The following is a 57671-nucleotide window of genomic DNA, read 5'->3' as shown; positions in this document are numbered from 1 at the left end:
GGGCGGCAAGGAGCATCACCAGCATCAGCGCGGTGAGCAGGAGGCGCAGCGACTGCTTTGGCGCGGCCGCGATCGCAGGTTCTTGCGTCGTTTCGGTCGTCAAGGCGGTAACCCGGGGATGGAAGAGCGGCGACTATACCGGCGGCGAACCGCGTTTCCTGCCCTGTCTTTTGCCATTGGAGAACCGCGGACATCTTGCGGTATAGTATTTGCGACGGCGTAGAATCGGTGTTTTCGCCCGGAACGAACGCCTTGGCCTTCCCCTACTCCCTCGTCATTTTCGACCTCGACGGCACGCTCGTCGACAGCGCGGCGGCCATCGCCGACGCGGTGAATCGCACGCTGCGCGACTGGAAGCTGCCGGCTTACGGCACCGCGGATATCACGGGATGGATCGGCGAGGGGTCGCGCAAGCTCATCACCTCCGCGTTCCAACATGCCGGCAGCGACGCGAACATCGACGACGTGATGCCCGGCTTCCTCGAACACTACGCCGAGACGGCACTCGATGCCCCGGCATATGACGGCGTCGTCCAGACTCTCGCCAATCTGCACAAACAAGGCGTGAAGGTCGCCCTGTGCACGAACAAGAACGAAGAGTTCGTGCGGCCCTTGCTCGACGTGCGTGGCATGCTTCCCTACTTCGACGGTATCGTCGGAGCCAATACGTTGCCGGAACGGAAACCCAGCGGCGTTCCCTTGCGATACCTGGCCACGCAGGCCAAGGTAGACATCGACCGGACGTTGGTGGTGGGCGACTCGGAAAGCGACGTGCTTGCCTCGCGCGATGCAGGCATGGACTTCGTGCTGGTGAGCTACGGCTACCGCAAGTCGCTCGACCTGCAGACCGCGGGCGCCGTCGCGGTGATCGACCGCATGCCCGATCTGCTCACCGCGCTTTCGCCGGCCTGAGCGCGACGCTCAGCCTTCGGGGCACGCCGCGCCAGTGTCTATCCACGCGGTAAGCAACGCCCCGAGCGCCGCTTGCGTTCCTGGCGCGGGCTTCCTGCCGGGGCCGGGACTCCACGCCCATCCGACAAGCTTGTCCTCGGCCATGTGGTGATGGATCTGCGCAAGCGTATGTCCGCCGTTGCGGGCGGGATCCTTTATCTGGCGACAGACCTCTCCACGCGTCTTGCCCTGCCACGCCATCGACGCGGGAGCTAGCGCCCAGCGCGGATTTCCCGGGATCGACGCCGGTTCCGAGAAGGTGGCCACATTGGCGGCCTGGTGGCAGGTGGCGCAGGTGATGCCGGCCGTGCCGTGTCCCTCGATACCGGCATCGATGAAGGGCACGTGGGCATGCAGGTCGTCCCCTTGCGTGGGACGGCGCGTGTCGGGATGGCAGTTGAGGCAACGCGGACTTTCGATGACCCGCGACACTTCACCATAGAGAGCGACGGATCGCGCGTGCGTGTCCGCGATGGATGCGAAGTCGGCCGGCGTGCGCAGTGGGTCCGCTACCTTGGGCTGGTCCGCGGTGGGTGTCGGTCGCTGGGAGCAAGCCGTCAGCAGCGAAAGTGTGGCGAGCGTGGCGATGGCGAGGCGCATGGGCGTCATGCCTCCCTCAGGTCGTTCGGCAGGATGGGCATCGAACGGAACCGCTTGCCCGATGCGGCGAAGATCGCATTCGCCACCGCGGCGATCGCCGCCGAAGTTCCGGGCTCGCCGACGCCGCCGGGATCCTTGTTGCTGGGAACGATGTGCACTTCCACCTCCGGTGCCTCCGCCATGCGAAGCACGGGGTAGGTGTCGAAGTTGCCCTGGTCGACACGGCCGTTCGAGACGGTGATGCGCCCGTAGCGCACCGCCGAGATGCCGAACATCGCGCCGCCCTCGATCTGCGCCCTCACCACATCGGGATTCACTACCAGGCCGGTGTCGATGGCGCAGACGATACGATCCACGCGATACGCGCCCGATGGTTCCACGGTCACCTCGGCAACCATGGCCACATGGCTGCCGAATGCGGGACACAGGGCAATGCCTCGGCCGCGTCCTTTCGGCAATGGCTCATCCCAGCCCGATTTCACCGCCACCAGGTCAAGGACGGTGCGATCGCGCGGCGCGCCCTTCATCAGCGCACGGCGGTAGGCCACCGGATCCGCTCCGGCGCGATGGGCAAGCTCGTCGATGACGGTTTCCGTGATGAAGTCGTTGCGTGTCGGTCCCACGCCACGCCAGTTACCCGTATTGAGTCCGGGGGGCGCCTCGTGACGGATGAAGTCGATGCGTACGTTCGGTATGTCGTACGGCCCGCTGGCGAGATCCACCGCATCGAGATCCACGCCGTCCTTCTGGTAGATGGGCAGGAAGCGCGCCATGATGTTGGGCGCCACCAGCCGGTGCCGCCAGCTCGCCGGCCGTCCCTTGGCATCGATGGCCACCGTGACGCGACTGTGGTTATGGGCCCGGTAGTAGTCGTGCCGCATGTCTTCCTCGCGGCTCCAGGTGAACTTGACCGGCCCTTCCAACTGCTTGGCGAGGCGCACGGCCTGGCCGACGTAATCGGCTTCCAGCCGGCGACCGAATCCCCCGCCGAGCAAGAGGTTGTGTACGGTGACGCGGTCCAGCGGCAATCCGCTGGCGTCGGCCGCGGCCTTCTGCGCGCGCGCAACCACCTGGCTTCCTGTCCATACCTCACACCGGTCCGCTTCGCAGTGCACGGTGCAGTTCAGTGGCTCCATGGCGGCATGGGCGAGCATCGGCAGGCGGAACACTTCATCGTAGAGGCTCGACGCGCCGCGCTCGGCAGCGGCAACGTCGCCGGTCCGCACCCCGGGCAGGCCCTCATCGTCCAGCGCACGGTCGGCCGACGCAACCAGGTCCGCCGTGGACAGGTTGGCGTTCGCACCTTCGTTCCAGCGTATGCGAAGGGCGGCCAGGCCTTTGCGCGCGGCCCAGGTATGGTCCCCGACTACGGCTACGGCATCGTCCGTATGCACGACCTTCCAGACGCCGCGAATCGTCATCGCCTCCGTGGCATCGACGTCGGCGACGCGCCCTCCGAGGACGGGACAGGCCATCACGGCGGCGTAGCGCACACCCTCGGGGCGCGCATCGATCCCGAAAACGGCCGTTCCGTCGATCTTCTCCGGTGTATCGACACGCCGGACAGGGCGTCCGACCAGCCGGTAGTCCGCGGCGCGTTTCAATACCGGCCGCTTCGGAACAGGCATGCCCGCGGCTTCGCTAGCGATTTCCCCGTATCCCAGGCTGCGCGACGAACCGGCGTGCCATACCTTTCCGTCCCGTGTGCGACAGGCCGACGGCCGCACTTGCCAACGGTGCGCCGCGGCCGCGACGAGCATGGTGCGTGCGGTGGCGCCCACGGCTCGCAAGGTGATCCAGGAACCACGCAGCGACGCGGAGCCACCGGTTATCTGCTCGACCAGCAGGGGGCTACCGTAAAGCGCATCGCTCGGTGGAGCCTGCTGCACGGTGACCTGATCCATGGGCACGTCCAGCTCCTCGGCGAGGATCTGCGCCTGCGATGTAAGCGCGCCCTGCCCCATCTCGGCATAGGGAACGACGAACGTGACCCGACCGTCGGTACCGATCCTGATATAGGCGTCGACGGGCGGTACCGGCGGTACCGGCGCTTCCGCGGCCACGGTGTCGCGGCCGAGAGGGAAACCGATGAGGAGCCCGCCGCCGACGGCCACCGATACGCCGATGAAACGCCGGCGAGAACGATCGGCCGGAGCGCCAAAGTCGGCGCTCATGCGACACCGCCTTCGGAGAGGTACCGCGCTGCCATGGCGATGCCGGCGCGGATGCGCTTGTACGTGCCGCAGCGACAGATGTTTCCGGACATGCCCGCGTCGATGTCGCTGTTGCTGGGATGCGGATTAGCGGCGAGCAGTGCCGCAGCCGACATGAGTTGGCCCGACTGGCAATAGCCGCACTGCACCACGTCCAGTTCGCGCCACGCCTTCTGCAAGGCCTTTCCGATGCGGCTCTCATGCAGCGCTTCGATCGTTCCCACCGCCGCCGTGCCCACGCTTGAGACAGGCATGACACAGGAGCGCCTGGCTTGGCCGTCCACGTGGACTGTGCAGGCGCCGCATAAGGCCGCGCCGCATCCGAACTTCGTTCCTGTCATGCCGCATACGTCGCGGAGGACCCACAGCATGGGTGTGTCCCCCTCGACGTCGATCTCTCTTACCTCGCCGTTGATCCGGATCGCGTAAGGCACGTCGCTGCCCCTCGAAAGTTGCCGCCCCCGTCGAAACCGGACGCTCGCAAAAACTTACGACCGCCGTCTTGCAAAAACCGATCACGATCCCTCGTGCGTAGCGGCGATGGTCACCTTGATCAGCGCCAGGTCGTCCTCGATGCCGTAATCGGGCGGCGCCGAATAACCGAAGCGCACGATCACCAGGTTTTCCGAGGGAATCACGTAGATGCGTTGGCCCATGGTGCCGCTGGCGTAGAAGCCGTCTTTCGGAAAACCCGCGTCGACGCGCCATTTCGCCGGAAGACTTGGGCCGTCGTTCGTCCAGAACCCCGCGCCGTAGGGCGCACCCAGCGTCGACTTGCGCGACCATGCCACCCAGCCTTCCGGAAGAAGTCGCGTTCCGTCGGGTGCGACGCCGTCGCGTAGGTAAAGCATCCCGAACCGGGCGAAATCGCGCGCCGAGGTGTAGACATAGGTGGAACCGACGAAGGTGCCGCGGCCGTCGAATTCCATGGTGACGTCACCCATGCCGAGCCGGTCGAAGAGTTCGCGCCGTGCGAAGTCACGCATGCCGGCTGCTCCACCGCCCACCTTCTCGCCCACCAGGCGGGAAAGCAGCACGGTGTCCGCGGACGTGTAATCGAAGGTGCGATTCGGCGGCTCTTTCGCCGGCTGGGCAGCCGCATAGCCGGCCATGTCGGCGTGCAGGAATTCCATGCGCGCCACCGGGCTGTAGGCCGACTCGGCTTCTTCGGCCGCCAGGCCGCTGTGCATGCGCAGGAGATCTTCGACGGTGATCGCGCGGCGTGGATCGCCCGGTGCCTGCCACTCCGGTGCACCGAGTGGCTGCTCCGGGCGGATCTTTCCTTGCCTTGCCAGGATGCCGAGGAACGCGTTGGTGAACGACTTTGCCACCGAGAAGCTCAGCAGCGGCGTGTGCTGGTCGAAGCCGGCCGCGTAATGCTCGGCGATGACGCGCCCGTCCTTGACGACCACGACGGCCTTCACGTGCTTGACGGGCTGTACGGGAGACTCGGTGAACACGCGATCCAGGGCGGCGGCGATCGCAGGCTTCGATGCGGTGACGACGTGCTCGGGGGCGAAGCCATCGGCGGCCGGCGTGTGCGTCGCGGTGTCTGCCTCTACGGGAACATTGCCGGGCAGTACGAGCCTGCAACCGTAGCCGGGGGTGAACTCCGCGCGAGCCAGCGTGCTGAAGATGCCCGACACTTCGACGCTATGCGTATCCCGCAACACGTGCGGTGTAAGCAGGCTGCTGACGGTACCCCCGAGCACAGGTGCGACGAGCTGGTCGTAAGTTTCCTTCGGATCCTGACCGCTGATGTAGGTCATGGAGCAGACGTGGTGCGCCGCGACGCCCGCCGCGACACGGAACGCCTGGTCCGGTCGCCAGACCAACCAGGCCGCGACACCCAGCGCGACAGCCGCGCCTGCGACGATGTAGGTTTTCTTTGCCATGGGCTCCTCCTGTGGATGGGAGGAGTCTGCGCGTCGGGCCGGGCTGGCGGTGGGGCGCCAGGGACGAACGTGCCGGGCGTAGGGACGAGCGCGCTCCTCCTTCAGCCTTCACTGCTCAGAGCGACAACCCCGGCGGCAGATTCTCCAGATAACGCCGCGTCCAGGTGACGCGCCCGCCATCGACGAGCAACAGGCGTTGCTCGCCATCGGGCCACGGTTGCACCTGGCGGATGGCGTCGAGGCGCACGATGGTGGAGCGATTCACACGGACGAACGCCGAGGGATTCAGGCGGCCCTGCATGCTGTCGAGGGTGCCGCGAAGGCGGTGCGCCACGCCATCCACGAATACGTCGAGGTAGTTGCGGCTCGCGACGATGCGGTCGATCCGCTCCACGCGGACCAGTTCGGCGGCGTCGCCACTGGGGAGCAGGACCCGGTGCAGGTATCGCACCGGGACCGGGGCACCGTCGAGCAGCCCTTCCACGCGGCCGGCGATGTCGAGCGCGGGTTTCACGTTGCCCAGCAGCCTGGCCACGGCGCGAGCGAAGCGCTCGGGCCCGACCGGCTTCAGCAGGTAATCGAAGGCGTGGACCTCGAAGGCACGCACGGCGTGTTCGTCATGCGCCGTGACGAAGACGATTTCCGCGGGCAAGGGATCGCCCAGCGCCTGCAGCACGGCGAATCCGTCCATCCCGGGCATGGTGATGTCGAGGAACACAACGTCGGGACGTTCGCGGCGGATGAGCGCGACGGCCGACGGACCGTCTCCCGCTTCGCCGACCCACAGGAGGCCATCGCTCGCCGCAAGGTAGCGGCGCAGCTTCGCACGCGCCGGCGCCTCGTCGTCGATGACGACCGCGCGCAAGCTCATGCGGCCCACCGTCGCGCGGGCAGCCACACGGTGACGACGCTGCCGCCTTCGGCCACCGGATCGAGGCGCACCCCAGCCTCCTCGCCATAGAGATGACGCAGCCGCGCACCCACGTTGCCGAGGCCGATACCGTGGCCGGCATGGGTCCCCTGACCGCCACCGTAGTCGCGCACGCGGACCATGAGTTGCCCTGCCTGGCGCGACGCGTCGATGCGAACGCGCCGCTCCGTACCCGCCCCGCCGTGCTCGATGGCGTTCTCCACCAGCGGCTGCAGGAGCAGGAACGGAATGCGCAACTCGTCGAGCGCGGGATCGTTCTCCACCCGTGCGTCGAGACCCTCGCCAAAGCGCACGCGCTGGATATCCATGTACAGCGCCACCAGGCGCCATTCGTCGGCCAGGCGATGTTCCTGCGCGGTGGCGGAAAGCGTGGCGCGCAGCAATTCGCCGATGCGGGAGAGCATCTCGTCCGCCACGCGCGGCCTTTCGTACATGAGCTCGGACACCGCGTTGAGCGTGTTGAACAGGAAGTGCGGATTCAGTTGCAGGCGCAAGGCCTCGAGCCGCGCCTCCGACAATGCCGATTCCAGCTGGGCCGCGCGAAGTTCGCGTGCCTGGCCTTCTCGGTACCGGTCGAACAACCAGAGGCCGGTAACGATCACCGCGTAGAAGAAGAGTTGCGTGGGCACCTCCATGAGGTACCGCCACACCACGAGCCCGTAGGCGAAGCCCGGTGTGCCCATGGCCCCGAACACGAGCTTGCGCATGCCGATCATCAGCGTGGTCTGTGCCACCGACAGCACGGCGAACAGCACGACATGCGTGTACCAGGTCCAGCGGACGCGGCGAAGCACGAGGAAAAGCACAGGCAGGAATGCGCCGAAACTGACCGCGCCGGTCAGTTCCTCCACGAGCTTCGGCAGGAACGCGGAAGGTTCCTGGTTGGCGATGTCGATGAGGTATCGGTTGATGGCGCGGAGCAACCCGATCGCCACGACCAGCAGCACCCCGAACCCGTAGGCGCGCCGACGCCACCCCGTTCGCTTCTGTCCGTTCTCTCTGGCGCTGTCCATGTCGTCCCCCCGGACGATGCTGTCCCCGCCGGCCCTTATACCAGAGCCGGCGGGAGCATCGGATCAGGCGGTGCGGCGCGGCAGCACCCAGTCCGGACGGATGAAGTGGCAGGTGTAGCCGTTCGGGTACTTCTCCAGGTAATCCTGGTGCTCCGGCTCGGCTTCCCAGAACGGGCCCGCGGGAGCGATCTCGGTCACGACCTTGCCGGGCCACAGGCCCGACGCGTTGACGTCGGCCACCGTGTCCTCGGCCACGGCCTTCTGCTCGTCGTCCAGGTAGAAGATGGCCGAACGGTAGCTCTTGCCGACGTCGTTGCCCTGCCGGTCCATCGTGGTCGGGTCGTGGATCTGGAAGAAGAACTCCAGGATCTTCCGGTAGCTGACCTTCGCCGGATCGAACTCGATCTCGATCGCCTCGGCGTGGGTGCCATGGTTGCGATACGTGGCATTCGGCACGTCACCACCGGTGTAGCCCACCCGCGTCGTGATCACGCCGGGCTGCTTGCGGATCAGGTCCTGCATGCCCCAGAAGCAGCCGCCGGCAAGGATGGCGCGCGCGGTCGTCATGCCGCACCTCCCTGCTTCGCGAACAGGCTGGCGTACTGGCCGTAACCTTCCTTCTCCAGGTCCGCCACGGGAATGAAGCGCAGCGAGGCCGAGTTGATGCAGTAGCGCAGGCCGCCTTGGTCGCGGGGACCGTCCGGGAATACGTGGCCCAGGTGGCTGTCCGCGTGCTTCGAGCGTACCTCGGTGCGGATCATGCCATGGCTCTTGTCCACGTTCTCTTCGACGTGCTCGTCTTCCAGCGGCCGGGTGAAGCTGGGCCAGCCGCATCCGCTGTCGAACTTGTCCAGCGACGAGAACAACGGCTCCCCGGACACGATGTCGACGTAGATGCCGGGCTCGTGGCTGTCGTGGAACGCGTTGTGGAAAGGACGCTCGGTGGCGCTCTCCTGCGTGACCCGGAACTGCTCCGGGGTGAGCTTGGCGAGAGCTTCGGGCGTCTTGCGGTAGTCGGACATGGAGGCCTCCTGATAGGGGGAATCGCCGGCGTCGGGCCCCTGCCCCTCGCCGGCGCTCCCTACATAATGCGGGCTAAGCGCCCTTATGCAACGGGCGCCCCGCGGCATCCTCGTCCAGTTCGCGGGCGACGGTCTTGGCGATCTCCGCCACACCGGATACCGGCGTGAAGGCGGTCAGGCCGCCGCGTCTTCCACCCAGTGATGACCGGATCGGCGCAGCAATTCGCGGGCCGACTCCGGCCCCCACGTGCCCGCCTCGTAGGCGTCCGGAGCCTCTTCGCTTGCGCCCCAGCCTTCAAGGATCGGCGTCACCCATTGCCATGCGGCCTCCGTCTCGTCCTTGCGCACGAACAGCGCCGGGCTGCCCTTCACCGCGTCCAGCAGCAAGCCTTCGTACGAGTCGCGATAACGCACCCGCTCCGGCCGCCCGAGCGGCGACAGCGCGTCCACTTCTTCCAGGCCGAAGCCATTGCCGGGATGCTTCACGAACAGGGGCAGCGTCACGCTTTCGTCCGGCTGCACGCGGATCACCAGGCGGCTACCCGGCCTTGCTTCGCCGAACAATCCCGGTTCGCCCGCACGGAACTGCACCACCACCTCGGTCACCTTTTCCGGCATGCGCTTGCCCGACCGCAGGTAGAACGGCACGCCACGCCAGCGGGGGTTGTCGATCTCCGCCTTCAGTGCCACGAACGTCTCGGTCTTGCTCGGTACTTCGCCGGGGAGTTCTTCGCGATAGGCCGGAACATCCTTGCCGCCCGCCGTACCTTGTACGTATTGCCCGCGTGCCACGTTCGCGCGCAGGTTTCGCGGATCGAGCGGCTTCAGCGCCTTCAACACGCGAACTTTCTCGTCGCGCAGCGCATCCGCGTCCAGTGATGACGGCCGTTCCATCGCGACGACCGTCAGCACTTGCAGCAGGTGGTTCTGGATCATGTCGCGCAGCGCGCCCGATCCGTCGTAATAACCGCCGCGGCCTTCGAGCCCGACGGTTTCGGCGGCGGTGATCTGCACGTATTCGATCGACTCCCTGTCCCACATGCGTTCCAGCATGGGATTGGCGAAGCGCAGCGCGATGATGTTCTGCACCGCTTCCTTGCCGAGGTAGTGGTCGATGCGATAAATGCTGCTTTCCGGGAAGTAGCGCCCCACGCCGTCGTTGACCCTGCGCGCGGTCTCGAGGTCGGTGCCGATCGGCTTCTCCAGGACGATGCGCGATGTGTCGCTGCGCAGGCCTTTCTCGGCCACGTTGCGAGCGATGTCGCCGTACAGGTCCGGCGCCGTCGCCAGGTAGAACACGCGGACCCTTCCCTCGCCCTCACCGGACGCGAGCAGTTCGGAGAGAGCCGCCCAGTTTCCGGACGATTCCGCGCCGTTCAGGCTCACATAGTGAACCATGCGCAGGAACCGGTTCAGTGTCGCGTCGACGATTTCGTCCGCACGGACATGTTCATGCAGGGCGGTGCGTACGCGCTCGCGATAGGACTCGTCGTCCAATGGCGACCGTGCCGTGCCGACGATGCGCGAATCGCCGGGCACCTGGCCTTCCGCGAACCGGCGGTAGAGCGCCGGCAGCAACTTGCGCATGGTGAGGTCGCCGGTGGCGCCGAAGATGACGTAGTCGAACGTATCGACCGGTTCGAGGGGAATGGTGGGCATGTTCATGGGGTGCATGGATGAGGCACCTGGGGCCTGTTTCAAGGGCCGCACGCCGTTTTAACCATTGACCGCCAGGCATAGGTGTTATGCCGGCGCAGGTATGACACACGCCATTCCTCCGTCCCCATGCTTTCCCGGGACGGGCCCGTGACGGGCCACAACGAAGGAAATGAACCCATGAGCAAGCTGAAAGAGAAAGTCGCCATCGTCACCGGCGCGTCCAAGGGCATCGGTGCGGGCATCGCGAAAGCCCTGGCCGCCGAAGGTGCGGCGGTGATCGTCAACTACGCCTCCAGCAAGGCCGGCGCGGACAAGGTCGTGGCCGATATCCAGGCTGCCGGCGGCAAGGCCGTGGCGGTGGGTGGCGATGTGTCGAAGCAGGCCGACGCCGAGAACCTCGTCGCGAAGGCCATCGAGCACTTCGGACGCCTCGACGTCCTGGTGAACAATTCGGGCGTCTACGAGTTCTCGCCGATCGAGACCACGACGGAAGCCCAGTACCGCCGGATGTTCGACATCAACGTACTCGGCACGATCCTGATGAGCCAGGCCGCGGTGAAGCACCTCGGCAAGGGCGGCAGCATCGTCAACATCGGGTCCGCCGTCACGCGACTGACTCCGGCCGAGAGCACCGTCTACACCGGTACCAAGGGTGCCGTGGACGCGATCACCGGCGTCCTGGCGCGTGAATTGGGTCCGCGCGGCATCCGTGTGAATGCGGTCAATCCGGGCATGGTTATCACCGAAGGCGTGCAGACCGCCGGCTTCGCGGGTTCGGACTTCGAGACATGGGCCACGAGCCAGACGCCGCTCGGCCGCGTCGGCCAGGTCGACGACATTGCGCCGATCGTCACCTTCCTGGCGACGGACGACGCACGCTGGGTCACCGGCGAAGTCCTGCTCGCCTCGGGCGGCATGCGCTGAGGCAAATCGCTCCTCAATCCTCCATCCGCAGCCCGTAAAGCTCCGGATGGAGGAAAGGCGCCATCGCCAGCACCATGGCTTGCGTGTACGCGCTTTCGCGCGTGGCGTGGCCGTTGGTGACCAGGCCGATGGCGCCGCCTTGCTGTTTGATGTTCACGGTGCCGAACAGGCGGTCCATGACGTCGCCCAGTTCCTCGCCTTCGAGCAAGGTTTCATAGACCGCCGGCGGCAACGGCAGCCAGGCGCTGCAACCGACCGACACATCGACGCCGTTGGCGATGGCCACGTAGCCAAACGTGCCGGGTCCGTCTTCGGTCACGTCCACCCCGCCCTCCAACGCCACGTAGAAATCGGCGTCGCCATGCTGGCGGCAGTAGTTCATGCGATTGATCGCGCCCTCGCGCGTTTCGGCGGAAGTCATCGGCTGATCGGGCACGCCGGAAGGCGCGTGCATGCCCTCGCATTCGACCAGGCGGCCCGGAAAGAGCGGCGCAAGAGCGTTGCGCACCGCCCCGATCTTCACCGGATTGCGCGAACCGACCAGGACGCGGATGGGCGACGTCTCGTGATTCATACGCTTCAATCCGCCAGTGCGCGGTCGACCATGGCCTGCGCTTCCTCGAGGATCGCCCGAAGGTGTTCCTCGCCGCGGAAGCTTTCGCCGTACACCTTGTAGATGTCCTCGGTACCGGAAGGGCGCGCGGCGAACCATCCGTTGGCGGAGATCACCTTGATACCGCCGATCGACTGGCCGTCGGCCTTGTTCGTCACTTCCACCACGGCATCGCCTGCCAGCGTCGAGGACGTGACCTGCTCGGGAGCCAGCTTCGAGAGCTTCGCCTTCTGCGCGTGGTTCGCCGGCGCGTCGATGCGCGCGTTGGCGGGATTGCCGAGCTGGGCCGTGATGTCGGCGTAGACCCGGCCAGGGTCCTTGCCCAGGCGCGCGGTCATTTCGCCAGCGAGCAGCGCGGCCGCGATGCCGTCCTTGTCGGTGGACCAGGGTGCGGCGTTCTTGCACAGGAACGACGCCCCGGCACTCTCCTCGCATCCAAAGCCGAGGCTGCCGTCGTAAAGCCCCGACACGAAATACTTGAAGCCGACCGGTACTTCGCGCAACGGACGGCCCAGGTGGGCCGCCACGCGGTCCAGCAATGCCGTGCTTACGGCGGTCTTGCCGACCGCCGCATCGTCGCGCCAGCCGGGCCGGTTCTGGAACAGGTACCACGCTGCCGTGGCGAGATAATGGTTGGCCTGCATGAGGCCGGTGCTCGGGGCAACCACGCCATGACGGTCGTGGTCCGTGTCGCACGCGAATGCGACGTCGAAACGGTCCTTCAAACCGATCAGGCGCTGCATGGCGTACGAGGACGAAGGATCCATGCGCACGCGGCCGTCCCAGTCGAGCGACATGAACGAGAACGTGGGATCGACGGTTTCGCTCACCACCGTCAGGTCGATGCCGTAGCGCTCGCCGATGGCGCTCCAGTAATGCACGCCTGCGCCGCCGAGCGGATCGACGCCCATGCGCACGCCGCTGGCGCGGACGATCTCCAGGTCCAGCACGTCGCCCAGGTCGCCGACGTAGCGCTGCAGGAAGTCGTATTCATGCGTGGTCCCGGCCTTGCGCGCCTGCGCGAAGGGCATCCGTCTTACCTCGCGCAGGCCGCCTTCCATGAGGGCGTTCGCACGTGCGGCGATCCAGCCGGTGGCGTCGGTATCGGCCGGGCCGCCATGCGGCGGGTTGTATTTGATGCCGCCGCTCTCGGGCGGATTGTGTGAAGGCGTGATGACGATGCCATCCGCGAGGCCGGTCTCGCGGCCCCGGTTGTACACGAGGATGGCGTGCGACACCGCGGGCGTCGGCGTGAACTCGCCACCGGCCGATACTTGTGCCACAGCGCCATTCGCGGCAAGCACCTCGAGCGTGCTTTCGAACGCCGGTGCGGAAAGCGCATGGGTGTCGATACCCACGAATACCGGCCCGTCCACCCCCACCTGCGCGCGGTAGTCGCAGATAGCCTGAACCACCGCCAGGACGTGCCACTCGTTGAAGGACCGGTCGAACGACGACCCGCGATGGCCCGACGTGCCGAATGCCACCCGTTGCTCGGGGACCGACGGATCGGGCTTCAGGTCGTGGTAGGCGGCCAGCAGGGCCGCTACGTCGACCGGCTGGGCTTCCGTGGCGGGCTTGCCCGCAAGCGGACTGATCTTGGCACTCACCGATGGCTCTCCTCGGACTGCGATGTCCGCAAGCATACGATGTGTTTTGAGATTTCTTCCATGTCCGCGGAAGCGCGGCATGGTTATCGTGACTGCGTCACGCTTGCATCACGCGGCGTTTCACAATCGCAGTCGCTCGATGTACTCGAAGATCTCGGCATCCGTCTCCAGCCGAAGTTTCCGCATGGCGTTCGACTTCTGCTGGCTGATGGTGGAGAGCCCACGACCGGTGGCCCGGGCAATATCGGTAACGCTGTTACCGGCGGCGAACAGGCGCAGGATCTTGAGTTCCCGCGGGGAGAGGTCGGCCAGCGTCCCGGATTTCCCCAACGGTTCGCCCGCTGGCGCACCGATCAATTCGCGTACCGAGGCTCCCAGGTAAACATGGTTCGACAGGATTTCCACCAAGGCCTCGGGAATCTCCCGGGTGTCGGCCGATTTTCCGATCAGGCCGAGCACGCCGGTGCCGATGATTTCGCGATAAAGCGCCGGATTCGCCAGGGTGGTGATCACCATCACCGGCAGGGCCGGATAGGCGCGGCGCACGTCGCGCAGCAACGCCAGCCCGTCGCGCCCCGGTGCAGGCATGCTGAAGTCGGTGATCAGCGCATCGCACGACGTCGTCGCGAGCAACTCGAGCAGTTCGTCGGGCGACTGCGCTTCTGCCACGACGGTGGCGAGCCCGTCCTTGGCCAGGGCCAGGCTGAGGCCCTTCAGCACCACGGGGTGATCGTCCGCCAGAATGACGCGGTAGACCATGAGTGATCCATCCTTTCTTGCTTGTCCAGTCACCGGCGAACTGGTCTCGAATATCGCCGGTGGAGCGCAGAGTTGAGCATATCGCGCTTCCTGACGCCACTCCGCCGGCGCCTTCTCGCGTGGTGTACCGCTTGCGGTTGTCGCGGGCTGCGTGCTCGTTCGCAACCGCAACGGGCACTTCCCGATGTGCTCTCGCGTCTCGCTACGCACTACGGCGCAACCGCGCACGCGCAAGGCATCGTCTTCGACATGGAGGTGGATCCGGCGCTCGTGCAGGAGCTCGTCGGACCGGCGGACGCACTGGCGAACGCGCTCTCCCTGCTGCTCGATCGCGCGTTCGAGCGCGATGCCGGCCGCGTCGCCCTGCACGTGGACGTGGTGGGCGACGATATCGCCGGACAACTCGTGCATTTCACGGTGGCCGAAGACCGTGCGGCCCATGGACCGGATGAATCGCTTCTGCGCGAGGCCGAAGCAATCGTCACCGCTATCGGCGGCACGGTGCATACCGAGCAGGGCCCCGATATCGGCGACCGTGTCATCGTGGAACTCGCCTTCGATCTTCCCCATACGCCACCGTGCATCGACGTCGACGCACTGCGCAGCGCACTGGGGGGCGAAGCGGCCTTGCGCGAGGTCGTTGTCGCGCTCGACCGGGCACTTTCCAGCGACATCGCGGATCTCGACCGGCTGCTCGAGCGAGAGGGCGTTGCGCACCTCCAAGCCTGGCTGCACCGGGTGTCGGGCGCCCTCGGCATGGCCGAGGCCAGCGAGCTGTCGCGCATCGGGCTCGCGCTGGAGCGCGAGCTGGAAAACGGGCGCAGGCCGCATCTCGACCGCGCCATCCGCCGCTTCGCGGAAGATGCCGCCGGGGTGTTCCGCATGCTTCGCGAACAGGTGCCTGTCGATGGGCTATAGTCCCGCACCGTGACTACCCTGCCCGCCATCGAGGCCCGCTCCGCCGACCGGCTGCACGACTTCGTCGACGCGCATTCGCGCCTGTTCGTCGTCACCGGCGCCGGCATCAGCACTGATTCCGGCATTCCTGACTACCGCGACGGCCAGGGCTCGTGGAAGCGCAGCCCGCCCATGACGCTGCAAACCTTCATGAGCGGGCCGCCGGCTCGCGCCAGGTACTGGGCGCGAGGCATGATCGGCTGGCGGCATTTTTCATCGGTGCAACCGAACGTGGCCCATCGGGCCCTGGCGGCACTCGAGCACGCCGGTCGCATTGAGTTATTGCTCACCCAGAACGTCGACGGGCTCCACGAGGCGGCCGGCAGCCTCAACGTGGTCGACCTGCACGGTCGCCTCGATCGTGTGCGCTGCATGCAGTGCGGGGATATCTCCACCCGCCAGGCCATGCAACAGCGTCTCGAGGATGCGAATCCGGACTGGATGGCCTTGCAGGCCAACGTCGCACCCGACGGCGACGCCGATCTCGACGGTGTCGATTTCTCCACCTTCGAGATACCGCCGTGCACCATCTGCGGCGGCATCCTGAAGCCCGATGTGGTCTTCTTCGGCGAGAACGTGCCGCGCGCCCGCGTGGACACCGCCTGGGCGCACCTCGCGCGAGCGGACGCGATGCTCGTCGTCGGCTCGTCGCTGATGGTCTATTCCGGTTATCGCTTCGTGCTGGAGGCCTCGCGCCGGGGCCTTCCCATCGCCTCGGTGAACCTGGGCGTCACGCGCGCCGACGCGCTGCTTACCTTGAAGGTCGAGCTGCCCTGCGCCGAGGCGCTGGCCTCGTACGCCCGCTAGGCCGCGCTCAGCGTCTTGCGCGAAAGAAACCCCGGAGCAGGTCGCCGGACGCCTCGGCTTCCAGGCCGCCGACCACGGCCACGCGATGGTTGTGACGGGGCGAAACCAGGGTGTCGAAGACGCTGCCGGCCGCACCGGTTTTCGGATCGGTGGCACCGAACACCACGCGTTCCACGCGTGCGTGGACCATCGCCATCGCGCACATCGCACAGGGCTCCAGGGTCACGTAGAGCGTCGCGCCCGGGAACCGGTAGTTGGACAGCGCCTGGCCGGCTGCGCGCAAGGCCTGGATCTCGGCGTGGGCCGTCGGATCGCTGAGCGTGATGTTGCGGTTCCAGCCCTCGCCTACCGCCACGCCGTCGAGCACCAGCACGGCGCCGACGGGCACTTCGCCCTCCGCATCGCGTGCATGCACCGCCAGTTCCAGCGCGCGCGCCATCCAGGCGCGATCGGCATCGGTGAACGATGCGTCGGCGGCAGGAGGGGTGGGCTCTGAGGGCAACGGGCTGACCATGGCGCGGATGGTACATCCAAAGCGACGAATCTTGGCCCTTTCCGGAGGATCGTCGGGGGCGCAAGCTAAGATTTTTCCCCCACAGGTATCCCCTCATGAACGCACGCATCAACTATATGAAAGTCGCTCCCGACAGCGTGAAAGGCCTGATGGCCGTCCACGGCTACGTCGGCCAGAGCGGGCTCGACCAGAACCTGGTGAACCTCGTCTACCTTCGCGTCTCCCAGATCAACAACTGCGCTTTCTGCATCGACATGCACTCGCAGGACCTCGTGAAGCATGGCGTCCCGTTCGAGAAGCTGATCCTCACGCCGGCGTGGCGCGAGGCGGGCGACGTGTTCACCCGGCGCGAGCAGGCCGCCCTGGCCTGGGCCGAATCGGTAGCCAACGTGTCCGAAACCGGTATCCCCGACGAAGACTACGCCGCGGCCGCGGCTGAATTCAGCGAGAAGGAACTCGTCGACCTGTCGGTCGCCATCGCGCTCATGAGCGCGTTCAACCGGATGGGCGTGGCTTTCCGCAACACGCCGGCCGCGGCGGCGAAGCTCTCGCTCGCTGCGTAAAGCGCCGGCCCTGCCGCGCCGGCCAGGTATCGCAACCTTCGCCTGCCGTCGCGGCACTCACGGCGGCATGACCAGGCCAACCACGCAACGCGGATTGCTCGGCGACACCGCCGCACGCGACTACTCGGACAAGTTGCGGCTTTTCAACGCCTTCGCGGCAGCGGAAATCGCGCAGGCGATGGCGGAGCTGGACCTCCGCCCCGGCATGCATGTGCTCGATGCCGGATGCGGCACCGGCGAGGCGTTGCGATGGCTGTCGGACCGTGTGGGTCCGGAAGGCCGCGTCGTGGGTATCGATCTTGCCGCGGCGCACGTCGCCGCGGCGCGCGCGGTGACGGATGCCACGACGCTCGTCATACAGGCCGACCTGACGGCGCTGCCGATCGCTCCCGCCAGCGTCGACCTCGTGTGGTCGGTGAACACGTTCAACCACCTGCACGATCCTGTGACGGGCCTGCGCCTGGCCGCGTCCCTCCTCCGTCCGGGTGGACGCATCGCGCTCGGCCAGAGTTCATTGCTGCCCGACATGTGCTTCGCCTGGGATGCGCGGCTGGAGCGCCTGGTCAACGAAGCCGTGCGGCAGTATTACCGCGATCGCTACGCGCTGGACGAACGCGATCTCACGTCGGTCCGGTCACTGGTGGGCACGATGCGCGCCGCCGGTCTCGGCAACGTGGCAGCGCGAACGCGGATGATCGAACGCGTGGCGCCGGTGAGCCGTGCAGACGAGGACTATCTCGTCGAAGCCATCTTCCGGAACTCCTGGGGCGAACGCTTGCGGCCCTACTTGTCGAACGAAGACTACGCAGGGCTGGAGCGCCTGTGCGATCGGGGGCACCCGGAGTTCGCCCTGCATCGCCCCGACTTTCACTTCCTCCAGACCTTCACCCTGGTCACCGGCAGCGTGCGGTAGGAGCCACGCTCCTGGCCATCGGACTCAACGCCGGAAGCAGCGCAGCACATGGTCGTCGACGATGCCCACCGCCTGCATCCAGGCGTAGGTGATCGTCGGCCCCACGAACTTGAAGCCACGCTTCTTCAGGTCCTTCGAGATAGTGACCGACAACGCCGTTTGCGCCGCCACGGTGCGTCCGTCGCCACGGATGACCTTCCCGTCGGTGAACGACCAGCAATAGGCATCGAAGTCCTCGCCACGCTCACGCATCGCTTCGTAGATGCGCGCGCCTTCGATCGTGGCCTCGATCTTCGCACGGGAGCGGACGATGCCAGGGTCTTCGAGCAGGCGCGAAATATCTTTCTCCGCGAAGCGCGCAACCTTCGCCGGTTCGAATCCCTTGAACGCCCTGCGGAAGTTTTCGCGCTTGCGAAGGATGGTGATCCACGACAGCCCGGCCTGGAAACCCTCGAGCATCAATTGCTCCCAGAGCATGCGGGAGTCGTGCAGCGGTACGCCCCATTCGGTGTCGTGGTATTCCAGGTAAAGCGGATCGGTGCCCGCCCATGGGCAGCGCTTTGGTTCTTTCGTCATCGAACTAGAGGCCCAGGTCGGAGAGCCCCGGATGATCGTCCGGACGGCGCCCCAGAGGCCAGTGAAATTTTCGCTCGCTCTCTGCGATGGGGAGGTCGTTGATGCACGCGTAGCGATGGTGCATTTCGCCTGCCTCGTCGAATTCCCAGTTCTCGTTGCCATAGGAGCGGAACCAGTTCCCGCTGTCGTCGTGCCATTCGTAGGCGAAGCGCACGGCGATGCGATCGCCGGTGAACGCCCACAGCTCCTTGATCAGCCGGTACTCGTGCTCGCGAGCCCACTTGCGCGTGAGGAATTCCACGATCTGCGCCCGCCCGCGCACGAACTCCGCGCGGTTACGCCACTGGCTGTCCGGCGAATAGGCCAGAGCCACTTTCTCCGGGGTGCGACTGTTCCATCCGTCCTCCGCAAGGCGAACCTTGCGGACGGCGGTTTCCTGGGTGAACGGCGGTACGGGCGCGGCCATGGCAAGGATTCCTTACGCGGGGGATGGCACTGTATGGCGGATGCGTGGCTACGGGCTTGCACATCCTATCCCACCACGCCCCTCGACCCGCCCTATCGATATTTGCCGTCCTCACCGCGCGACCAGTGAGGTGACGGATCGACGGGGCCGTCCACGGCGAACAGGTGCCGCAGTCGCGAGGGCTGCGAACGCAGGTACTGCTTGGGAGCACGCACCGTGGCCCCAAGCTGGGCCGCCGCATGCCACGGCCAATGCGGGTCGTAAAGGATCGCTCGCGCCAGCGCGATCAGGTCCGCATCGCCGGTGGCGACGATGGCCTCCGCGTGCTCCGGGTCCGTGATGAGCCCCACCGCGACGACCGGCATCGACACCGCCTGCTTCACCCCGCGCGCGAACGGCACCTGGTAGCCGGGGCCGACGGCGATGCGCTGCGCGTGGTGCAGGCCGCCCGTGGAAACGTGGATCGCGTCGCAACCGCGCGCCTCCAGGGCCTTGGCGAACGCGATCGTCTGCTCAAGGTCCCATCCGCCTTCCACCCAATCGGTGGCCGAAACGCGCATGCTCACCGGCCGGTCGGCCGGGAACGCCGCCCGTACCGCGTCGAAAACCTCCAGCGGGAAGCGCATGCGATTCTCGAGCGAGCCGCCGTATTCGTCGGTACGCTGGTTCGACAGCGGCGACAGGAACTGGTGCAGCAGGTATCCGTGTGCACCGTGCAACTGGACGAAATCCAGGCCCAGGCGGGCTGCACGTCGCGCCGCGGCGGCGAAGGCATCGCGAATACGCCCCAGCCCTTCCTTGTCCAGCGCTACCGGAGAATGGTTGTCGGGATGGAAAGGAATGGCGGAGGGTGCGACGGTCTGCCACCCACGCGCATGGTCAGGCAAAAGCTGCGCTCCACCTGCCCAGGGCACCTCCGTGGAGGCCTTGCGTCCCGCATGGTTCAGCTGGATGCCAAGCGTGATGTCCGACCACCGCCGCACGCTTTCCACCGTCGTGCGCATGGCTTCTTCGGTGGCGTCGTCGTAAAGGCCCACGTCCGCCCAGGTGATGCGTCCCTCGGGCAGGACGGCCGACGCTTCGATCGTGAGCAGCGCCGCGCCCGACCGGGCGAGCTGGCCCAGGTGGACGGTGTGCCAGTCGTTCATCTGGCCGTCTTCGGCGGAGTACTGGCACATCGGGGCGATGACGATGCGGTTCGGTAGTTCGCGATCGCGAATGGAGATGGGCTGGAAAAGCGCCGGGTGCGCCATGGAGTGCTCCACGAAGGTGAGATTTGCCTCAGTGTCACATGGAGACCGAAACGGGTTTGGCAACCCCGGCGCGGGGGATGACAGGACCGTGCCCTGTCGGGAATCATCGGGCGCTATCCTGCGCCCCGGCTATTCCATACCCCTAGGATTTCGCAAGTAATGATGTCGTTCTTTCTCGCCTTCACCGTGTTCGCCGTGGTCTGCCGTGTGGCCAGCCTCGTCGTCTCCCTGCGCCACGAGGCCGCGCTGAAGCGCGCCGGCGCCGTCGAATACGGCGCGCTCAACAGCAACCTGCTCGCCCTTTGCCACGTGCTCTTCTATGTGGCCGCCATCTGGGAGGGCTGGGCCCGCGGCCCGCAACTCGACGCGGTGGCCGCCGTGGGCATCGCGCTGTACCTCGTCGCCCTGCTGTTCCTCTACTACGTGGTGCACCTGCTGGGCCGGCTGTGGACGGTGAAGCTCATCATCGCCAGCGACCACGAGCTCGTGACGCATCCGCTGTTCCGCGCGATCCGCCACCCGAACTATTTCCTCAACATCCTTCCCGAACTGGTCGGCCTGTGCCTGGCCCTGCACAGCTTCAAGACCCTGGCGATCGGCCTGCCGATCTACCTCGTGCCCCTGACCGTGCGGATCGTGCAGGAAGAAAAGGCGATGCGGGCGCGGTTCGGCTGACGATCAAGCCCGGCCGAGCACCAGGTGCATGGCCTGTTCGCCTTGCATGTACTCGGTCACCTCGTATCCCAGGGCCGGAAGGTCCAGGCCGGCGAACAGCGCCTCACCCTGGCCGAGCAGCACAGGCGATACCGCGATGTGCAGCACGTCGATGGCACCGGACTGAAGATACTGGCGAACGGTCTCGGTACCCCCGCCGATCCGTACGTCGCGACCGTCCGCGGCGGCTTTCGCGCGGGACAACGCTTCGTCGACGCCGCCGGTCACGAAATGGAACACCGTGCCGCCGTCCATCCTGAGGGGATCCCGCGGGTAGCGGGTGAGGACGAACACCGGGCAATGGTAAGGCGGGGTATCGCCCCACCACCCCTTCCATTCGTCGTCCGGCCATTCGCCGCGGATCGGACCGAACATGTTGCGGCCCATGACCCATGCACCGAGGCCTGCCATCGACTGCGCGGCGAAGCGCTCGTCCACTCCCGTGGAACCCCCTTCCTTGCCCACCATGGCGTGGAAGGTCTTCGTCCCCGTGAGCCAGCGATGCAGTCCTTCCGCGCCGACACCCATCGGCTGCTCGAGGCTCTGGTCGCGACCGGCAGCGAAGCCGTCGGCGGAGACGGAAAACCCATTCACACGAACTTTCGTCACGGCCGGCCCCTTCCTTTCCATTGCAAGAACGTCCCGTGTCGCATATCCGGCGCGGGCGCGCAAGCGAGAATCGGGTTGCATTCCCGTGCGATGAACGGGATCAGCCTTCCTTCCCCAGCCCCGTCTGCTGCAGGAGGATCAACAGCGCGCTGTCGACCCAGCGGCGACCGATGCTTTCGCGGCGGCCCTCCATGTGCACCGTGGCCAGTTCCTCGGCCGGCACGGGCGAGTCGAGACCGTCGCCTTCGACGCGGACGCGATACCACGCGGACGCGGGCTTCAGGTCCTTCGCGGGAGCGGTGGGATTCAGCGGGATAGGACCACCGTGGTTCTTCGCCAGCATCAGGTTGGGCAGGTGCTCCATCGCGCCGTTGTCCACCGCGACCACGCGGCCATGCAGCGGATTCCAGCGGCCATGCGGATACACGGTCACCTCCGATCCGGGAACGAGGCGCGCGCGGTCCGCTTCCGATACCAGCACGTCAGCACGCCACCGCGTGCCGCCTACCACGGTGGCGATGCGCGAGCCCGGTGACACCCAGTTGCCCGGCTGGAGCGTCGTGTCGAGGTCGCGCACGACGCCACCTTCGCTCGCCACCAGGCGCAGGCGGTGGAGTTCGGCGTCGCTTGCCTGCCGCTGCACGTCGTACTGGTCGGCCATGCGCTCGGCGACCACCTGCTTGGCGACGCCGTCGCGATCCAGCGCCACCGCGCCACGCGCGGCGGACTCGTAGGCATCGCGCAACGCGTTGGCTTTCGCCGTCTCGTCTTTCGGTGACGGCGCCGAAAGTTCGAACAGCACCTGCCCCGGCTTCACGTGATCGCCTTCGCGAACGCCGACATGCTCGAGGCGGGCCGGGAACGGCGTGAACACCGGCTGTTCGATGCCCGCTTCCACCAGCCCGTCCGCGGTGATGCCCGAGGACCACGGCACGAAGAGAACGATGGCCAGAGCGCCGATCACGGCAAGCCAGCGGCCCAATCTGGCGCGCTGGATCTCCGCGCGGCGCGCCCACCATGTCCGGACTTCGTAGAACATAGGCTTCACCACGAACGTCACGATTTCCACCAGGAAGAGAATGAGGCCAAGGGCCTTGAAGAACGCGTGGTAGACGACCACGGCGATGCCCACGAAAAGGGTGAGCCGGTACAACCATGTGAAGAACGCGAAGCCGGTGAGGAACGCCGCGAAGCGCGGCGATACGGCATCGGGACGGGGGTCCTCGATGCCCAGGAGCGTGCGTCGCACCCAGCGCTTGGCCCAGCGCCCCGCCCGCTCGTGCAAGCCGGGATAGTCGAGCGCGTCGGCCAGGATGAAGTAGCCGTCGAAACGCATGAACGGACTGGCGTTCACCGCGATGGTCAGCACCCAGGCCGTCGTGCCGAGGAAGAACAATGCATTCTTGAAGTTGCCTTCGGGCGCGAACGACCACAGCAGCGTGCACCACGCCGCCAGCACGCCCTCCGCCATGACGCCCGCCGAGGCGATCGCCAGGCGGCGCCTCGATCCTTCCAGCTTCCAGCTTTCGCCGGTATCGGTGTATGCCATGGGCCACATCACGAGCAACGCCACGCCCATGTGGCCCACCCGCACGCCATAGCGTGTCGCCATGAACGCGTGCCCGAACTCGTGCCAGCACTTGGAGAAAACGAGCGCGCCGGCGAATGCCACCACGCCGTCCCAGCTCATGGCGCCGCGCAGGTTGGCCTGCACGGTGTCCCATTGGCGTGCCGCCAGCAGCAAACCCAGCACAGCGGCGATCAGGGTCGCGACGAGGAACCGCGTGCCGAACATCCAGCGCACATAAGGCAGCGCCCGCCGGAGGAAGCGCTCTGGCCGGATGAGCGGAATGCGAATGAACAGGTAGTTCTGCAACAGCCAGTGCATCGCCGAGCCCTGCCGTTTCGGCATCGCGGCACGCAGGAGCTGCTGCTGTTGCAGGAAGCGGACGAAGTCCACGACGTCTTCGGGCTCGGGGGCGAGCGTGGTGTTCGCTGCCACGGCTTCGGCGATGCGTGCCGGATCGCACAGCGACCAGTGCCGCAGGATCTCGAACTCCAGCCAGCCGATGCGGAAGAACTGGTTACGCACGGGATCGGACAGGTGCCACGCGGGCGAGCCGTCACGGTTCCGCCCCGCGGGATGAATGGCCAACTCGTCACGCAACGCAGGCCACGGCGGCGGGGCCGCCGCTTGCATCGCACCCATCGTGGCCGCTGCCGCGGGCATCGTCAGAGCCCGCTCCATGCTCGTACGGCCGCTAGCGGCCGGCGCAGCATGAGGTAACCCAGCACGCTCCACCGGCCGGATACGCGAGCCGTGCCCTGCAAGCCGATACGGGCACCCGGCGGCGTGCCGTCGATCGTGCCGCGCAGCACGTAGCTGGCCACGCCGTTGGGCGCCTCCACCGGCTGGTAGCCGGCATAGTCGAGGTGCGCGTCGAGCGGCGACAAGGGAGCCACCTTGAGGAATACCGTCATCGGTGCCTGCGACGCGAGGTTCGTCGCCTCGCCCACAGGTGCCCACGCCCGCACGCCCAGCGCGTGCGGATCGGCCAGCAGGCCGATGCGCTCGCCGGTCTGCACCGGGCGCCCGGCCCAGTCGTCGGGATCGGAATAGACGAACACGCCGTCGGCCGGCGCGCGGATCGCAAGCTTGTCCACTTCACGTTGGAGCGAATCCACGTCCACCTGGCGCTCGCGCCACTTGCCCTCGGCAAGGCCGAGGTCGGCTTTCGCGTTCTGGCTTTCGATGGCCTGTTGCGCGGCCTGGTGCATTTCCACGCTGGCCGTGGCGAGTTCCGCCCGGGCCACGGCAAGCTTGTTGCGCAGGGTGGTGTCGTCGAGTTCAGCGAGCAGCTGCCCGGCCTTTACCTGCGTATTGGGCAACACGGTCATGCGATGGATCACGCCCTCGCGCGGCGAAGCGATCACCTGGCTGCGCGTGGAAATGATCTCGGCCGGCACCAGCGTGTATTCCCGCATGGGAATCAACAGCACGAGCAATAGGGCCGCCAGCGCGTATTGCAGGCGCCGGCCGCTGCTCGCCTTTCGCCACCAGCGTTGCAAACGCGTCGGCCGCGCCACCAGCGACCACCATGCGTAGCCGTAAAGGCTTGCCAGTTGCAGGAGGGCGAATTCCGCACCGTCGGCGACGAGTGTCGTCGGCCACGCATCGTCGCGCGCGAGGAACAGCAGCGCACCGACGTTCTTGTCCGGACCCACCAACGGCAGCACCCACACGTGGGCCGGAAGCCATTCGCTCCACTCCGAGGCAAGTTCCTCGCCGAGCATCTCGGGAGAGAGCGGCAGCACCCGGGCCTTCGGGGACAGATCCGCGCAGAGGGTGGCGATCTTGCGCGCCACCGCCACGAGCCAGAGCGCGTAAGGCGTGTTTGGATCCGGGTCGGCCAGACCGGAGTGCGACACGAGCCGCGGACCCCGCGTCGTGGAAAGCGTCACCAGCGCCGCCTGCCGGTAATCCACCAGCAGGCGCGTTTCGTTGCAGGCCACGAAGCCAAGCTCCGCGGCGGTGGTGGCGGCTTCCACACGGGCGGCGAGCGCGTAGAAGCGCGACGGCGCGGTCGCGCCGCGGGTGTCCGGTGCGTTCATCGGTTCAGCCTTTCCCGCCGCTCTTCGCAGGCGTGGCACGGCCGCTCATGCCAGGCAGGACACGGCTGGCGTCGCCGAGGAAGTCAGCCTCGATCTCGATCGTCTGGCTGACCGCGTCCACGCGGCCGCTCAGGCGAGTCACGTTCAACACGTAATGCTCGCCGGTTTCGTCCACGCTCGCTTCGAGGTGCGCGCCCGGGCGAAGCCACGCGATCCAGTTCGACGGAACGTTGAGCCGCGCCTTGGGCGTGCCGTTGCCGACGAGGTCGACGACCGGCGCCCCCGGCGCGACACCCTGCCCTTCCTTCACGTGAACGCGAGCCACACGGCCCGCGAACGGAGCGACGAAGCGGCATTGCGCAAGCTCGGCGTCGAAGATGCGCATCTGGCTGCGTGTACGGTTCACGTCGGCGGCGGTTAGTTCCACCTCCAACGCCGCCGCGGACTGCAGGCCCTGCAGTTTCGCCTTCGCTTCGTAGCGCAGCTGTGCCGCGTTGAACTCGGCCTCCGCCGCGGCGCGCTTGGCCTCGAGGTCGCTGCAATCGAGCGCCACGAGCACCTTGCCCTTCGCCACGGTGTCGCCGAGCTGGGCGTACACCCGCGCGACGCGACCGCCGGCCACCGCGGACAGCGGCGCCTCGCGGTCGGCTACCACGAGGAAGCGGACGGGCGCCTGGGTCCCGGCAGCGGACGAGGACTGTGCCTGCGCGGAACCCGCCAGGCCCATGGCAAGCAGACCGGCAACACTCATCGCTTTCCTGATCACCTTCTCTATCGGATACATACGGCTCACGGCTGGCCGGCGGCCGCCGTCTCCGGCGCCGCGACGAGCTGGTGCACTTCACCCATGACCGAGAGCGTGGCGGCCTCGGCCAGCGCCGCGACGGCGCGCGTGCTCACTTCGTTCGGCAGGAAGCTGCGGTAGCTCTGCGTCATCAGGCGCTTGCCCGACTTGTCCTGCACGATCACGTCCCACTGCGCGCGCGTGGCGTTCTTGCCGGGCGTGCTGCTGAAATGCAGCTCCATCGCCAGCGCGTCCGCGCCCATGCCGAGCGAGACCTGGTTGCCGGTCATCACCTTGCCGACGGCCGCACGCACGGCGCCGCCGTCCACACGTGCCGGCAAGCCGGTCACAGTGAGCTCCACCGGGCGGTTCATTTCGACGGCATCCGCCGCCTGCGTGAACACCTGCTGCTCACCGCCGGAAAGGCTGGTCTGGATCGCCCGCGACAGTGCAGGCAGATCGGTGCCTGCTACCTGCTCGGGCATCAGGTCGATACCCACTGAGTTCAGCACGCGCCCATAGGCGGACTGTGCCGCGGCGTAGGACGAGGCTTCCTGGAAGCGCGAGACCATGGAGCGTGCCTGCGTGCGCAGGGTCTCCAGTTCGCTCGTCAGCTGGTTGCTGGAACCGGCGCGCGCCACGCTGGCAAGGCGCTGGTCGACCCGTGCCGACTCGTCCGCCAGCTGGTGGTCGTACACGGCGAGCTTGTAGCGCTCCACCGAAACGCGCACCTGGGTGAGCACGGCCATGCTGAGCGCCATGCGCCGCGCATCGTCCACCTTCATGCGCGCCTCGTTCGTGCGCTTGATGGCGGGAATGCCCGCAAGGCGGAACAGGTTCATCGACATGCTGACGCCGCCCTGGGCCCAGCTCTCGTTGTACAGGTACTTATTCGAATCATAGCCACCGCCGCCGAACAGGTTGAGGTTCGGGAACAGTGCGGCGATCTGCTTCTTCGTCTCGATGGCGTCGATACGCGTCTTGTAATCTTCCTCGCGGAGCTCGGGACGCTGCTCGAGGGCCATCTGCTCCAGCTGGTCGAGGTTCGACGGCACCTGCGACAGGCTTGTTTCCTTCGTGTCGGCCAGCGTGAAGTCCGTGCCGGGGGCAAGGTTCATCAGCGCGGCGAGTTCGCGCTTGGCGAACTCCATTTCCTGGCGCTTCTCGGTCACCAGCGTCATGGCGTCGAGCAGCGCGCGCTGGTACTCCAGCCCCTCCACCGGCGGCAGCACGCCGGCGCGCTCGGCCTGGCGGGTCTTCTCGAGCGCGGCCTGGATGTTGTCGGCCAGCACCTGGGTCTCGCCCAGCAGGCGCTGCGCGCCCAGCGCACGCCAGTAGGCGTCGCGCACGTCCTGCACGATGTTCTGCAGCACCTTGCGGCGGCGTTCGTCGGTGACGTTCACGTCGTCCGCCTGCTGCTTCGCGCGGTAGTAGCTCAGACCGAAGTCCAGCACGTCCCACGACAGCGTGGCGTCGGCGAGGAAGTGCACGCGCTCTTCCGACGTCGACGGACGCAGGCTGACGACGCGGTCCTGGATGCCGATGCTGGTGCCGCCCGAATCGTTGCTGCGCCAGCGATAGCCGGCGTCGGTCATGAGCTTCGGCAGCATGTCGAGTTCCGACACGTCGAGCAGGCCGCGCGACAGCGCGGTTTCCATGAGCTTCAGGCGGTAATCGAGGTTGTACTTGAGCGACCGGGCCATCACGTCGGAAAGCGTCAGCGCCCCGGTGACGGGCTCCTGCCCCTTGTACATGGCCTGCTGGTCGTTACGCACGCGGGTGGCGACCTCGTCGTGCGTGAGCGGCTTGGGCTTCACCGCGCCGCAGCCGGTCAGGAAGACCGCCAGGGCGATGGTGGCGGAAAGGGTGACGGGACGCAGCGCGGACTTCGGCATGGCGGTCTTCATGGCTGTGGAATGGAGCATGGAAGTTCGTTTCCTCGAGTACGTGTCCGGCGAACCCTTCCGGGTCGCCGGCTCGCGATTAATGACGTGGCGGAATGACGGCGGGCACGACGGTGACGGGTACGGCGGCGGCCTGGGCCATGGCCACGATCTGCGCCGTGAGCGATGGCGCGCCGCCCGGAGTGGACGTCGACGACGGAACCAGGATCACGGAGACCGGCTCGCGCACGGCCGGCGCCTCCCGCGGCACGGGCTCGCCGCGATGCGCCGCGTGCGTACGCTCGTGGCGTTCGCCGCTGCGCTCGTGCCCCGCCTGTTCGCGGTCCGCGACGTGCTTCAGCGCGAAGGGCGAGAAATCGTCCCAGAGCGGGCTGGAAGCCAGGCCGAAGTCGTTGAGTGCAACGCGCGAGCGTGCATGCGCCTCCGCCAGGATCTTGTGCGAGAAGCCCACCCCGTCGTTGAGCACGAACTGGCTGTTCTCCGGATCCTGCGGCAACTCGCCGATGCCGTTGAGATCGAGGCGTCCGGTCACCCACTGGTTCTGCCAGCGCAAGGTGTCATCCTGCGACTGGTCCACCTCCGGCAGCACGAACAGTCCCGGCTCGTAGCCCTGGCGGATGTCGCGCCGGGGGAACTCGTGCGCCAGCGGGAAGATCTGGTCGCCCTCACGAGCCTGTATCGGCGGCGTCGTGCCGTGGATCGTGATGGTCAACCGCGCTTCACTCGTGTCGCCGTCCGCGTCGGTGATGGTGTAGACGAACACCTCCGTCAGCGTGCGGCTCGCATCGAGCGCGCTCACCTTCGGGTTGCCCGTATCCAGCTTGTAGCTGTAGGTACCGTCGGCGTTGAGTACCAGCGTGCCGTACTCGCCCTTGCTGGCGCCACCGACCGCACCGACCTCGCCCGTGTTCGCCGAACTCACTGCCGTCAGTGGGCCGCCATTGGCGGCACCGTCGGCACCGATGCGGTCGGAACCGTCGTGCGAGCCGTCCTTGCCCGTGAACACGTTGCCCGCGGCACCGGTCTGGCCGCCGTCCTGCACGATGGTGGCGCTGTCGTCGCGCGCTACCGGAACATCATTGGCGATGGCGATCGTCAAGGTTCCGGTAGAGGTGCCGCCGCCGGCATCGCGCACGGTGAGCCCGATGTCGTCGACGGTGTCCTTGCCGGCAGGCTGCGGCACGGCATGGTCCAGCGTATAGGTGTAGCTGAGCGTTCCCGCCGTCGGAACGCCACCGACCGTGGACGTCGGCTTGAAGCCCGTGAGCACCAGCGTGCCGTCCGGCGTGTGGATGGTCACCGGCGAGCCATTCGAGAGCGCGGTCAGTTCCGCGGTCGTGAGCGTCGTGCCGCCGACCGTCACGCTGGTCAGGCCGTCGTCGGCGGTGAGGCCGATCGTGCCGGTCACGACCTGCGTACCATCGTGGTCGACCAGGCCGCCTTCGTGGACCGTGGCGTGCCCTTCCGCGCCACCGTTGCCGTCGACGGGCACCACCGTCGGACCGCCGTCGGTGCGGCCGTGGATCGTGATGGTCAGCCTCGCGGTGCTGGTGTCGCCGTCCGCATCGGTGATGGTGTACGTGTAGACGTCGGTCAGCGTCTCGCCATTCTTCAGTGCGTTGACCGTCGGGTTGGCGTTGTCCACCGCATAGCTGTAGCTGCCATCGGCGTTGAGCGTAAGCGAACCGTAGTGGCCGGCCACACCCGAACCGACGTGACCGTTCACCGGGCCGTTGGCGCTGCCGGCGACGACACCGGAGACCGGTGTCGACGTGGCATCCGCGCCGACACGGTCGGGAACGTCTCCCGTGCCGCCACCGCCGACCACGTTGCCCGTGACGGCGGAGCCGTCTTCGTTCACGTCGTTGTGGTCGGCGTGTGCGGTGGGGACATCGTCGACGATGTCCACCAGCAGGGTGCCCGCGACGTTGCCGCCACCGGCATCCGTGACGGTCAGCGCGATCGCGTCGACGCTGTCGCCGGCGCCAGGCTGGCCCACGGCGTGGTCGAGCGTGTACGTGTAGCTGAGCGTACCGGCGGTCGGAACGCCTCCCACCGACGCCGTCGGCTGGAAGCCCGTCAGCACGAGCGTGCCATCCGGCGTATGGATGGTCACCGGCGATCCGCTGGAGAGCGTCGCGAGATCGGCAAGGCCGATCGTCGTTCCGCCCACCGTGACGCTCGAGAGACCGTCGGCCGCGGTGAGGTCGATGGTGCCGCTCGTTACCTGCGATCCGTCGTGATCGACCAGGCCGGCTTCGTCGACCGTCGCATGACCCGCGATCCCGCCGTTGCCGTCCACCGGCGTCACCGTCGGCACGCCGTCGGTATGGCCGTGGATGGTGACGGTGAGCGTCGTGGTGCTGGTGTCGCCGTCCGCGTCGGTGATCGTGTATGTGTACACGTCGGTGATCGTCTGGCCGTCACGGAGCGCGTTGACCGCTGCGTTGTTGTCGTCGACCGTGTAGCTGTAGCTGCCGTCGGCGTTGAGCGTGAGCGAGCCGTACTGGCCTGCGATACCCGCACCGAGGTTGCCCGCCACCGTGCCGCCCACGTTGCCAGCGGCGACACCCGTCACCGTCGTGGGGTTGTCCGCGCCGAGGCGATCGGCCACGTCACCCGCGCCGCCGCCTGTCAGGACGTTTCCGCCCACCGGCGAGCCGTTCTCGGTCGCATCGGCGGCATCGGCGCGTGCGGTCGGCGCGTCGTTCACGATATCGACCGTCAGTTCGCCCGTGCCGGTAGTGCCGCCGGCATCCGTGACCGACAAGGCGAATACATCGGTGCTGTGAGTGCGATCCGAGCCCGTCTGGGCCAGGGACGCATTGAGTGTGTACGTGTACGAGAGCGTGCCGCCGGTCGGCACACCGCCCACGAAACCATTCGGCGTGAAGCCGGTGAGGACGAGGGTGCCATCGGCCGTGTGGACCGTGATCGGCGAACCCGCAAGCGCGGCGAGCTCTGCCGCGGTCACCGTCGTGCCGCCGACTTCGATCTGCACCAGGCCATCGGGGGCCGAGATGGCCACCGTATCCGAAACGACATGGCTATGGCCGAGCGGGCCGTCCGGCGTGAGGCCCGATTCCCACACCGTCGCCTCGCCGACGCTCTCGACACCGTTGCCGGTACCGTTACCGTCGTGCGGCGCGATGGTGGGACCGCCGTCCGTGTGCCCGTGAATGGTGATCGTGACCGTCGTGGTGCTGGTGTCGCCGTCCGCGTCGGTGATGGTGTAGGTGTAGGTGTCCTGGAGCGTTTCGCCGTCCTTGAGCTTGTTGACGTCCGCGTCGTCGTTGTTCACGGCGTAGCTGTAGCTGCCGTCGGCATTGAGCGTCAGGGTGCCGTGCAGTCCGGTGACGCCCGTGCCCACCTGGCCGACCACCGTACCGCCGGTGTTGCCCGCCGCGACGCCGGTCACCGTGGTGGGTGCATCCGCGCCGCCGCGATCCGCGACATCGCCCGCGCCGCCACCGGCAAGCACGTTGCCGCCAACGGACGGACCGTCTTCGTCGGCGTCCGCGTGATCGGCATGGGCCAGCGGTGTGTCGTTGACGATCTCGACGACGAGGCTGCCGGTGTTGCTTCCGCCGCCGGCATCGTTGACCGTGAGCGCGATCGTGTCGGTGCTGTGGTCCTGCCCCGTCTGGGTCAAGGGAGCCTTGAGCGTGTACGTATACGTGAGCGTGCCGGCGGTCGGTACGCCGCCCACCGTCGCCGTCGGAGCGAAGCCGGTGAGGACGAGCGTGCCGTCGGGCGTGTCGATAGGCTTCGGCGAGGTGCCTAGGTTCTGCAGGTCGCTGAGCGAAACGGTGACGCCGCCCACCACGATGCTATCGAGACCGTCACCGGCGGTGATGCCGATCGTTCCGCTCGTGACCTGGGAACCGTCGTTGTCGACGAGGCCGGATTCGTGCACCGTGGCGTGCCCTTCGGCGCCCCCATTGCCGTCCACCGGCACGATGGACGGCACGCCGTCGGTCTTGCCATGAATGGTGACCGTGAGCGTCGTGGTGCTGGTGTCGCCGTCCGCGTCCGTGATGGTGTAGGTGAAGGTGTCCTGGATCGTCTCGCCGTTCTTCAGCTTGTTGACGGCGGGGTCGTTGTCGTTCACGGCGTAGCTGTAGCTGCCGTTGGCATTGAGGGTGAGCGTGCCGTGCTGGCCGGCCACGCCCGCGCCCGTACCACCGGCGACATCGCTACCGACGTTGCCGGCCGCGACGCCCGTGACGGTCGTAGGCGTATCGGCGCCTGTACGGTCGGCCACGTCGTTCGCACCACCGCCCGTGATGACGTTACCCGTGGCTGCGGCGCCGTTCTCGTTGACATCGGCCGCGTCCGCGTGCGCGGTCGGAGCATCGTCGATGATGTCGATGACCAGCGCGCTGCCTTCGTCGCCGCCTTGGGTATCGCCGCCTGCGTCTGTCACGGTAAGCGCGATGTTCTCGACGGTTTGCGTGGCCCCCGGCTGTGACTGCGCGCGGTCAAGGGTATAGGTGTAGCTGAGCGTGCCGGCCGTAGGGATGCCGCCGACTGTCGCGCTGGCCGTGAAGCCGGTAAGCACGAGCGTACCGGCGGGCGTGTCGATCGTCTTCGGTGCCCCGCCCAGGTTCTGCAGCTCGGCGAGCGAGACGCTGACTCCGCCGACCGTGATGCTCTTGAGGCCATCGGCCGCCGTCAGGTCGATGGTGCCGGACGTGGTCTGCGTGCCGTCGCCATCGGCCAGACCCGACTCGTGCACCGTGGCGTGCCCTTCGGCACCGCCGTTGCCGTCCACCGGCACCACCTCCGGCGTACCGTCGGTGTGGCCGTTGATGGTGATGGTGAGCGTCGTGGTGCTGGTGTCGCCGTCGGCGTCGGTGATGGTGTACGTGTAGACGTCGGTGAGGCTCTGACCGTCCTTCAGCGCGTTCACGGCCGGGTCGCTGTTGTTCACCACATAGCTGTAGCTGCCGTCCGCATTGAGCGTCAGCGTGCCGTGCTGGCCCGTGACACCCGCGCCGACGCCACCGCTCACGGTGCCGCCCGTCGCGCCTGCCGCGACGCCCGTGACCGGGTTGGCCGTGGCATCGGCACCGACATGGTCGTTGCCCAGGACGCTGCCCGAAGCTGCGGCACCGTCTTCGTTCACGGTGCCCGTGTCCGCCGTGGTGGTGGGCACGTCGTCGGCGATGTTGACGGTGATGCTGCCGTTGTCGGTGAAGCCGGCGCTATCGCGCGTCGAAATCGCGATGCCTTCGCTGCTGGTGGTGGCGCCCGGCTGGCTCACCGGGCCGGTCAGCTCGTAGTGGTACACCAGGGTGCCATGCGCGTCGTCCGCGCCCTGCACGTAGCCGGTGATGACGAGCGTGCCATGGGCGGTCTGGATCGTGCGGTCCGCCAGGTCGACACTGGCGAGGTCTTTCAGCTGCGCGAGCGTCAGCGTGACGAAGTGGCCGGCACCGTCCGCCGGATTGCCGACGGTCACGCTGTCGAGGTTGTTGAAGAGATCGATGCTTTCCGTGCCGTTCACACCCTGGCTGCCGCTGCCGTTGGCCAGGCCGGCTTCGTTCACCGCCGTGGTGCTGCTGATGGTCACGTCGAACACGCGCGTGGTGACGAGCGCGCTGGACGAACCGTCGGCGTAACCGTACTGGTCGCCGATGGTGGTCGGGTCGCTGCCTTCGTTCGCGGCCGCATCGCCGTCCAGCGTGCCCTGGTCGGGGCGGCTGCCGTGGTTGCCGTTGTCGTTGACCGTCACCTGCACCTGGAACGTGCCGTTCCAGAAGGCGTTGTTGTCACCGTTCGCCGCTGCCGGCAGCTTGACGCCCACGGCGTTGATCGCCGTTTCCACCTGGTCGATCGACCCGGTGATGGTGATCGAGCGATGGTCGCCGGAAATGGTGTACGACGCGCCGCCGAACGTGCCCGACAGGGCGGTGGCGCCGTTCACGTCGTTCACCAGGAAGCCGTTCGGGAGCGCCACGGTCGCCGTGACGCTGTCGGTGCCCGCGTCGGGATCGGCAAGCGTGATGTGGCTCAGCGTGTAGTGCCCGGCGACGTTTTCGGCCGCCGCATTCGGTGCGGTGACGCCGATGGCCGTGGGATTGTTCACCGACGAGGGGAAGACCACGCGGTAAGCCGATGTCACGTTCTTGCCGAGGCCACCCGGAACGGCGGCATAGGGGTCGACGGTGGTCGTGGGAATGTTTTCCACGCCGCCGGCGGCATTCGCGTTCTGGCCGCCATTGGCAGCCGTGCCCGACAGCGCACCCGTGGCGAGGTCGCGCACGCGGTCGTCGGCAATGACTTCCACGCGGTACGACTGGTCGGCGTTGGCGAGCGAACCGCCGATCGATACCTGCAGGCCCGCCAGGTACTGGTTGATCTGGTCGCGCGTGCCGCGGATCACCAGCGCGTCGCCGGTGCCGTCATAGGTTCCGTCGACGGTCACGCCCGAACCCGTGTTGCTCGAACCGAGCACGATGCTCGCGTAGGCGGCCTGCGAGAGCGCCACGCCATTGGCGTCGGTGACACGCACCGTCACCTGCATGAAGTCGGTTTCGCCGGTGGTGATGCCGCCGCCGTCAGCGTAATCGGGATCGTTCACCGAGAACCCGTCCACGGCCGTGCTGCCGTTGAGGTACACGGTTCCGGTGCCCTTGGTCACCGTCGGGGCGTCGTTCACGGCGATGACGTCGATGCCGATCTGCACCGGTGACGGGTTGTTCGCGACGCTGCCGCTGCCCGTGTCGTCGCCGATGCGCGAGCCGGCATCGTCGAAGCTCATGGTGAGCGTCACGTCGCCGGGCTGGCCGCCGTTGAGGTCGTGGTTGACGTTCGGCGCGCTCAGGTAGGTGAGACCGTTCGTCGCGTCGTTCAGCAGCGCCTGGATGTCGCTGGCGCGGCCCGTCAGCACCAGCGTCGACGTGTTGTCGCCGGAGATTGTCACGCCGGCGAAGCTGGTCTGGTTGCCGCTGCCGCCGATGCCGAGCGAACCGCTGGGCACGGTCAGGGTGACCGTCACCGGCGTGTCGAAGGCCGCCGATTCCGCGTCGCTGACGACGAAACCGCCGCCGATGTGCGTGGGCTGGTCTTCGTACGTGGCCGGAATGCTGCCCGGACCGCTGATGACGCCCGGATCGTTCACGCTGGACGCGCGTACCACGACCGCGCCGGCGGAGAGGTTGCCGCTGTTCGCCGGCACCGCGTCGTTGTACCAGTCGTAGTTAGTGGTATCGACCGGGCTGGTGGCCGAACCGCCGCCCGTGCCTGCATCGGGCGACTGGTTGACGGCACCGCCATTGGCTCCGCCGACGAGATTGCCGCTGGCGTCGCGCAGGCGATCGTCCGCGATCACCTGCACCTGGTATTTCGCATCCTGGTCGCCGGCGAAGGTGACGGTCAGGCCGGCCAGCGCCGCGTTGATCTGCGCACGCGTGCCGGTCAGCACGAGGTAGTCGCCCGAGCCGTCCTTGTCGGCATCCACGACCACGCCGCTGCCGGCGCCGAAGCCGATCGACACGCCATCCGCGGTGTAGTCGCCGGCGTGGAACGCCGTGCCATCCGCGTTGAGCAGGCGTACCGTGACCTGCATGTAATCGGTCTCGCCCGCACCGACCGTCGTCAGGTCGGGATCGCTCACGGAGAAGCCCGGCACCTCGTTGTGCTGCGGATTGCTGCTGTCGAGGTTGATCGGTCCGCTGGGCGCGGTGACCTTGGGTGCGTCGTTCGTCGGATCGGTATAGATCCAGAACTCGTTGCCCGCCTGTTCCTTGTCGCCGTCGGAAATGGTGAAGCCGAACTTGTCGTCCGGCGTGGACGGGTAGCCGGTGCTGCTCGTCTCGGTACCATCGTTCAGGTAATAGATGTGGCCGGCGGCCACGTCGGCCTGCGTGAATGACGAGCCCTTGCCGAGGACGTGGAAGTTCACGCCATCGGTGGAGAACGCGATGTTGCCGTGTGCCGGCGCGGTCGTGATCACGTACTGCACCTGGACGCTGCTGCTGTCCGGGTCGTAGGCCTGGAGCATGGCCGGGGTGATCTGCGCGTATCCGCCTTCGGGCAGCGTAAGCGGCTCGTTGACCGGCGTGCCGCCGATCTGGTTCGGCGAACCCGACGGCACCGTCGGGTCGGCCTGGGTGGGATCCTTGGCGATCTGCGGCGCGTCGTTGACGTTGGTGATCTGGATGGTGACGTTGGCGTCCGTTGCGGACTTCGCACCCCAGCGGTCCTGCGCTTCCACCGTGAATGTGGCGCTGCGCACCTCGGAACCGTTGCTCACGAAGCGTAGCCCGGTGGTTCCCGCGCTCCCCGTGATGATGGCGGCATCGAGGGTCATGCCCGCCGTGACATCCAGCCAGTGCGCGCCACCGTCGGTGGAATATTGCAGCTTGCCACCCTGCGGCAGGCTGGTAATCGTGAACTTCAGCGCGTTCGCGCCGGTGGCGTCGTTGTTATAGGCGTAGTTGTTGCTGCCGTCCGCGAGCGTCGGCGAACCTTCGAGGTAACCCTGGCTTGTCGCGTCATCCGGATCGCCCAGGCCGAGCTGGCCCGTGGTGATGTAGGCGACCTCGCCTTCGTTAATCACCGTGTTGGAGGAACCCGTGACCGTCGGAAGGTCGTTGGTCGGGTTCACGTAGATGTCGAAGGACGGCTTCCAGCTGTCCACCACGGCCTGGCCATCCACCACCGTGATCAGGCCGGCCGACACGGCGAAGTTGGCCGTGACGTGGAAGTTCTCGCTGGCCCCGTCATGCTGGAACCGGACACGGCCGGCGTCGAGGTCCGCCTGCGTGAACGTGCCGAAGGCAGCCACATCCACCCAGTTGCCACCGACCTGCTTCTGCAAGGTACCGGCGCTGGCGCTGATGCCGGCATCGTTGGTGAAGCCGAGGAACGTGTACACCACCTGCGACGGATCGACACCCTGGGCCGTGTAGCTCAGGCCCGGCATGGTGGCGAAGTCGGTCGGCTGCCCGTTCGTGGTCGTGCCGTGCAGGACGATGCTGCCGCCTTCCTGGACGGTGCCGACGGCGTCGCCGCTGGGATCCACGCCGGCATGGGTCGAGCCCTGGTCCGCCGTGACCGGATCGTGCACCGGGAAGCCGCCGTTGTTACCGTCGGGAGTCGGCGCGAGGTTGATCGTGAAGGTGTAGTCGCGCAGCGTATCGGTGGGCGCACCGCCGTTGTAGTCGCCACCAATGCGGGTGAACGTCGTACCGTCCGGGTTCCAGCGCAACGCCGTGGTGTTGTCCACCACCTGGAAGTGGAACGTGTCCTGCTGGCCGGCCGTGGCTCCGGCCGTCTGCACATACTGCACGCGGCCGGCGCGCACGTCGTCCATCGTGAAGGTGGCGCCGTCCTTCAGCTGTTCGCCGTTGAGCAGCAGGTAACCGTGGGTGAGGCCCGTCTGGCTGGTGACGAAGCTGATGTTCTTGTCGGGCGAGTCGACGTCGGTCGCGCCGATCATGCCCGGCGTGAGCACCACGGAATACGCGCCCGCGCTGCCGTTGCCGGCGGCCGGCACCGTCGCGGTGCGCGTGCTGCCGGTGTCCAGCGCCGGATCGTCGTCCACCGCGTGCACGTCGAGGGTGATCGTGCCATTCGTGACGCCGTTCGTACCCGTGCCGCCACCCTCGTCGGTGACGCGCACGCCGAAGCTGTCCTGCGTCACGCCGTCCACGCCGTCGTTGCTGTACGTGAGCAGGTTGCGATTCGCGTAGTCGAAGGTGAGACCGGCCGTGACCGCCACGCCGTTGTAGTAAAGCGTGCCGTGCGTGGGCAGCGAAGTGATGGTGATCTGCAGGTGCGTGTCCTGCGGGTCGCCGCCGGTGCCGGCCACGATGTACTGGCCGACGTTACCGGTGTCGACCGCGTTGGCCGGTTGGCCTTCGTACACCATGCCGCCGCCGCCGATAGTCGGCGCCTGGTTCACGGGGGCGATGTTCAAGGTGATGTGGACGCTCGCGGAGCGGTCGAGCGGTGTCGCACCGTCGTTGATGCGTGCGTCGAACCCGTCGGCGGCATCCTGGTTGGCACCGGTGGCCGTATGCACATAGGCAATGCGTCCGTCGATCACGTCCTGTTGCGTGAACACGGAACCCGCACCGAGGCGCTGGCCGTTGAGCGTGAGGTAGCCGTACTGCGGAAGGCCGGTAAGGCTGTAGACGATCTGCGTCGGTGCCTGCGTACCGAGCGTCACTTCCGCGTCGACCGCGGCGAGCGTGTCGGCGCCGATGACGGTGACGCTCTGGTTGCCCGACCCGTCCACTTCCTGCACGGTCTTCGTGGCGTTCGGCACCGACACCGGATCGTTGGATGGCGTGATGTTCACGTCCAGCGAATGGGTGGCCGAGAGCGACTGGGCGTCCTTCACCGTGACGTCGATGGTGGTGTGGGCCGCCGTGTTACCCAGTTCGACGTCCGCGGCGACGAAGGTGAGCTGGTTGAGCCATGCCTGCGCGGCGGCGGCCGTACCCGTGAAGCTGAAGCCGCCGGTGATCGCCGTGCCACCCGCCGCGGAAACGAGCGTGCCCTTGGTCGGGTCCGCCACCTTGGCGGTGACGGTGACGCTGTCCCCGCCCACGCCGTCGTCCACGATGGACCATCCGCCGAGCGTGGTGCGATCGGCACCCGCGGGGTTCAGCGAGCTGGGTTCCGCCACGGTGATGCTCTTGCTCGTGGTGGTGACCGTCGGCGCCACGAGGAGCCCGTCGTAGTCGAGCGCCAGCGAGCGGGCCTCGATGTGGCCGACCGAGCTTTCCAGGGCCCAGTTGCCGCCCAGCGCGGCCGCGCCGGTGGCATCGGTGGACGACGCCACGTCCGCCTGGGTCAGGCGGCCGAGCTGGGTGACCAGCGCGGTGTCGTGCTGCGACACGTCGCAGCCGTAGAGAAGGATGTCGCCGTTCGAGGACAGCGATGCGCCGATCTCGCCGAGCTGGGTCTTGAAGGCGGCGACGTTCGCCGCGGTAACCGTGTCGGTACCGAGCGAAATCGAATCGCTGGCGCCGTGGCTGATGATGTGGATGGCGCCGATGTCGTGTTCGCCGCGCAGCGCGTTGGCGATCTGCGAGAGGCCGGAGGACTTGTCGTCCAGCACCACGACCTGGCTGCCCTTCGGGAGTTGCGAGACCAGCGACTGCCAGTTGGCCACGCTCTGGTCCACGACGTACACCTGCGCCGGTGCCGCCTCGCTATGGGCGGGCGGCGGCGCGGGTGCCGGGGCGACGGCATGACCGGGTTGTTCCGTCGCCGGGCTCTGGAACTTGCCGGCATCATGCGCCGCTTGCGCGGGGTCCACGTGGTGTGCCGCCTCGACGAGGGCAGCGCCGTCGTACATCTGGCGCGGCTCCAGCGCATAGCGGTGGGCACGGGGGCGGAACGGATTCGATGACTTGGTCCCTGACATGGGTCGCCTTGCTGTTTGACGGGCCTGACACGGGCCGACAGCGGCCGTCCCGAGCGCAAAGCGTCGGGGGGACAATGTCGACGTGAAGCTGTGACCTCGATCACAGCGGCTGCGGCGATCCTATGTTCCAGGGATGAAACGGGGAAGCCATTTGTATGAGAAATTGCGTCACGCGCGGCGTGACGAAGTTCCGCTCCGGCAAAGGTCGCGGCACGACCTTGCGTAATCGATTACCGCTGATGCCGCATGATTGCTGGACCGGCGCGGCGACGGGCTCGCGCGAACGTTTGCCGGAGGGGACGGATAGCCGTCCTTCGCAAATGTGAAATCAGCCGGCGGCGCCGGTTTCGTCATCGGTGACAGGTTCGACGAGGCGCATCACGCAGGTCATGAACTCCGCCGCGGTGGCCGGCTTGAGCAATACGTCGTCGAACTCGAGCACGCCGCCTGGGGGACGTCGCGGTGCCAGTGCCGCATAGAGAAGCACCGGCACGGAGGGATCGACCTGTCGTATCGCATGCAACAGCCGCCACCCGTCACTGCCGGGCAGGCGTTGCTCGGTGACGACCAGCGCGGGCAACTCCCGGCGCACTGTTTCGAGCGCGGCGGCCGCGTCGGCGACCGGAATGCTTTCGAAGCCATAGCCATCGAGCAGGTCGCACAGTACGGCACGGCGTGCCGCATGCGGTTCCACCACGAGGATCGCCCTGCCCTCGCCGTCCACGTCGCCGATGTCGCCGCCCGCCTCGAGTTCGGCTTCGAGTTCGTCTTCGTCCGCCGTCTCGAATTCCGCGCCGAAGCTGAAACGGCTACCGCTACCGGGGGCAGACTCGGCGTCGAGGTGCGTACCCATGTGCTGCAGCAGCTGCACCACGATCGCCAGGCCCAGTCCGCTTCCTTCGTGCTGCGTGGCGTTCTCGCCGCGCGTGAACGGCTGTTGCAGGGATTCGAGCGCCGCCGCATCGATGCCGATGCCCGTGTCTTCCACCGTGAAGACCAGCCTGACGCGTCCCGCGCGCTCGGGCACGGCATCGACGCGAAACACGACCACGCCCTCATGGGTGAACTTCGCGGCATTGCCCAGCAGATTAAGCAGCACCTGGCGCAGACGCCGGAAATCCGCGACCACCACGGCGGGCAAGCGCTCGTCGAAGCGGCATTCGAAGCGGTTGCCATGGCGTTCCACGAGCAGCGAGGCCTGTTCCGCCACGTCGTGGATGAATCCGTGCAGATAACCGGGCTGCGGTTCGAGCTGGAGACCGGTCAGCTCGCCCCGCGAGAACTCCAGCAGGTCGTCGATCAGTTCCATCTGCTGCCGTACATGGCGCTCGATGATCCTGGGATAGTCGCGCCCGGCGTCGCCGACACGCCAGCGGCGCACCGCGTTCATGATCGCGCCCAAGGGCGCGCGCAGGTCGTGGCCCACGTGCGCGAGCAGCATGCGGCGGGCCTGGAGGGATTGCCGCAGCTCCGCCGTGCGCTTCTGCACCACACCTTCGAGGCGCTGCGCGTGCGCGATGAGCAACCGCGTGCGCCAGCGCCAGGCCAGCGCGATGAGCATGAGCGCCACCACCGCTTCGCCGGCATAGGCCCAGGGCGTGAGCCACCACGGCGGCGACACGGTCAAGGTCAGCGTGACCGGTTCGGACTGGCTGCGCCGGTTCACGTCGACGGCCGCCAGCTCGAAGCGGTAGTCCCCGGGCGGCAGCGACGCATAACGGACCTCGCGTTGCGCCGTGTCCACCCAATCCCCGTCGACGCCCGAGAGGCGATAGCGGAAGCGCACCGGATGGCCGGCGCTGTTGCCCGACGCGCCGAAGCGGAGCACGAGCGCCGCCGCATTGCGGAATGCGACGGTGGCAGCCGGCGCCACGTCATGGCCGCCGTAGCTGGAGGCGAGCAACAGCGGACGAATCTGCCGTGGCGCGAGCAGCTGTTCGGGGTCCAGCACATGGGTGAGGCCGATGGGGGCGCCGATCCATACGGTGCCGTCGTCGTCCGCGAAGAACGCCCCGTGATTGGTCTCGTCCCACAAGAGGCCGTCGCGCATCGACAAGCGGACCCATGCCCCGTGGTCGAGCACGTCCACACCGTTTCCGCCGCCGGCCCAGAGGCGGCCGCGGCGGTCGGGCCGCAGGAAATAGAAGCGCGTATCCGCGAGCAGTGGATCGTTGACCGGCGCGACGGTCACATCGTCACCGTCGCCCACGCTGCCCACGAACAGCCCGGGTTGCAGTGAGCTCAGCCAGAGGCGACCGTCCGGCGTGACCGCCACGTTCTCGTAACCTCCCGACGATTCCTCCGGCAGCACGCGCACGCGTGTCCAGCCCTGGGCGTTGCGGCGGTAGAGGCCGGAACTGCAGGCGGCCCACAGACGGCCATCGGCGTCCTCCGCCATGTCCGAGCACATGGTCGACTGGATGAGTGAAGGCGCGGCAGGCTTCACCTCGCGGGTGGCGGGATCGACCTCGTAGAGGCCACCCAGCGTGTACGCCCAGAAGTGGCCCGCACGATCGAGCAGCGCGCCGCGCACGAGATACGGGAGCACGCCCATCTCCGTCGTGCGCTTCGTCGCGGGTTCATACCTCAGCACGCGCCCGTCGAACAGGAAGAACCAGATCGCACCCTCGCGATCGGCGATCACCGCGTGTGCCTGGTTCGGTGGCGGCACCGTGAGCGGCCAGCGATGCGCGCGCCCTTCCTCCGGCACGATCACCTCGCCGCCCGCTTCACCCGCAAGCCAGATCGAATGGGCATCGCCCCGCGCGATCGACCAGACGAGACTTCCGCTCAGGCCCTGCGCCGCGGTCCAGTTCTCCACCGCGTCCGCGCTGCTCCAGTAATAGACGCCGCGGCCGTACGTGCCCATCCAGATCATGCCGTCCTGGTCGGCCACCATCGACGAGATGCCCACGTCGGGCAAGCCGTTGCCGGGCTCGTAGAGTTCCCACCTGGCCCCGTCCCATCGCGCCACGCCGACGTCGGTGCGGGTGAGGATGCGCCCCGCCCTGTCCTCGACGATGTCGATGCTGGACGCCGCGACTTCCGTATGACCGCCAGGAATGTCGTGCACCGTGAATTCCGACGCACCGGCGGCAAGACGAACGACGTTACGGATGCCGCGCGCCCAAAGGCTGCCGTCCTTCGCATCGAGCAGACCCAGCCATTTGTCGGCCGGCACACCTTGTTCGGGGCCATATCGCGTGAGCACACCATTGCGCACCCTGCAGAGGGTGCTGCCGCAGCCGAACCAGGTCGTGCCGCTGCGGTGGAGTACGGCCGTCGTGTCGCCCTGGCCCGTCTCCGCCGTGGGTGCCAGCGGTGCGGCGGTCCAATGGCCCGCGGTGTCCTGCGTCAACCGCAGCAGGCGGTGCCGGCTGACCGCCAGCATGCCGCCGCGGCCATCGGCGGCGAGTGTCTGCCCACGGTCCGCGAAGAACGGCTTATCGTCGGGCTTGACCCATTCGAACTTCCCATTGCGCCCGCGCCGCTGCAAGCCCGCGCGGGAAGCCACCCAGAGATGGCCGTCCGAATCCTCGTCGAGGCCGATGACCTCCGACGTCTGGAACCCTTGCGGCTGCCCGACCGCGTTGAAGCCGAGGCCATCGAAACGGTAGAGGCCCTTCTCCGTGCCCACCCAGAGGAAGCCGTCGCGGTCCTCGTACATGCGCACGACGGACAGGCTGGTGAGGCCGCTGTCCTGCGCGTATACCGTGAGCGGCAACTGGACAGCCGAGGCCGAAGCGACGGCATCGCGCCATCCGCAGGAACATACGATCAAGAGTGCCGCGAAGAACCGGCACCACGCCGCGAACCCCCGTCGCACCCCATGCTCAGCGGTCACGATGATCCATTTCTACGACTTCCTGCCGCGCGGACCGTCGGTACTGGCTGGGCGTGACGCCCAGGCGCTCCCGAAAAGCCGTGGTGAAATTGCAGGCGCTGCGGAAGCCGATGTTCTCGGCAATCTCCTGCATGCCCAGCGTCGTATCCAGGAGCAGTTCCCGGCTCTTGCGCAGCCGCTCCTCGCGGATCCAGGCGAAGACCGTCATGCCCAGCTGCTGCCGGAAGATCGACGACAAGCGCTTGTCGTAGGTGCCGACCGCCGCTGCGATTTCCTCGAGCGTAAAGGGCGACGAAAGGCGCTTGCTGATCAACCGCATCGCGGCGCGCAGCACCACCTCGTCGCGCGAAGGCGCGCCGGCGGGGGCCTCGTCGGGTACGTCCGCCCGCCGCGAGAGTCGCAGGTGGATCTGGATGCGGGCCAGAAGCTCCGCCGGCTCGCAGGTCTTGAGGATGTAGTCGACGGCACCGTGGTTGAGCCCTTCCAGGCGTTCTTCCGGACTCGAGGCGGAGGTCAGGAACAGGATGGGCGTTTCCCTGGCGCGTGGCAGCTCCTGCAACAACCGGCAAAGGGCGAAGCCGTCCATGCCAGGCATGCGCACGTCGAGGAGGATCAGGTCCGGAAGCAGCGACTGCGCGCGCTGGTAACCCTGCTGGGCAGTAGTGGCCAAGGTGACGCGCCAGGACTGGGCACGAAGCGCCAACAGCAACTCGCGGATGTTTTCCGGCGCATCGTCGATAACCAGGATGTGACGGTCCTGCTCGGACATGGTTCGGTCCCCCTGCGGACATGCGTGGCCAAAACGTGAAGGGCTGCGCATTTTCGGAGGGAGTATATGCCTTCCGTGTGACTTTTTTCCGCTCCAGCAAAGGAAAGTGTCGCCCGTCCAAATGTGACGTGCGTCACACCTCGATAACATGGCCGTTGGCACGCATGGGGTGCCGTCACGGCGGGAGTACGCATTTCCCGACTAGTCTGCCGGGGATGCAGGTAATGGAACGAATCAATAACCTCAGCGATCTGTTCCTGCTGGTGCAGGTGATCGAGGCCGGTGGGTTTTCCCCCGCCGCCGCACGGCTGGGCACCACACGGTCGTTGCTCAGCCGTCGCATCATTGCCCTCGAAGAACGTCTCGGCGCACGCCTGCTCCACCGCAATGCGCGGCAGTTCGCCGTCACGGCGACGGGCGAGCGCGTATACCGTCATGCCGCCGCCATGTGCGAAGCGGCCAGCGCCGCGGAACAGGCCGCCACCCAGCCTGGCGCACCGAACAGCCTGGTGCGCATCGAGGCACAGGGGCTGCTCTCGCCCCTGGTGGCCGAACTCGTGCCCGGGTTCGCCGCCATCCATCCGAAGATCCGCCTCTCGCTGAGCACCGGCGGCAGCGACTTCGAGGCGCTGCTTCTCCAGCAGGCCGATGTGATCTTCAGCCTGCGCGAAACCCTCCCCGACAGCGGGGACATCGTGGCGCGATCGCTCGGCGACGTGCGCCTCGTCACGGTGGGCAGCCCCGACCTGGTCCGCCGCCTCGGTGCGCCGGAACATCCGGCGCAGCTGGACGAAACGCATTGCCTCAGCTACGCCAGCGAGACGTCCGGCTACTGGATGTTTCGCGGGCTGGCGCCACGCCGGCGCAACGGCCGCATGGCGTCCGCCGACCTGGGCGCCCTGCTCAGCGCCGCGCGCGCCGGCGTCGGCTTCGCCCAGTTCCCTCTTTATATGGTGGCCGACGATCTGGGGAACGGACGGTTGCGCACCATCCTGGAACCCTTCGAGCCGTCGCCCCTGCCGCTGCATGCCCTCACCATGTCGGGCCGCATCGTGAGCGACGTGACGCTCAACTTCGTGCGTTTCGTACAGAAAAGCGTGGCGGCGATGAGCGAACGCTGGGAACACCTGGTACCGGCGAGCATTTAAGCAAGCGCGCGACACGCCCCCCGTGCTACATACCGTCCGGTTCCGTAGCGACGGTGACACGAGTGCCGATACCCCATGCCGCGTAACAACGCACTGGAAGTCTTCCTCGTCTTCCTGCGCCTGGGCCTGACCTCGTTCGGCGGACCGATCGCCCATATCGGTTACTTCCGCGCCGAATTCGTCGGGCGGCGGCGCTGGCTGGACGATGTCGCCTTTTCCGACCTGGTCGCCCTCTGTCAGTTCCTTCCCGGCCCCGCGAGCAGCCAGGTCGGCATGTCTCTTGGGCTGGCGCGCGCCGGATGGCCGGGACTGCTGGCTGCCTGGATCGGTTTCACCCTTCCGTCCGCCGTGGCGATGATCCTCTTCGCCTACGGCGTGGCGCAGTACCAGGACATCGCGCAATCGGGCTGGGTCCATGGCTTCAAGGTGGTGGCCGTCGCGATCGTCGCGCAAGCGATATGGGGCATGGCCCGGGTCTTGTGCCCGGACCGCCCACGAGCCGCCCTCGCGATCCTCGCCGCGCTGCTCACGACCCTGCTTCCTTCCTCCATCGGGCAGATCCTCGCCATCGTCGTCGCCGGTCTGGCCGGGCGCTGGCTGCTGAACATCGAGCAGCCAGTCGGTGGCCATGCCCACGGCTACCGCGTGTCGCGCCGGATCGGTGTCGTGGCGCTTTCGCTTTTCGCGCTGCCCTTCGTCGTTCTCCCTGCCTGGGCGGCCGTGACCGGTTCGCCGGTGCTCTCCCTGCTGGCGGGTGTCTACCGCGCGGGTGGACTGGTTTTCGGGGGCGGCCACGTGGTGTTGCCTCTGCTGCAGACCGCCGTGGTACCGAGCGGCGCCGTGAGCAACGCGGATTTCATCGCCGGTTACGGCGCCGCCCAGGCCGTGCCGGGGCCGCTGTTCACCTTCGCCGCTTACCTTGGCGCCGTGGCCCAGTGGCCACTGCATGGCTGGACGGGTGGCTTACTGCTCCTGGCAACGATCTTCCTCCCCGCGTTCCTGGTCCTGGCCGGTGCGTTGCCATTCTGGGAGTCGCTACGCGAACGGCGGGGCGTACGCATGGCCATGGCCGGCGTGAACGCCGGTGTCGTGGGTATCCTGGCGTCCGCCTTCTACGACCCCGTGTGGATCAGTGCCATCCATGGCAAGGCCGACCTGGCGCTGGCGATCATCGCGTTCGGCCTGCTCGCCTTCGGACGCGCACCGCCCGTATTGGTGGTGGCATTCGCCGGACTGTTCGGATGGATCGCCGCGATGTGATGCCCGCTCACCCGGCGCCGGCGACAAGCTCCCTCAGCACCGTCTCGAGCGTGACCTCGCCTTTGCGGATGGCGTCGCGGTCACCCTCGAAATCGATCCATCCTTCGTTGAAGCCGTCGATCATGCGCATCCGCGGTGCCGGCTGCCGCATGCCCTGCGAGCGGAACAGCGACTCCCAGGTATCGCGCGGCACGGCCTCCGCGTGTACGGACCGATGCAACACCTTCGCGAAAGCGGCCGCGATGTCGTTCGGCGCGACGCGCGAGGGCCCTTCCAGTTCCACGACACGGCTACCGCTCCAGGTGTCCTGCAACAACCCGGCGGCGATGCGCCCCACGTCTGCCGTGGCCACCATCGGAATACGGCGGTCGAGCGGCTGAAGGAAACTGGCGATCGTGCCTTCACGCGCCGACGGAACGTCCCACGCGGCGTTCTCCACGAACCAGCCAGGGCGAAGGAATGTCACCGGAATCGGCAGGCCGCCCAGTGCCTGTTCCATGCGCGTGAGTTGCGTCAACAGGTTTTCCTGCATGGCCTGCGCGCCGATCGTCGACAGACACACGACCTTGCCAGGTCGCGCCGTCAGCAACGCTTCGCGCACGGCGCTCACGACGGCGGCCGACTCCGGGAAACCCGGACTGGGATCGAACACGGGCGGGATCAGGATGAATACGCCGTCCATGCCGGTGAACGCCCGCGTCAGGGCACCTGCGTCGGTCATGTCGGCCGTGGCGATGTCACAGCCTTGCTCCACCCATTGGCGCGCCCTGCCCGGATCGCGTGCCACGGCGCGTACGTCCTGCCCCGCCGACAGCAATGTGCGAGCCGTCGCGCCGCCGACCTTGCCGGTGATGCCAGTGATGGCGAACATGGTTTGCTCCTTTCAGACGACTGAGGGCGCCCATGATCGGTGCCTGTGCAAACGACTGAAATGGCATGAATGTCAGTACACCGATGACTCGGTGTCACTAATCTCACTGGGGAACTATCAGGAGCGCCGAAGGTGAAGCAAAGGATAAGGGCGGCCTTGTCCATCGACCTCGGAGCGTCCCGTCTGCACAAAGCCGAGGTGACTGTAGAAGCCAACCGCTTGGGCGTTCTGTTCGTTTACATCCGTGTAAATGACCGGATGCAGGGAACATGCGTGTTCCACCAATGCCTTGCCAACGCCCTTTCCCCTGGTCGCGGGATCGATGAACAACGCTTCCATGCGCGCGCCGTCAAGTAGCATGAACCCCACCGGGCCGTTGGAATCGTCAACGGCAAGCCACAAGGGAGCACCTGGCAAAAAGCCTGCTACCTCTTGCTCGATCTCCTGGCGATCCTCCGCACTGAGAAAATCATGGGTAGCATCGACCGCATCACGCCATATCTGCATGACGCGCGGGCCATCGCTCATTTCCGATTTGCGGATCATCATCATGTGGCCTGCTATCACGAGGCAGAACGTCTCAGGGAACCACGAATCTTATCACCATGACCCAAAATCGCATGCGCCCCATAGGCGATAACCTCTCCAGCGGCATCGGCGTTTTCGCTGCCGTCGTCGACACCGGCAGCTTCACCGCGGCCGCCGACCTCATTGGCATCTCGCCGCCTGGCGTAAGCCGCGCCATCGCCCGCCTCGAACAGCGCTTGAAGATTCGGTTGTTCAACCGGACGACGCGCTCCGTGTCGCTCACCGAGGAAGGCCGCCGCTTCTACGAGCAGGTGATGCCGCATGTCATCGGCATGGAAGAAGCAGCGGCGACGGCGTCAGGCGATGCGGCCGCGGTGCGGGGGAACCTGCGGATCAATCTCGATCCGGTGACGTCCGGTTTCCTGCTCGGCGCGCCCCTGTCCGCGTTCATGGACCGGTACCCCGCGCTCTCGCTGGAGTTCTTCTCGCGGGATCAACTGGGCGACATGGTGAGCGAAGGCTTCGATATCGCCCTGCGTTTCGGCGAACCGCGCTCGTCCGGCCTCGTCGCGAGGAAACTGCTGGAAACCGCGGTCGTCACCGTGGCCTCGCCCGCCTACCTCGCCCGGTATGGCCATCCGCGGGATCCCCGCGAACTGGGCAAAGGACGGCACAAATGCCTGGAGTTCCGCGACCCCGCAAGCGGAAAACCGTTCCAATGGGAATTCCACAGCAAGCGCAGGAAGCAGGTGGTAGAGACGAACGGCAGGCTCACCGTGAACGATCCGGACGCGCTCATACATGCGTGCGTCTCGGGTACGGGTATCGCTCAGATGCTCATGCTGGCAGCCGCACCGCTGATCCGCGAAGGACGCCTGGTGAATCTCTTCCCGACGTGGGCGGACGAACGATTCCCGTTGTACGCCTACCTGCCCTCCAGGCACTACGTGCCGGCGAAAGCGCGCGCGTTCCTGGACTTCGTCGTCGCGTTGAGTAATGACGAAGCGAACGGCACGCGGCGATGAACGCGCCGCGGCCGTCTCGGCGCAACGCGTAATCAGCTAAGGCGCATTGACCGCCAGCTGCGCCGCGAAGGCGCGCTGATACGCCGGGCGCGCTTCCCCCCGGGCGACATATGCATCCAGCGTCGGGAACTCGGCAAGGATGCCTGACGGTTTCGCCCTGAGTAGCACCGACACCATCAACAAGTCGCCTGCGCTGAAGTCCCCGTCCAACCATTCGCCGTCGCCCAGCCGTGTTGCGAGCTGCCGGAACTTCGCACGGATTCGCTCCACCACCAGTGGCAATCGTTCCGCCGCCCATGGCTTGTCGCCTTCCTGGAACTTCGCGATCGACAAGTCGAGGATAGGCGGCTCCACAGTGTTGAGCGCGGCGAACATCCAGGTGATGGCGCGAGCCCGGGCTTGGGCATCTGTCGGCAACAGCCCGCCATGACGGTTGGCAAGATGAAAAACGATGGAACCTGTTTCGAAAAGGCAAAGCCCATCGTCTTCGAAGGTGGGGATCTGGCCGAACGGATGACGGCAGAGATGCTCGGCTTCCTTCATCGCCTGGAACGACACCAGGCGGACCTCGTAGGGCTGGCCCACTTCCTCCAGCGCCCAGCGGACGCGCGTATCTCGCGCCAGACCCTTCCCGCCGTCCGGCGATTTTTCAAAGGCGGTAATGACGATGCTCATTGCGACGTTCTCCTGGTTCGCCAGCCTGATCGACTCGATACTTACACGACGAACGAGCAATTCGAAAATCGACATTCACCAGGGGCCGGGAGATATTTTCCCAACGCACTTGACGTGCGCCTCGATCAGGGGAAATACTTCACTACATGGTGAAGTATCAATCCTCGACCATGGATCGCACATTCGCCGCGCTGGCCGATCCGACGCGCCGGGCCATCCTGCTGCGGCTCGAGCAAGAGCCGGGGCTCTCGGTGAGCGAATTGGCCCGTCCGTTGGCGCAGAAGCTGCCGGGGATGATGAAGCACCTGGATGTGCTCGCCGACGCGGGCCTGATCACCCGCACCAAGGCCGGCCGCACCGTGTCGGTCCATCTCGCCGTCGAACCGATGCGCGAAGCCATGGCATGGCTGAAACGGTACGAGCGTTTCTGGACCGCCAGCCTCGATCGACTCGTCGCATTCGTGGAAAAGGACAACGAGCCATGAGCAGCAACCTGCCCAGCGTGACCATCGTTCGCCGGATCAAGGCACCGCCTTCGAAGGTGTATGCCGCGCTGACGAAACCGGAACAGATGATCCAGTGGTGGGGTCCCGACGCCGGGCCTACCTTACGCGCCGAGGCAGACGTCAGGCCCGGCGGCCGCTTCAACATCGTGTTTCGCCTGCTGGACGGCAGCGAACACAATCCCACGGGCATCTACCGCGAAGTGGTGCCCGACACGAAGCTGGTTTTCACCTGGGTATGGGCCGATTCGTCGAGCAAGGAGTCGCTGGTGACCTTCCTGCTCAGACCCATCGACGAGGGTACCGAATTGACCCTGATCCATGAGCACCTTCCCGACGAAGCATCCCGCAAGGGTCACGAAGCCGGCTGGATGGGCCTCGTCGACAAACTTTCCCATTTTCTTGGAGTTTCCGCATGAGCCGGCTCGTTATCTGGACATATGACTGGGTGCCCGAAGGTCCGCGCGGTTTCGTGCGCGACTTGCGGCTGAGGTGGGCTTGCGAGGAAGCCGGGCTCGACTACGCCGTGCGGACGGTGCCGTTGGATCCGAAAACCGCGGACCACTTCACGCACCAGCCCTTCGGACAGGTGCCGTTCCTCAACGATGGCGAACTCGAACTGTTCGAAAGCGGCGCCGGCCTGCTGCATCTCGCCCGGAAAAGCGAAAAGCTCATGCCGACCGATCCGGCTGGCGAGGCAGAGACGCTGCAATGGACAGTCGCGGCGCTCAACTCCATCGAAATGGTCTCCGTTCCCTGGTGGTTCCTCGGATTGAGCGGCACCGAAAACAACCCCCTGACGGGATGGCTGCAAAGCCGGCTCGATCACATCGAGGGCGTGCTAAAGGAACGGAAGTGGCTGGCCGCGGATCGCTTCACCGTGGCGGACCTGCTCATGGCCGACGTGCTTCGCGTGCCGAAGGTTCGTTCCTTTGGCAACCGGCCCGCCACGGAAGCGTATGTCGCGCGGATCACGGAGCGTCCTGCCTTCAGGAAAGCCCACGCCGACCAGATGGCGCATTTCGCGGCCGGGGATACCGCCCGCGCGTAAGTCGCCGGCCTGTCAGGCCGGCACCTCCACGTAACGCGCCTGGTCGAGGTCGGAAATGAGCGTCGGCCCTTCCGGCCGCCATCCGAGGCGCGCCTGGGTCAAGGCACTGGATGCCGGCATGTCGATGGTGACGAACAGCGCCATCCAGCCGAAGTGTGCCTGCGCTTCCTCGCGCGGAATGGACACGACCGGCAAGTTCAAGCCGCGTCCCAGCGACTCCGCGATATCGCGCGCGCTTACGCCTTCCTCGCCTACCGCGTGGTACCTCGCACCGGCCTCCCCTTTCTCTATCGCGAGCCGGTACAGGCGTACAACGTCGGACAAGTGACCCGCCGCCCAGCGATTGCGTCCGTCACCCACGTACGCACACGCGCCTTTCTCCCGTGACACCTGGATGAGCGGCGTGATGAGACCTTGCCTGTACGGGTTGTGCACCTGCGGCAGGCGCATCACCGAAACATTGACGCCTTCGTCGAGCAGCGCATTGCCGGCAAGCTCGGAGGCGATGCGGGGATTGGGATGCTTGAGGTTGAAGACGTCCTCGCTGGCGGGCTTGCCGTCGTCACGGCTACCCATGCCCGTTCCCGACGTGATGAGCAGCGGCCTGTCGGAGCCTTTCAACACCGAACCCAGCGCAGCGATGGCGCGCTTGTCCTTTTCGCAGTTTTCCGCGAAGCGCGAGAAGTCGTGGTCGAACGCGACATGGATCACGGCGTCGGCGTTGGCGGCACCGCTGCGCAGGCTGTCCGTATCTTCGAGCGTACCTCTGTGCACCGTGGCACCGGCAGCGGCGAGCGCCTTCGCTCCCTCATCGGAACGGGTCATTCCGATCACCTCGTGACCGGCCTGCAAGAGTTCGGGCACCAGTGCAGAGCCGATGAAGCCGGTAGCGCCCGTCAAAAAGATTCGCATCTGAAGTCTCCTCGTTGATCGACGAGGTACGATGCGATCTTCCGTTATCCTGTTGAAGTAGTGACGTTATCCTGGTAAAGCGACTAACAGGCAGCACGATGTCGACAAATGCCGTCCAGACGCTGGGCGATTTCCTGCGCAGCCGCCGCACGCGACTCGACCCGGCCAGTTTCGGGCTCGCCGGTCGCAGGCGCACCGCCGGCCTGCGCCGGGAAGAAGTGGCCCAGCGCGCCAACATCAGCACCACCTGGTACACATGGCTCGAACAAGGCCGCGGTGGTGCGCCGTCGTCGGAAGTGCTCGACCGTCTTTCCACGGCCCTGATGCTGACCGACACCGAACGGGAGCACCTCTTCATCCTCGGCCTGGGGCGGCCGCCCGAAGTGCGCTACCGTGCCGTCGAAGGTGTAAGCCCGAGGCTGCAACGCGTGCTCGACAGTTTCGGGACGAGCCCCGCCATCGTGAAGACAGCGACCTGGAACGTGGTGGCATGGAATCGCGCGGCGGCCATCGTGCTCACCGACTACGGCACCCTGCCCCCGGGCGAGCGCAACGTGCTCCGCTTCCTGTTCGGCAACCCCGAGGTACGCGCGAAGCAACACAACTGGGAGCGCGTGGCGCGCTTCGTGGTGGGCACGTTCCGGGCCGACGTGGCACGCACCGGCATCGCCTCCGAAGTGGGCGACCTCGTCGACGAACTCTGTCGCAGCAGCCCGGACTTCGAACGGATGTGGCGCGAGAACCACGTGCTCGGCCATAGCGACGGCGAGAACGTGAAGCGTCTGTTGCACCCCGTGTTCGGCCCCATGGACATGGAATATTCGCTGTTCGGCGTGGATGGCCGGCCGGACCTCGGCATGATCGTCTACACGCCGCTGGACGCGGATCTCATCCGGCGCATTCGCGAGGCGATGGTGTAGCCGGCATCATGCATCCTCAGGCTGCTGTCCGATCCGGTCGCATTCGTCACGGTACGACCCCGGCGACCTGCCGTTGGCCCGCTTGAACGCGTTGCTGAAGGCACTCTCCGACGCGTAGCCGACGGCACTCGCGATTGAGGCCACGGATGCCTTCGCGTCGTCGCGCAGCGCGTGCTCGGCCAGCCGCATGCGCCACTGGGTCAAGTAAGCAAGCGGAGCGACGCCTGCAACCGTGCGGAAACGCTCGGCGAAGGTGGTCCGCGACATGGCGCAAACGCCTGCGAGATCCTCGAGGCGCCACGCCCGCGAAGGGTCTTCGTGCATCAGGCGCAGAGCGGGTGCGATGCGCGGATCGCCCAGCGCCCGCAGCCACCCGCGACCTTCGCGATGCCCTTCCGCCAAGTGCGCCCGCAGTATCTGGATGAAGAGCAGTTGGGCGAGTTGCGCGGAGGCAAGCTCGGCGCCCGGGAGTTCGGACTGCCGCTCCTCGACGAGACGGTCGAGCAGCCAGCGGAACGTTCCTGCTTCGGGCTGGTCCGCCCGCACGTGAATCCAGGGCGGCAGCACGTCCGCCAGGAGCCGGCCGCTGGACCGATCGAGCAGCACATGCCCGCCGATGTGCGCGAAGTCGCCGCCGTCGCCCAGTTGCGGCGGCCGGCCGGAGGCGGAGAACAATGTCATCGCGTCCACCGGTGGAACCTGCGGGTCGCTGCGCAGCACGAACGCGCGTGGCGCGGAGAGCAGCCCTACGTCGCCCGTGGCGAAACGGATGGGAGCCTCGCCATCGAGCGTGACCCAGCAATGTCCCTTCACCACGGCGAAGAACTTGACGGTCTTGGGCACCGGGAAACGGATCGCCCAGGCACCACCCGCGGTGAACCCGCCAGTGACGAGCGTTTCCGCCCGCGCGAGCTTGAGTATCTGGGAAAACGGATCCACAGCCATGCCGTATTCTCGCGCAACTATTACGTATTCTGAAGCATTCAGCGTCCGGCCTTCTTTCTCTATCGTCCGTGCCACCCACCTGCATCGGCACGGCCATGACATCGAGCAAGACACTGGAAGACACGCAGGTACTCGTGACCGGCGGCAGCGGCTTCATCGCGCAACACTGCATCCTGACTTTGTTGCACGCCGGCTATCGCGTGCGCACCACGCTCAGGTCGATGTCGCGCGAGGCGGAGGTTCGCGCCAACCTCCGCACAGGCGGCGCGGAACCCGGCGAACGGCCTTCGTTCGTCGTCGCCGACCTCACCGCCGACGATGGCTGGGTGGACGCCGCGGCAGGCTGCACGTATGTGATCCACGGCGCGTCGCCGACGCCATCGGGCGACCAGGTACGGGCGGAGGACTGGATCAGGCCCGCGGTGGACGGCAATCTGCGCGTGTTGCGTGCCGCGCGTGCCGCAGGTGTGCGCCGCGTGGTGCTCACCTCCGCCTTTGGCGCCATCGGTGTCGGACACAAGCCGCGTAGCCGGCCCTTCGACGAAACGGACTGGAGCAACCTCGATGGTCATGTGGCTCCCTACCAGCGCTCGAAGACGCTCGCCGAGCGCGCGTCCTGGGAGTTCGTCGCACGCGAGGGCCAGGGATTGGAACTTGCCACGGTGAACCCCACCACCGTGCTCGGCCCGGCGCTCGGACCCGATTACTCGCATTCGATCCGCCTCATCAAGAACATGCTGGACGGCCAGCCTGGCTGCCCCCGGGTCAATACCTGCGTGGTCGACGTGCGCGACGTCGCCGACCTGCACCTTCGCGCGATGACCGACCCCGCCGCCAACGGCGAACGCTTCCTCGCCGCCTCCGGCGAAAGCCTTTGGCTGGTCGATATCGCCCGGCTTCTGAAGGAGCGCCTGGGCGACGACGCGAGAAAGGTGTCCACGCGACGGCTGCCCGACATGCTCGTCAGGCTGGTTGCGCTCTTCAATCCGGCCATGACGGGCCTCGTGCCGCACCTCGGTGTCGTCATGAACGCCAGTTCCGAAAAGGCGCGGCGCCTTCTGGGCTGGACACCGCGCTCGCGCGAGGAAGCGATCGTGGCTACGGCGCAGAGCCTCATTCGCCTCGGCCTGGTCGATTGAACCGGACTTCGACAGTAACGCTAGACTTCGACGCACAGCCCAGGAGGCGCGAATGACTACGGCGACGTCGATCGGCTTCATCGGCCTCGGCACCATGGGATTGCCGATGGCCCTCAACCTCGCTCGCGCGGGAACGTCGCTGGTTGTGTGGAACCGCTCCCCCGAACGCTGCGAACCGCTGGCTGCTACCGGCGCGGCGGTTGTCGCTACTGCGGCCGAAGTCTTCGCGCGGTGCGAGACCAGCTTCCTCATGCTTGCCGATGAGGCCGCGACCGACGAAGTGCTCTGCCGCGGAACGCCACGCTTTGCCGAACGCATCGGTGGCCGGCGCATCGTTGCGATGAGCACGGTTGCCCCGAGCTATTCGCAAGCACTGGCGAGCGACATCGTGGCGGCCGGCGGGCGGTTCGTCGAGGCTCCGGTGTCGGGCTCGCGCAAGCCCGCGGAAGCAGGCGAACTCGTCGGCATGCTAGCCGGCAGATCGGAAGATCTCGCCGAGGTGCGGACACTTCTTGCCCCCGTCTGCAAGGAGTTTTTCGATTGCGGCGCCGTCCCCGGTGCCTTGCGCATGAAACTCGCGGTCAACACCTTCCTGATCACCATGGTGACGGGCCTTGCCGAAGCGGCTCATTTCGCCGAGCGCCTCGGCCTCGATGTAGAACGCCTTGTCGCCATCCTCGACGCCGGTCCGATGGCGAGCAACGTCTCGCGCACGAAAGCGTCGAAACTCGCGCAGCGCGACTTCGCAAGGCAAGCCGGTATCTCGGATGTGCTCAAGAACAGCCGCCTGATCGTCGAGGCCGCACGGGAAGCGGGTATCGCATCGCCGCAGATGGACGCATGCTTCGCCCTTTTTCGTGAGACCGAGGCCCTGGGCCTCGGCAGCGAGGACATGGTGGCTGTCGTCCGGGCGATCGAGCAACGGACGACGGCCGGATCAACTCGCGGGTAACGACTGCTCGCGCGCGTAGCGCGCCGGCGGCAGCCCGACATGGCGCGCAAAGGCGACGCTGAACGCGCTGGCGGATCCATAGCCGACGCGCTCGGCGATCTCGGCAATGCCCACATCGCCGCGCCGAAGCATCTTCTTGGCCAAGGCCATCCGCCAGCGCGTCAGGTATTCCATGGGAGACAGACCGATCGCGCGGCTGAAGCGCTCGAAGAACGCGGAACGCGACAGCGCCGCTTCCTTCGCAAGCTGCGCGACGGTCCAGGGTCTTGTCGGGCTTTCGTGCATGAGGCGGATGGTGGCGGCAAGGCGTTCGTCGGCAAGGCCACGCACCAGACCGGTCGAATCCGGAAGCGTGGCGGTGGACCGCAGCGCTTCGATCAGCAGCACTTCAAGCAGGTGCGCGAGGATGACCTCGCGTCCGGGACGCTGGTTCTGGAACTCGTCCCTCACGAGTTGCACCAGGATGGCGAATCGCGGCTCGCCACGCACGTGCACGAGTTGGGGAAGCAGCGATACCAGCAAGGCCGCGTCCGGCGAGCCGAAGCTGCAATGGCCTGCAAGCATGCGGAGGTCGACAGGGCCTTCCAGATGACCGATGCGGAATTCGCCCGGTGCTATCGCCACGGGCATGCTTTCCGGGGCGTCGGGTGGCATGGGCTCGACGCTCGACATCGCCACGCCATACGCGGCGGGAACCAGCACGAAATCCCCGGCGCGCAGTTCGATCGAGTCACGCCCGTCGAGCTCGAGCACGCAGGCGCCTTCGAGAACGACGCAATAGAACGGGTGGCCCGCGTCCGAGCGGCTGACGCGCCAGGGACCCGCGCCGGCGACGAGCTTCGAGTAACCCGCGCTCGGCTGGAGCAACGTCACGACTTCCGCCAGCGGATCGATCATGTTCGGACTTCCGCTAATCATTTACGGACTGAGGATTATAGAGCGTCCGCCTCGCGCCATCTATCTTGTCGGTGGTCCACCTTACCCCCTCAAGAGAGAGCCCCATGAAATCCATCCTGATCACCGGCTGCTCCTCCGGCTTCGGCCTCGAGATTGCCAAGCACTTCCTGGAGCGCGACTGGAACGTGGTCGCGACGATGCGCACGCCACGGGAAGATGTCCTGCCCCGTTCCGACCGCCTCCGCATAATCGCGCTCGACGTCACCGACCCGCAGAGCATCCGTCGTGCGGTGGAAACCGCGGGGCCGCTCGACGCCGTGGTCAACAACGCGGGTATCGGTGCGGCGGCACCGTTCGAAGTGACGCCAGTGGAGACGATACGCCAGGTGTTCGAGACCAACACCTTCGGCACCATGGCCGTGACGCAGGCGGTTCTGCCGCAGTTCCGCGAGCGCAAGGCCGGCGTCGTGGTGAACGTCACATCGAGCGTGACGCTGAAATCGCTTCCATTGCTGTCGGCCTATACGGCGAGCAAGGCGGCGGTGAATGCATTCACCGCCTCGATGGCACTCGAACTGGCGCAGTTCGGCGTGCGTGCCCACCTGGTGCTGCCGGGGCGCTCGCCGGAAACCCCCTTCGCCGAGAACGCACGCTCCAACGTGCAGGGCCTCGACCACGACGCCTATGCCGAGCTGGTGCAGGGTTTCATGGGAAGCCTGAGCGCCGATGGCCCGCTGACCCGCAGCAAGGACGTGGCCGAAGCCGTATGGCGTGCAGTCACCGACCCGTCGAGCACGTTGCGCATTCCGGCAGGCCCTGACGCCATCGAGTGGGCCTTGGCGCGCGCCCTGGGTTGACGAGCCTTGTGGATGACGATCCGCCGGATATATGATTCGTATACGTTTCATATAGATCAGAATCCATGGGCATCGTAAACATCGACGACGAACTGCACGACCAACTGCGCAAGGCAAGCGCCGTGTC

At 66.8% G+C, this 57671-nt stretch carries 47 protein-coding genes and 2 pseudogenes (1 of these 49 running past the window's edge); 17 read left to right on the top strand and 32 right to left on the bottom strand.

Annotated features, from left to right (window positions below; genetic code table 11):
* Window positions 1-103, bottom strand: partial view of an MDR family MFS transporter gene (locus ACPYOD_RS03625; protein ID WP_481300366.1) — the beginning only. 1409 nt of this gene lie to the left of the window's left edge; only the first 103 of its 1512 coding nucleotides appear in the window; it begins with the start codon at window positions 101-103; its stop codon lies beyond the left edge, outside the window.
* 149 nt (window positions 104-252) lie between these two features.
* On the opposite strand from ACPYOD_RS03625, the gene ACPYOD_RS03620 reads away from it, so the two are divergent.
* On the top strand, window positions 253-912 hold the full coding sequence (locus ACPYOD_RS03620; protein WP_481300365.1) for an HAD-IA family hydrolase: 660 nt from the start codon (window positions 253-255) through the stop codon (window positions 910-912).
* 9 nt (window positions 913-921) lie between these two features.
* Here the strand turns inward: ACPYOD_RS03620 and ACPYOD_RS03615 are convergent, their stop codons facing one another.
* From ACPYOD_RS03615 to zwf, 10 genes and pseudogenes are all read right to left on the bottom strand, one after another.
* Entirely contained in the window at window positions 922-1560 is a 639-nt protein-coding gene (locus ACPYOD_RS03615; RefSeq protein ID WP_481300364.1) for a hypothetical protein, read from the bottom strand.
* On the bottom strand, window positions 1557-3725 hold the full coding sequence (locus ACPYOD_RS03610) for a xanthine dehydrogenase family protein molybdopterin-binding subunit (RefSeq protein WP_481300363.1): 2169 nt from the start codon (window positions 3723-3725) through the stop codon (window positions 1557-1559). The genes ACPYOD_RS03615 and ACPYOD_RS03610 overlap by 4 nt, the downstream gene beginning before the upstream one ends.
* Window positions 3722-4018 (bottom strand): (2Fe-2S)-binding protein, encoded by a 297-nt coding sequence (locus tag ACPYOD_RS03605; RefSeq protein ID WP_481300405.1) that lies wholly within the window; start codon window positions 4016-4018, stop codon window positions 3722-3724. Before ACPYOD_RS03605 ends, ACPYOD_RS03610 begins: the two co-directional genes overlap by 4 nt.
* 27 nt (window positions 4019-4045) lie before the next feature.
* Window positions 4046-4198 (bottom strand): annotated as a pseudogene (locus ACPYOD_RS03600) (2Fe-2S iron-sulfur cluster-binding protein); the annotation flags it as partial.
* Between the two features lie 81 nt (window positions 4199-4279).
* Window positions 4280-5659: a serine hydrolase domain-containing protein gene (locus ACPYOD_RS03595; RefSeq protein ID WP_481300362.1), complete on the bottom strand. Its 1380-nt coding sequence runs from the start codon at window positions 5657-5659 to the stop codon at window positions 4280-4282.
* 115 nt (window positions 5660-5774) lie between these two features.
* A complete protein-coding gene (locus tag ACPYOD_RS03590; protein WP_481300361.1) occupies window positions 5775-6530 on the bottom strand; it encodes a LytR/AlgR family response regulator transcription factor in 756 nt (251 codons plus the stop codon).
* Complete coding sequence (locus ACPYOD_RS03585; RefSeq protein WP_481300360.1) at window positions 6527-7603, bottom strand: sensor histidine kinase; 1077 nt, start codon at window positions 7601-7603, stop codon at window positions 6527-6529. The genes ACPYOD_RS03590 and ACPYOD_RS03585 overlap by 4 nt, the downstream gene beginning before the upstream one ends.
* Window positions 7604-7666: 63 nt before the next feature.
* A complete protein-coding gene (gene msrA / locus ACPYOD_RS03580) occupies window positions 7667-8170 on the bottom strand; it encodes a peptide-methionine (S)-S-oxide reductase MsrA (protein WP_481300359.1) in 504 nt (167 codons plus the stop codon).
* Window positions 8167-8625 carry a peptide-methionine (R)-S-oxide reductase MsrB gene (gene msrB / locus ACPYOD_RS03575; RefSeq protein WP_481300358.1) on the bottom strand — a complete coding sequence of 153 codons (459 nt, stop codon included), beginning with the start codon at window positions 8623-8625 and terminating at the stop codon, window positions 8167-8169. Before msrB ends, msrA begins: the two co-directional genes overlap by 4 nt.
* A gap of 174 nt (window positions 8626-8799) precedes the next feature.
* On the bottom strand, window positions 8800-10299 hold the full coding sequence (gene zwf / locus ACPYOD_RS03570) for a glucose-6-phosphate dehydrogenase (RefSeq protein ID WP_481300357.1): 1500 nt from the start codon (window positions 10297-10299) through the stop codon (window positions 8800-8802).
* Window positions 10300-10461: 162 nt separating this feature from the next.
* On the opposite strand from zwf, the gene ACPYOD_RS03565 reads away from it, so the two are divergent.
* A complete protein-coding gene (locus ACPYOD_RS03565) occupies window positions 10462-11208 on the top strand; it encodes a glucose 1-dehydrogenase (protein WP_481300356.1) in 747 nt (248 codons plus the stop codon).
* Window positions 11209-11221: 13 nt separating this feature from the next.
* Here ACPYOD_RS03565 and yjjX read toward each other — a convergent pair whose 3' ends face one another.
* The 3 genes from yjjX to ACPYOD_RS03550 form a co-directional block, all read right to left on the bottom strand.
* Complete coding sequence (gene yjjX / locus ACPYOD_RS03560) at window positions 11222-11782, bottom strand: inosine/xanthosine triphosphatase (protein ID WP_481300355.1); 561 nt, start codon at window positions 11780-11782, stop codon at window positions 11222-11224.
* A gap of 5 nt (window positions 11783-11787) precedes the next feature.
* On the bottom strand, window positions 11788-13431 hold the full coding sequence (gene pgm / locus ACPYOD_RS03555; protein ID WP_481300354.1) for a phosphoglucomutase (alpha-D-glucose-1,6-bisphosphate-dependent): 1644 nt from the start codon (window positions 13429-13431) through the stop codon (window positions 11788-11790).
* Window positions 13432-13551: 120 nt separating this feature from the next.
* A complete protein-coding gene (locus ACPYOD_RS03550; protein WP_481300353.1) occupies window positions 13552-14190 on the bottom strand; it encodes a response regulator in 639 nt (212 codons plus the stop codon).
* Window positions 14191-14376: 186 nt separating this feature from the next.
* Between ACPYOD_RS03550 and ACPYOD_RS03545 the strand changes: the two genes are divergently transcribed.
* Window positions 14377-15108, top strand: a complete 732-nt coding sequence (locus ACPYOD_RS03545; protein WP_481300352.1) for an Hpt domain-containing protein — start codon at window positions 14377-14379, stop codon at window positions 15106-15108.
* 18 nt (window positions 15109-15126) lie between these two features.
* Window positions 15127-15954 (top strand): NAD-dependent protein deacetylase, encoded by an 828-nt coding sequence (locus ACPYOD_RS03540; protein ID WP_481300404.1) that lies wholly within the window; start codon window positions 15127-15129, stop codon window positions 15952-15954.
* Window positions 15955-15961: 7 nt separating this feature from the next.
* Here the strand turns inward: ACPYOD_RS03540 and tadA are convergent, their stop codons facing one another.
* Window positions 15962-16468, bottom strand: a complete 507-nt coding sequence (tadA, locus tag ACPYOD_RS03535; protein WP_481300351.1) for a tRNA adenosine(34) deaminase TadA — start codon at window positions 16466-16468, stop codon at window positions 15962-15964.
* A gap of 95 nt (window positions 16469-16563) precedes the next feature.
* On the opposite strand from tadA, the gene ACPYOD_RS03530 reads away from it, so the two are divergent.
* Both ACPYOD_RS03530 and ACPYOD_RS03525 read left to right on the top strand, forming a co-directional pair.
* Window positions 16564-17031 carry a carboxymuconolactone decarboxylase family protein gene (locus ACPYOD_RS03530; protein WP_481300350.1) on the top strand — a complete coding sequence of 156 codons (468 nt, stop codon included), beginning with the start codon at window positions 16564-16566 and terminating at the stop codon, window positions 17029-17031.
* A gap of 67 nt (window positions 17032-17098) precedes the next feature.
* Entirely contained in the window at window positions 17099-17944 is an 846-nt protein-coding gene (locus ACPYOD_RS03525; RefSeq protein ID WP_481300349.1) for a class I SAM-dependent methyltransferase, read from the top strand.
* 24 nt (window positions 17945-17968) lie between these two features.
* Here ACPYOD_RS03525 and ACPYOD_RS03520 read toward each other — a convergent pair whose 3' ends face one another.
* The 3 genes and pseudogenes from ACPYOD_RS03520 to ACPYOD_RS03510 form a co-directional block, all read right to left on the bottom strand.
* Entirely contained in the window at window positions 17969-18520 is a 552-nt protein-coding gene (locus ACPYOD_RS03520; protein ID WP_481300348.1) for a DNA-3-methyladenine glycosylase I, read from the bottom strand.
* 4 nt (window positions 18521-18524) lie between these two features.
* Window positions 18525-18986, bottom strand: coding sequence for a nuclear transport factor 2 family protein (locus ACPYOD_RS03515; protein ID WP_481300347.1), 462 nt, complete (start codon window positions 18984-18986; stop codon window positions 18525-18527).
* A 155-nt stretch (window positions 18987-19141) separates the two neighbouring features.
* Window positions 19142-20239, bottom strand: a pseudogene (locus ACPYOD_RS03510) (NADH:flavin oxidoreductase/NADH oxidase); the annotation flags it as partial.
* Between the two features lie 159 nt (window positions 20240-20398).
* Between ACPYOD_RS03510 and ACPYOD_RS03505 the strand changes: the two are divergent.
* Entirely contained in the window at window positions 20399-20914 is a 516-nt protein-coding gene (locus ACPYOD_RS03505) for an isoprenylcysteine carboxylmethyltransferase family protein (RefSeq protein WP_481300346.1), read from the top strand.
* Between the two features lie 3 nt (window positions 20915-20917).
* On the opposite strand, the gene ACPYOD_RS03500 is transcribed toward ACPYOD_RS03505, so the two are convergent.
* The 8 genes from ACPYOD_RS03500 to ACPYOD_RS03465 all read right to left on the bottom strand — a co-directional run bounded on the left by ACPYOD_RS03500 (window position 20918) and on the right by ACPYOD_RS03465 (window position 43861).
* Window positions 20918-21562 carry a dihydrofolate reductase family protein gene (locus ACPYOD_RS03500; RefSeq protein WP_481300345.1) on the bottom strand — a complete coding sequence of 215 codons (645 nt, stop codon included), beginning with the start codon at window positions 21560-21562 and terminating at the stop codon, window positions 20918-20920.
* A 100-nt stretch (window positions 21563-21662) separates the two neighbouring features.
* Window positions 21663-23792 carry a hypothetical protein gene (locus tag ACPYOD_RS03495; protein WP_481300344.1) on the bottom strand — a complete coding sequence of 710 codons (2130 nt, stop codon included), beginning with the start codon at window positions 23790-23792 and terminating at the stop codon, window positions 21663-21665.
* 2 nt (window positions 23793-23794) lie between these two features.
* A complete protein-coding gene (locus ACPYOD_RS03490) occupies window positions 23795-25174 on the bottom strand; it encodes an efflux RND transporter periplasmic adaptor subunit (RefSeq protein WP_481300343.1) in 1380 nt (459 codons plus the stop codon).
* Between the two features lie 4 nt (window positions 25175-25178).
* Window positions 25179-25925, bottom strand: a complete 747-nt coding sequence (locus tag ACPYOD_RS03485; protein WP_481300342.1) for an efflux RND transporter periplasmic adaptor subunit — start codon at window positions 25923-25925, stop codon at window positions 25179-25181.
* A 38-nt stretch (window positions 25926-25963) separates the two neighbouring features.
* Complete coding sequence (locus ACPYOD_RS03480; RefSeq protein WP_481300341.1) at window positions 25964-27883, bottom strand: TolC family protein; 1920 nt, start codon at window positions 27881-27883, stop codon at window positions 25964-25966.
* A gap of 58 nt (window positions 27884-27941) precedes the next feature.
* Complete coding sequence (locus ACPYOD_RS03475) at window positions 27942-39248, bottom strand: VCBS domain-containing protein (protein WP_481300340.1); 11307 nt, start codon at window positions 39246-39248, stop codon at window positions 27942-27944.
* Between the two features lie 328 nt (window positions 39249-39576).
* The gene (locus ACPYOD_RS03470) at window positions 39577-43092 is read right to left on the bottom strand and encodes a ligand-binding sensor domain-containing protein (protein ID WP_481300339.1); all 3516 of its coding nucleotides are present in this window, start codon (window positions 43090-43092) and stop codon (window positions 39577-39579) included.
* Window positions 43082-43861 carry a response regulator gene (locus ACPYOD_RS03465; protein WP_481300338.1) on the bottom strand — a complete coding sequence of 260 codons (780 nt, stop codon included), beginning with the start codon at window positions 43859-43861 and terminating at the stop codon, window positions 43082-43084. The genes ACPYOD_RS03470 and ACPYOD_RS03465 overlap by 11 nt, the downstream gene beginning before the upstream one ends.
* A 224-nt stretch (window positions 43862-44085) precedes the next feature.
* On the opposite strand from ACPYOD_RS03465, the gene ACPYOD_RS03460 reads away from it, so the two are divergent.
* The gene (locus ACPYOD_RS03460) at window positions 44086-45009 is read left to right on the top strand and encodes a LysR substrate-binding domain-containing protein (RefSeq protein WP_481300337.1); all 924 of its coding nucleotides are present in this window, start codon (window positions 44086-44088) and stop codon (window positions 45007-45009) included.
* A gap of 75 nt (window positions 45010-45084) precedes the next feature.
* A complete protein-coding gene (gene chrA, locus ACPYOD_RS03455) occupies window positions 45085-46269 on the top strand; it encodes a chromate efflux transporter (RefSeq protein ID WP_481300336.1) in 1185 nt (394 codons plus the stop codon).
* A 7-nt stretch (window positions 46270-46276) separates the two neighbouring features.
* Here chrA and ACPYOD_RS03450 read toward each other — a convergent pair whose 3' ends face one another.
* Together ACPYOD_RS03450 and ACPYOD_RS03445 are read right to left on the bottom strand one after the other, a co-directional pair.
* Window positions 46277-47140 (bottom strand): NmrA family NAD(P)-binding protein, encoded by an 864-nt coding sequence (locus ACPYOD_RS03450; RefSeq protein ID WP_481300335.1) that lies wholly within the window; start codon window positions 47138-47140, stop codon window positions 46277-46279.
* A gap of 117 nt (window positions 47141-47257) precedes the next feature.
* Window positions 47258-47692, bottom strand: coding sequence for an acetyltransferase (locus tag ACPYOD_RS03445; RefSeq protein ID WP_481300334.1), 435 nt, complete (start codon window positions 47690-47692; stop codon window positions 47258-47260).
* A gap of 53 nt (window positions 47693-47745) precedes the next feature.
* Here ACPYOD_RS03445 and ACPYOD_RS03440 point away from each other — a divergent pair, with 53 nt between their 5' ends.
* Window positions 47746-48693, top strand: coding sequence for a LysR family transcriptional regulator (locus ACPYOD_RS03440; RefSeq protein WP_481300333.1), 948 nt, complete (start codon window positions 47746-47748; stop codon window positions 48691-48693).
* Between the two features lie 36 nt (window positions 48694-48729).
* Here the strand turns inward: ACPYOD_RS03440 and ACPYOD_RS03435 are convergent, their stop codons facing one another.
* Complete coding sequence (locus ACPYOD_RS03435) at window positions 48730-49368, bottom strand: glutathione S-transferase family protein (RefSeq protein ID WP_481300332.1); 639 nt, start codon at window positions 49366-49368, stop codon at window positions 48730-48732.
* Window positions 49369-49538: 170 nt separating this feature from the next.
* Between ACPYOD_RS03435 and ACPYOD_RS03430 the strand changes: the two genes are divergently transcribed.
* From ACPYOD_RS03430 to ACPYOD_RS03420, 3 genes are read left to right on the top strand one after another with little or no spacing between them, the layout of a single operon-like run.
* Window positions 49539-49853 (top strand): ArsR/SmtB family transcription factor, encoded by a 315-nt coding sequence (locus tag ACPYOD_RS03430; protein ID WP_448101297.1) that lies wholly within the window; start codon window positions 49539-49541, stop codon window positions 49851-49853.
* Window positions 49850-50290, top strand: a complete 441-nt coding sequence (locus ACPYOD_RS03425; protein ID WP_481300331.1) for an SRPBCC family protein — start codon at window positions 49850-49852, stop codon at window positions 50288-50290. The genes ACPYOD_RS03430 and ACPYOD_RS03425 overlap by 4 nt, the downstream gene beginning before the upstream one ends.
* Complete coding sequence (locus tag ACPYOD_RS03420; protein WP_481300330.1) at window positions 50287-50922, top strand: glutathione S-transferase family protein; 636 nt, start codon at window positions 50287-50289, stop codon at window positions 50920-50922. The genes ACPYOD_RS03425 and ACPYOD_RS03420 overlap by 4 nt, the downstream gene beginning before the upstream one ends.
* A 12-nt stretch (window positions 50923-50934) precedes the next feature.
* Here ACPYOD_RS03420 and ACPYOD_RS03415 read toward each other — a convergent pair whose 3' ends face one another.
* Window positions 50935-51834, bottom strand: coding sequence for an SDR family oxidoreductase (locus ACPYOD_RS03415; RefSeq protein ID WP_481300329.1), 900 nt, complete (start codon window positions 51832-51834; stop codon window positions 50935-50937).
* 98 nt (window positions 51835-51932) lie between these two features.
* On the opposite strand from ACPYOD_RS03415, the gene ACPYOD_RS03410 reads away from it, so the two are divergent.
* On the top strand, window positions 51933-52754 hold the full coding sequence (locus ACPYOD_RS03410; RefSeq protein WP_481300328.1) for a helix-turn-helix transcriptional regulator: 822 nt from the start codon (window positions 51933-51935) through the stop codon (window positions 52752-52754).
* Between the two features lie 6 nt (window positions 52755-52760).
* Here ACPYOD_RS03410 and ACPYOD_RS03405 read toward each other — a convergent pair whose 3' ends face one another.
* Window positions 52761-53699 (bottom strand): AraC family transcriptional regulator, encoded by a 939-nt coding sequence (locus ACPYOD_RS03405; protein ID WP_481300327.1) that lies wholly within the window; start codon window positions 53697-53699, stop codon window positions 52761-52763.
* 95 nt (window positions 53700-53794) lie between these two features.
* On the opposite strand from ACPYOD_RS03405, the gene ACPYOD_RS03400 reads away from it, so the two are divergent.
* Together ACPYOD_RS03400 and ACPYOD_RS03395 are read left to right on the top strand one after the other, a co-directional pair.
* Window positions 53795-54838, top strand: a complete 1044-nt coding sequence (locus ACPYOD_RS03400; RefSeq protein WP_481300326.1) for an SDR family oxidoreductase — start codon at window positions 53795-53797, stop codon at window positions 54836-54838.
* 52 nt (window positions 54839-54890) lie between these two features.
* Entirely contained in the window at window positions 54891-55790 is a 900-nt protein-coding gene (locus ACPYOD_RS03395) for an NAD(P)-dependent oxidoreductase (RefSeq protein WP_481300325.1), read from the top strand.
* On the opposite strand, the gene ACPYOD_RS03390 is transcribed toward ACPYOD_RS03395, so the two are convergent.
* Window positions 55776-56687, bottom strand: a complete 912-nt coding sequence (locus ACPYOD_RS03390; protein WP_481300324.1) for an AraC family transcriptional regulator — start codon at window positions 56685-56687, stop codon at window positions 55776-55778. The genes ACPYOD_RS03395 and ACPYOD_RS03390 overlap by 15 nt on opposite strands.
* A 104-nt stretch (window positions 56688-56791) precedes the next feature.
* On the opposite strand from ACPYOD_RS03390, the gene ACPYOD_RS03385 reads away from it, so the two are divergent.
* Window positions 56792-57544 carry an SDR family oxidoreductase gene (locus ACPYOD_RS03385; RefSeq protein ID WP_481300323.1) on the top strand — a complete coding sequence of 251 codons (753 nt, stop codon included), beginning with the start codon at window positions 56792-56794 and terminating at the stop codon, window positions 57542-57544.
* The last annotated feature ends 127 nt before the right edge of the window (window positions 57545-57671 follow it).

Source organism: Luteibacter sp. HAY1-4A, assembly GCF_056755355.1.
This window is presented reverse-complemented; position numbering and strand designations above follow the sequence as displayed.

Bases quoted from the DNA above. Each gene is read 5' to 3' on its own strand.
- ACPYOD_RS03615 (WP_481300364.1), bottom strand. From the start codon at position 1,560: ATGACGCCCATGCGCCTCGCCATCGCCACGCTCGCCACACTTTCGCTG.
- ACPYOD_RS03610 (WP_481300363.1), bottom strand. From the start codon at position 3,725: ATGAGCGCCGACTTTGGCGCTCCGGCCGATCGTTCTCGCCGGCGTTTC.
- ACPYOD_RS03605 (WP_481300405.1), bottom strand. From the start codon at position 4,018: ATGCCTGTCTCAAGCGTGGGCACGGCGGCGGTGGGAACGATCGAAGCG.
- ACPYOD_RS03595 (WP_481300362.1), bottom strand. From the start codon at position 5,659: ATGGCAAAGAAAACCTACATCGTCGCAGGCGCGGCTGTCGCGCTGGGT.
- ACPYOD_RS03590 (WP_481300361.1), bottom strand. From the start codon at position 6,530: ATGAGCTTGCGCGCGGTCGTCATCGACGACGAGGCGCCGGCGCGTGCG.
- ACPYOD_RS03585 (WP_481300360.1), bottom strand. From the start codon at position 7,603: ATGGACAGCGCCAGAGAGAACGGACAGAAGCGAACGGGGTGGCGTCGG.
- msrA (WP_481300359.1), bottom strand. From the start codon at position 8,170: ATGACGACCGCGCGCGCCATCCTTGCCGGCGGCTGCTTCTGGGGCATG.
- msrB (WP_481300358.1), bottom strand. From the start codon at position 8,625: ATGTCCGACTACCGCAAGACGCCCGAAGCTCTCGCCAAGCTCACCCCG.
- zwf (WP_481300357.1), bottom strand. From the start codon at position 10,299: ATGCACCCCATGAACATGCCCACCATTCCCCTCGAACCGGTCGATACG.
- ACPYOD_RS03565 (WP_481300356.1), top strand. From the start codon at position 10,462: ATGAGCAAGCTGAAAGAGAAAGTCGCCATCGTCACCGGCGCGTCCAAG.
- yjjX (WP_481300355.1), bottom strand. From the start codon at position 11,782: ATGAATCACGAGACGTCGCCCATCCGCGTCCTGGTCGGTTCGCGCAAT.
- ACPYOD_RS03550 (WP_481300353.1), bottom strand. From the start codon at position 14,190: ATGGTCTACCGCGTCATTCTGGCGGACGATCACCCCGTGGTGCTGAAG.
- tadA (WP_481300351.1), bottom strand. From the start codon at position 16,468: ATGGTCAGCCCGTTGCCCTCAGAGCCCACCCCTCCTGCCGCCGACGCA.
- ACPYOD_RS03530 (WP_481300350.1), top strand. From the start codon at position 16,564: ATGAACGCACGCATCAACTATATGAAAGTCGCTCCCGACAGCGTGAAA.
- ACPYOD_RS03525 (WP_481300349.1), top strand. From the start codon at position 17,099: ATGACCAGGCCAACCACGCAACGCGGATTGCTCGGCGACACCGCCGCA.
- ACPYOD_RS03520 (WP_481300348.1), bottom strand. From the start codon at position 18,520: ATGACGAAAGAACCAAAGCGCTGCCCATGGGCGGGCACCGATCCGCTT.
- ACPYOD_RS03515 (WP_481300347.1), bottom strand. From the start codon at position 18,986: ATGGCCGCGCCCGTACCGCCGTTCACCCAGGAAACCGCCGTCCGCAAG.
- ACPYOD_RS03505 (WP_481300346.1), top strand. From the start codon at position 20,399: ATGATGTCGTTCTTTCTCGCCTTCACCGTGTTCGCCGTGGTCTGCCGT.
- ACPYOD_RS03495 (WP_481300344.1), bottom strand. From the start codon at position 23,792: ATGCCCGCGGCAGCGGCCACGATGGGTGCGATGCAAGCGGCGGCCCCG.
- ACPYOD_RS03490 (WP_481300343.1), bottom strand. From the start codon at position 25,174: ATGAACGCACCGGACACCCGCGGCGCGACCGCGCCGTCGCGCTTCTAC.
- ACPYOD_RS03485 (WP_481300342.1), bottom strand. From the start codon at position 25,925: ATGAGTGTTGCCGGTCTGCTTGCCATGGGCCTGGCGGGTTCCGCGCAG.
- ACPYOD_RS03480 (WP_481300341.1), bottom strand. From the start codon at position 27,883: ATGCTCCATTCCACAGCCATGAAGACCGCCATGCCGAAGTCCGCGCTG.
- ACPYOD_RS03475 (WP_481300340.1), bottom strand. From the start codon at position 39,248: ATGTCAGGGACCAAGTCATCGAATCCGTTCCGCCCCCGTGCCCACCGC.
- ACPYOD_RS03465 (WP_481300338.1), bottom strand. From the start codon at position 43,861: ATGTCCGAGCAGGACCGTCACATCCTGGTTATCGACGATGCGCCGGAA.
- ACPYOD_RS03460 (WP_481300337.1), top strand. From the start codon at position 44,086: ATGGAACGAATCAATAACCTCAGCGATCTGTTCCTGCTGGTGCAGGTG.
- chrA (WP_481300336.1), top strand. From the start codon at position 45,085: ATGCCGCGTAACAACGCACTGGAAGTCTTCCTCGTCTTCCTGCGCCTG.
- ACPYOD_RS03450 (WP_481300335.1), bottom strand. From the start codon at position 47,140: ATGTTCGCCATCACTGGCATCACCGGCAAGGTCGGCGGCGCGACGGCT.
- ACPYOD_RS03445 (WP_481300334.1), bottom strand. From the start codon at position 47,692: ATGATGATGATCCGCAAATCGGAAATGAGCGATGGCCCGCGCGTCATG.
- ACPYOD_RS03440 (WP_481300333.1), top strand. From the start codon at position 47,746: ATGACCCAAAATCGCATGCGCCCCATAGGCGATAACCTCTCCAGCGGC.
- ACPYOD_RS03435 (WP_481300332.1), bottom strand. From the start codon at position 49,368: ATGAGCATCGTCATTACCGCCTTTGAAAAATCGCCGGACGGCGGGAAG.
- ACPYOD_RS03430 (WP_448101297.1), top strand. From the start codon at position 49,539: ATGGATCGCACATTCGCCGCGCTGGCCGATCCGACGCGCCGGGCCATC.
- ACPYOD_RS03425 (WP_481300331.1), top strand. From the start codon at position 49,850: ATGAGCAGCAACCTGCCCAGCGTGACCATCGTTCGCCGGATCAAGGCA.
- ACPYOD_RS03420 (WP_481300330.1), top strand. From the start codon at position 50,287: ATGAGCCGGCTCGTTATCTGGACATATGACTGGGTGCCCGAAGGTCCG.
- ACPYOD_RS03415 (WP_481300329.1), bottom strand. From the start codon at position 51,834: ATGCGAATCTTTTTGACGGGCGCTACCGGCTTCATCGGCTCTGCACTG.
- ACPYOD_RS03410 (WP_481300328.1), top strand. From the start codon at position 51,933: ATGTCGACAAATGCCGTCCAGACGCTGGGCGATTTCCTGCGCAGCCGC.
- ACPYOD_RS03405 (WP_481300327.1), bottom strand. From the start codon at position 53,699: ATGGCTGTGGATCCGTTTTCCCAGATACTCAAGCTCGCGCGGGCGGAA.
- ACPYOD_RS03400 (WP_481300326.1), top strand. From the start codon at position 53,795: ATGACATCGAGCAAGACACTGGAAGACACGCAGGTACTCGTGACCGGC.
- ACPYOD_RS03395 (WP_481300325.1), top strand. From the start codon at position 54,891: ATGACTACGGCGACGTCGATCGGCTTCATCGGCCTCGGCACCATGGGA.
- ACPYOD_RS03390 (WP_481300324.1), bottom strand. From the start codon at position 56,687: ATGATCGATCCGCTGGCGGAAGTCGTGACGTTGCTCCAGCCGAGCGCG.
- ACPYOD_RS03385 (WP_481300323.1), top strand. From the start codon at position 56,792: ATGAAATCCATCCTGATCACCGGCTGCTCCTCCGGCTTCGGCCTCGAG.